Origin of the sequence: Nonomuraea candida (genome assembly GCF_000725485.1) — a bacterium.
In the GTDB taxonomy this organism is placed as follows: domain Bacteria; phylum Actinomycetota; class Actinomycetes; order Streptosporangiales; family Streptosporangiaceae; genus Nonomuraea; species Nonomuraea candida.
The window spans coordinates 1-41,826 of record NZ_JOAG01000082.1 but is presented as its reverse complement, the minus strand read 5'-3'; the positions used below and the strand labels follow the sequence as shown (position 1 = coordinate 41,826).

Genomic DNA, 41,826 nt, shown 5'->3' with positions numbered 1-41,826 from the left:
CGGCCTCGTCCCGGACGGCGCGTACCGTGTCGGCGGCCGCCGTCTTGGCCTGCTCGGCTTCGGCGCGGGCGGCTTCGGCGTCGGCGCGGGCCTGACGCACGTCGTTTTCGGCCTGGTCCTCGGCGTCCCTGGCCAGTTGGGTGGCGTGCTCGATCTTCCGCTCGGCCTCCCGCCGGATGGCGTCGATCTCCTGCTGGGCGGCGGCGCGGGCCTGGTCGATCGCGGTGTCGGCCCGCTCCTGGGCAGCCCGTACCTGCTCGGCCGCGTCTCTGCGGGCCTGCTCGATCTGCTCTTGGGACTCACGTGCTGACTCGGCCAGCAGAGCTTCGGCCCGCTCTTTGGCCTGGTCCGCTTCAGCACGAGCCAGCTCGGTTGCCTGCTCGGCCTGCTCAGCCCGGGTAGCCGCTTCGTCAGCCTGACGGAGAGCATCCTCGGCGACGGTGTCCGCCTCTTCCCTCTCGGAGATGGCTGCGCGGGCGCGCCCTTCGGCTGTGCGGGCCCGTTGCTCGGCCTGCTGGGCGCGGTTGTCGGCCGCAGCCACCTTCTCGGCCGCCTCGGTGCGGATGTTGTCCACCTCGGCCGCCGCGGCTTCCGGGTCGCCGGCGATTTGGAGTTCGGTGACGAGCCGTTGCAGGTCGGCCGTCAGGGCCTCGATGCGTTCGACGGTGCTGCGCTGGATCTCGGCGGCGCGGGCGGTGGAGATGGTGACTGGCCGGCCGAGGTCGTCGGGGATCTGCTCGCCTGCGGCGCGGGCCGCTACCCTGCGTCGCCGGAGCCGTTCCCGATAGGCGGAATGCCGATTGTGCTCAGGGTCGGCGCAGTATTCCGGCGGCCGGCCGGGCTGTCCGATGGGGACGGTTCCGGCGGCTGGGTGCAGTCGGGGTAGGGGCACGTCTTCTCGCCCCCGTGGCGGGTGGTGCCGGGCTCCGTCATGCCGACCATCTTCGCGGGTCAAGGCATCCATGTCAGCCACTTCCCCCCGGCCGGGGCGCGTTTCGTCATTTCGTTTTGTGTTTCGTTTCGTCATTTCGTAGTGAGTGACGTTACTTAATGACGTAACGAAATGACGTAACGACGAAATGTGGTGTCCGGTTTGGGGTCTTTTGGGATCTTTTGCTGGTCTGGCGCGACGTTAGCTCCCGATTGTGGTTCCCTCCGGCGCATGGGAGCTTCGGGAGTAGCGAGAGAGATAAATTTGTCCTACACTTATAGCTGTGCAGGAGCGCGTCTGCGACTCGCGCCGGTGCACGTCTATAGCCCCAGGAAGAAAGGCAACCCCCTGTGACGATCACGACCGTCGAGGCGCCCGAAGCCGACTCGGATGACCTCAAGCTCGTCCCCCTCCCCCGCGGGGTGCTCATCCCGTGCATCGCCGACTGGGCGATCACTGCCTCCATGGGCGGTCACCCTCACAGTGACCGGCTCGGGACGCTCGGCCTGGCCTGCCTCGCGGTCGGCGCGGACCTGGAGACCGGCCACGACGGCACCGACCGGGACGCCATCGTCCGGCAGAGGCACCTCGACCTCTTCACGCGACTGCTGGCGCAGGTCATGGAGGACATCGGCCCCATGAACCTGGTCGTCGCCCCCGCGCAGGCCCGGCAGATCGCCGACACCTTCCACCAGGCGGGCGCCACCGCCCAGACGGTCGAGCTGGACCCGGACATCATCTGGGGCCTGCTCGACAAGGCGGGGCACAGCGACCACGGCGGGTGGACACACGACTCGCGGTGGCCCGAGGTGACCTGCGCCTGCGGTGAGGCCGTGCTCCGCCTGACCGTCCCCGCCCCGGCCGAAAGGTAATCCCCACTGTGGCCCGCACGAACGGGCAAGGCCCGCGCCGTGCGGGCCACAGCCCCAAGTCCACCAGCCGCCCCGCCGACCGGTACGAACGCTTCCTGGAACTCGACCGGCCGGGCGTCTCGGCCGCCGCCATCGCCGAGCAGCTCGACGTGACCGAACGCACCGTCGTGCGCTGGCGGCGGCGTGCTCGCCGCGCCGCGCTCGCCGAGGAAACACCCGACGCCACCCCGAGGCGGGTCACCGACCGGCGCAGGGAGCGCATCGCCCAGCGCACCCTTCAGGCCGCGCTCAACCTCGCCATGCTGGTCCGCGACGAAGACGCCGACGCCTGCCAGGCATTCGTGCAGTCACTCCCCCGCGATCAGCAGGACGCCCTGCCGTACGTGCTCGCCGCGCTCGTGCCCATGGACCGGCCCGTGAGCGCACTCCTGGACTGGATCACGTGGGACGAGAACGGCCGGCCTCTCCCCGGCGCGGCCCCGGTGCCACCCGGCACTCCCACGTGTGTCGCCAAGCGGGTGCCCGCCACCCCGGCGACCGCCAAGTGGCACCGCGACCAGGGCCGACCTCTGTGCGACCCATGCAGAGAGGCGGAAAGCGCGTACCGCCGCGACCTCTACCAGGCCAAGAAGCGGCGCACGCGCGCCGCATGACCGAAGGAGAACCCATGTCCCCCACCACCAACGCCGGCCGTGCCGCCGTCGTCCTCACCACGGCGGCCGCCGCGTTCCTGGTCGCCTGCTCCAGCGACCCCGCCCCTGCCTGCGCGGCCGTCGCGGTCAAGCCGCCCGGCACCTCCTCCTCCAACAGCAGCAGTAGCCGGTCCAGCACCAGCACAGGCGTGGGCCAGACGCAGCCGCAGCGACAGACCCCGGTCCAGCCGCCCCAGCAGCAAACGCAGGCCAAGCCGGTCCAGCCGCAGAGCAAGCCCACCACCGCCGGGACCACCCAGCCGTACCGGCCGGTGCCGACGACCACCAGCGTGCCGACGCACGTACCCGCCAAGCCGACGACGGCCACGAAGGCGGCCACGCCGTACGCGCGTAGCCCGTTCCGCACCTACCCGGCGCAGAAGACCCCGGTCTGGCACGACGGCTACCGGCAGTACCCCGGCTACCCCGGCTGGTACCCGATCTACGTCTACCCGGTCGGCTACGCCGAGGAGTACGGCTGCACCATGACCGGCGTCGAGGGCGCCCCGGCCGCCGACGCCGACCAGGACGGCAGCCCCGACGAGGCGGCGGCCGGCTGGTGAGGTACGAGCCCATCCCCGACGACGAACGCCCCGGCACCGGCCTGGTGTGCAACCTGTGCCGCGTCTCGGTCGAGGTCCGGCCGTGCCCGGTGCACGCCGCCCTGCACGGCACTGACCCCGACCGGTACGCGCTGCTCGGCGTGTGCGGCCAGTGCGGTCGCCACGGGTCGCGGTGCGACGGCACGTGCGGGTGCAGGTGCGCCCACCTCCACCCGCGCGGCGAGACCCCGATCCCCGTGATCGACGGCCAGGCCGCGCTGGACATCTGGCCGGGACCGCCCACGTTCGAGCTCCGCCACCGGTCACGACTCCAGGCCAATGGACTTCCCGCGCGGGAAGTCCAATTCATCCCGATCGCGGTCACCTGACCCGCCGTCCGAGAACCCTCTCCAACCTCGAAAGGAAGAAGCGCGTGACGATCATGCCCGCCACCGAGCCCGCGCCGCCGGTCTACAAGATCGAGCTACCGGCTGGGACGAAGCTCCTCAACGCCAACGACCGTCTCCATTGGCGGCGGCAACAGCCGATCAAGAAAAACCTGCGCGAGACCGCGTGCTGGCTGGCCAGGGCCGCGAAGGTCCCCGCCATGAAGCGAGCCCGCATGGTCGGCGTGTTCGAGCCGCCCAACAAACGGCGCCGCGACCCCGCCAACTGGGCGCCCTCCTGGAAGGCCGTCGTGGACGGCGTTGTGGACGCTGGCGTCCTCCCTGACGACAACTCCAAGTACCTGGAGGGCCCCTACCCTGAGCTGGGCGAAGTCCACCCGAAGGGCAGGCTCGTCCTTTATATCTACGATCTGAGCGACACCGTGTCTCAGACCTGATCGAGCCGGCGGAATTCACAGAGCCGTAAAGTTGTCCTACACTAGCGGGCGTGCGCGGGCGTGTGCACGCCCGCCCGGTCATTTGAACGGGAGGATGTAAGCCCCAGGAATCAGTAAGGACCCAATGAGCCATGAGCACCACCACCCTGCCGGAGCCGCTCAAGAAGACCGCCGTGGACGTCGCGGCCGCCCACACCGCCATCACCTCGGCCATCGACCAGCAGAAGAAGGCCGCCCACGAGCGCAACCTGGCCCTCTTCGTCCTCTACTACGTACACGGGCAGAAGAAGGTCGCGCCGCTGACCCGCAAAGCCGGCATCCACCGCGTTGACTTCTACAAGCTGCTCAAGAAGGCACCCAACGTTTCCACGCTGCCGGAGCTGACGCAGGAGGAGGCCGACGAGGTCATCGCCGAGCAGGTCCAGGCGATCAGCGACAGCGCCGTGGAGGAGGAGTTGGAGCGCGAGCGGCGCATCCGTGGCGTGCTGAAGCTGTCGCAGGCCAGCATCGACGGCGAGCCCTTCACGAACGCTGACATCGCCAGGGTGGCCGGCATGACCCGGACGACGGTCGGCGTTGACCTGGACGAGGCCAAGAAGCGCGGGTACAGCCCTGATGACGAGATCGAGCCGGGCGCCAGCGCAGGCATGATCCCGCTGACGGAGATGGCCGAACGGCTGGGTGTCCCCCGGACTCGCCTCCTGACCCGCGTGGACGCCGTCCGCAGGAACGGCGGCACCATCGAGGGCCTGGCGCGGGTAGGCCGATGGGTGCAGATGGCCGACCCGGAGGTGTTCACGGCATGGTGGGAGCGGCTGCGCCTGGGATGGGTGACCATGGCCGAGTTCGCCGCGTCCCAGGGCATCTCCACCTCCGAGGCGTTCAACCGGCTGCGCCACGCTCGTAAGCAGGGACTGGTGCTGACCACGGCCACCGAGTACGGCGGCGTCGCTCTGTACGACCCGCAACAGCTCGGCGACTGGTGGGCCCAGTATGAGGGCCGGGCTGAGGCCCAGAGCCGCGGCTACGACGACGAGGGCCGCCGGGACCTGAAGGGTATGGCCACGCTGCTCGGCATCACGCGCGAGCAGGCCAAGCAGCGCGTCCGCGCCTGGCGGGAGCGTGACGAGGGCCTGCCGCCACACGTGGTCGACGCGACCGGGCGCCGCTGGTTCGAGCCCGTCGAGTTCGCCGCCAAGGTGCGCGGCGTGGAGCATCTGCTCGGCGAGCCGGTCGCCGAGGTGGTTCCGGCCCGCGCGGTGCGGCCGCTCAACGAGGCGGACGTGGAGTCGGTGAAGGACCTGCTGTACCTCGGTGAGGAGCGGCTGGAGAAGGTGCCCGGCCTGGGGCCGAAGAGTGTGGAGGAGATCCGCCGGCGGGTGCGCGAAGCCGGCTTGATCTTCAAGTAGGCCCTGCTGGACGCTGGTTGAGGCCCCGGTTGGACGTTAGTCCGCCGGGGCTTCACCATGCCGGGCCGTGTTCACCAGTCCCCGGGCGCGCGCCCGCTCTCGCCACCGGATGCCCAGAACGGGCACAGGTGTCGCCGAGCTGTCCGCGCCCGGGGCCGCGCGCACCGGACGGCCGCCGTGGCGTTGACCCTCCCTGCCGGGGTGAACCCGCCCGGCGATCCGAAGTCGCGGCAGGCGGCCACGATGTTCGAGGAGCTGATGGAGCTCCCGGCCGAGGACCGGCGGCTGCTGCTGGAGGAGCTGACCGGCGACGAGGCGCGCGAGGTGTACGCGGCCGCGTACCGCGTCGCCGGCACGTCGTACGCGTTGTGGCGGGACGATCCGGTCGGGTTCGTGGAGCAGGTGCTGGGTGCGGCCGTCTGGTCGGTGCCGCGCCGGTTCATGACCGCGCTCACCGAGCACAAGCAGGTCGCCGTCCCGAGCTGCTTTGGGTCCTCTAAATGCGTATACGGTCGAGATGTGATCATGCTTGCTGACGGCAGTGTCGTACGCGCGGAGTCCCTGGTCGGAAGCGAATTCGAGATGATCGGATGGCAAGAGGACGGCACCCAGACGATTCGTCGCGCCCGAGCCGAATGGAACACCGTGGAACCCGTCTACCGGGTGACCACGGACTGGGGGCGGGAGATCGTTCGCAACGGCCACCATCCCCTGTACGCGGCTGACAATGTGCGACGCGTCCGTTCCGGTGGCCAGGTCGGCACCATCATCCGTACACCGGAGAACATCGGCTGGCGGGCTATTAACGACCTCAAGCCGGGAGACCTTGTGCTCGTCCCGGAGGAGGTTCGTCCGAAGGCAACGCGTCGCATGCCGTTCGAGGAAGCCGCGCTGCTCGGTTACCTGCTCGGCGACGGCGGGACGAGCGCGGGCTTCGTCACGTTCTCCCACTTGCCGGGCGAGGCCCTGGACGAGTTCATCTCCTGCGCCGAGAAGCTCGGTAGTCGAATCGTGGACCTTCAGGTGCGGGAAGGCCGACGCCACCGCGAGATCGCCGTCCGAGGCTATCGGCAGCCGGGCCGCCAATACCCGGTCAACCCTGTGCTGAACCTGGCCCGGAGCTGGGGCCTGATCGGCTGCAAAGCGACCGAGAAGCGTTTCCCGGACATTGTTTGGCAGCTTCACCCTGACGATCTCGCTGTCATCCTCAGCCGCCTGTGGGCATGCGACGGTTGGGCGACCTCGGGCCGAACGAAGAACCGCCCCAACAACTCGGCGATCGGCATCTCCCTGTCCAATGAGGGCCTGATCCGCGACATCCAGCGGGCGATGCTGCGGCTCGGCGTCTGCGGCAAGGTGTCGAAGACGTACTCCAGCCTGAACGGCAAGCGCTTCCCGTACTGGGCGTTCCTCGTTACCTCCGCACGGGACATGCGCCGCATGGTCGAAGTGTTGGACGTGCCCGAGAAGCGGGAGGCAATGAAGGCCGCGCTCGCCGCCGCCGAAAAGCGCCGTCACTCTGAGCTGTGGAGGCACCGTAACGCACCGGCCGGTTACCGGTGGGAGAAGGTTAAGGATGTCGAGCGGCTGCCAGACGATGAGCGGACAGTCGCGATCGAGGTGGACGTCGACCACACGTGGGTCGATCTCTTCGTGGAGCACAACACCTTTTCCTGCGGGCAGATGGTGCTGTGGGCGTCTCTCGTCCACCCGGTCGGCACGGCGCTCGTGGTCACCCTCGCCCCGCTGTGGCGGCAAGTCGCCCGCCAGCTCTGGCCGGAGGTGCGGGCCGCGCACACCCGGGCCGGGCTGCCCGGCGTCGTGGACATGACGCAGTACAAGCTGCCCGACGCCAACGGCGTGGACACCACCGTCGCGTACGGGATCGCCGCCGCTCCGCACAATGAGGCGGCAGTTCAGGGGATTCACAAGGCTGAACTGCTGCTGATCGTGGAGGAAGCGGGCGGCATCGCCACCACGATCGGCGACAACCTGGCCGGTCTGCTCGTCGGCGAGGGCGCCCGCATGATCGCGATCGGGAATCCGCCCACGGACCAGGTCAACACCTGGTTCGAGAAGCTGTGCCGTGACCCCGAGGTCGAGACGATCCCCATTTCCGCGTACGACACCCCGAACCTGACCGGCGAGTATTTCGGGGAGTGCCAGTCGTGCCCGGCCGGTGGACACAGCCCGGCGAAGCACATGGTGGACCGCGAGTGGATCGAGCGGACGATCCGCGTCCACGGCCCCAAGAGCAACTATGTCCGCGCGAAGATCGACGCCAAGTTCCCCAAGGGTTTGACGAACGTGGTCATCCCCGCGGAGTGGGTCGAGGCCGCGGTCGAGATGGAGGAGCCGGAGCTGCGGCCGGGCTGGGCGCGGCTGCGGGACCTCGGCCTGGCCGACGAGGACGGCGCATGGGTCGTCCAGGCCGGCGCGTGGGTGCGGCTCGGCGTCGACGTCGCGTCGGATGGCGGTGACGAGCTGGTGGTCGCCCGCCTGGTCGGGGACCTGGCCACCGTCGAGCACGCCTCCAGCGGGCCGGAGAACGCCGACCCGGTCGCGGTCGCCGGTCTCATCCTGAAGGAGATCCGGCGCGCCGAAGCGCTCGCCGCGGCGATCGGCAGCAGCGACCCGGTCAGGGTGAAGATCGACGGCAACGGCCTGGGCTGGGGTGTCGCCGGGCTGCTGGCGGCGTGGGGGCGGGAGGGTGAGCACGGCGCGGAGATCGTGCCCGTGCTGGTGTCGGAGTCGCCCGGCCGAGAACCGGACGAGGCGACGCTGCGGCCGTTCCTGAAGCGGGACGAGATGTGGCTGGCCACCCGCGCGCTGGTACGGCCGGACGAGCACGGCAACACCCGGCTCCGGCTGCGCGTGGACGACATGACGTCGGGGCAGCTCGCGGCGCCGAAGCTGTTCACCCGCTCGTCGGGGCACTCGCAGGTGGAGTCGAAGAAGGAGATGCGCAAGCGCGGCGTGTCCAGCCCGGACCGCGGGGAGGCGGTGTTGCTCTCCGTGTACGAGCCGGAGGAAGAGGACTCCTGGCGCGTCATCGCCTGAACCGGGGCGAACGAGACGCGCAGCCCTACGTTTCGGTTTGCGCGTATGCCGAATTGTTACCGTCCAAATGTTCACGGCGGGTGTCACTCCCAGTGGTGGTACACCCTTTACGGCTGCTCACGGTGATCGTTACCTTTTGACTCGCGTCCTTACCAGACGCAAGCTTCCCAACCGTCAACGCACACAGCCGTGCGCCTGGCTAGTTACGCTCCGCGAACCCCACCGCGGGCCGGTCCAACCCGGAGGGGGTTCCCGATCGGGGGCGGTGCCGCCAGCGCGTCCGGCTCGCCTCAAACTGGGGGAGATAACCACATGCCATACCCGGAGGGCCACGCGTGGGGCCTCGCGCTGTTCCTCGAACCGGCCGATCCCGAACTCATGTGGCGGCTGGCCGACCGCCCCTACGTGACGCTGCCCGACGACCTCAAGTACATCCCCGTCCCCGAGCAGGAGGAAGGGCTGGTGTTCGAGGTCCTCGACCGGGTGTGCGTGAAGTGCTGGCAGCGCTTCGACATGGTCGTGTGGGAGCCGTGCCAGGCCGACACCGACCCCTTGCACCACCTTCACGGCGGCGTGATGGCGGAGCGCGCCCCGCGGACCAAGCCCGCCCCGGGCACGACGGCCAAGGAGGTCGCCGCCCGCCAGGCCCGCGCCCGGCAGAAGCGAGCCCGCCGCGAGACGGTCGCCCTCATGCAGGCCAGCCGGATAGACGGGCTCAACTGACCTCCGCATGACGTAAGCACGTCGGGCCCCTACCGTGCGCCGGAGCCCGCCACCCGCACCAGGGCGGCGACCGGCACGGAGGGGCCCAGGTGTATTACGACCCGAAAGAAGACCTTGAGCGCGAACGCGGCACCGAACGCGGGGGGCAGCTGGCCCGGGTACGGCGCGACGTCGCCGGCCTGCTGATGCTGGCCCTCGGCGCCCTGGCCACCGTGGTGGCCGTGGCCGGCTGGCATCCGCTGATCGGGGTGGGGCTGGCGGGCGTCTACCTGATGGTCGGTGGCTGGTTCGTCGCCTCCGACTCGTCCGAGTAAGCCGGGGGCCGCCCTGATGGCACGCCGATTCCTGCCCGGCCTGCGCGCCACCGAGACCACCGCGCAGCCCATCCCCCAGCTCAGCCCTGCCGAACGCCGCGAGCTGGTGGAGACGGAGCTCAAGGCGCTCGTCCCCGCCACCGGCACCGTGGCAGTCTCGGACTGGTCGTCGCACCTGTCGGCGGCCGCGCGTCGCGCCTGGCCGGTGGACCGCGCGGTCGCGGAGGCGTTCGAGCGCACGGTGTGGGTGTTCAAGAGCGTGGACTCGATCGCGGAGCACCAGTCCGACCTCGACTTCGTGGAGCGCCACCGCAAGTCGGGCGAGCTGGTCGAGGATGATCCGCTGCTGGAGCTGCTCAACGACGGGCAGGCGAACGAGCTGGAGACGGGCAGGCAATTCCGCTACCGGCTGTCGGCGCAGGTCCTCCTGTCGGCGCGGGGCGCGTTCGTGGAGATCACGAAGGACCGGGGGGGCCGGCCGATCCGTCTCGACCTGCTGCCGCCGGGCCGCACTCGGCCGGTACCCGGCCTGAGAGGCAAGCTGCTGTCGCATTTCGAGACGATCACCCCGGACGGCATCCGCATACCGATCCCGCCCGACCGGGTCCGCTGGTTCCGCAAGCCTCACCCGACCGACCCGTACATGGGCATCACCCCGTTGCAGGCAGCCGGTCTGGCAGTTGACCAGGACTTCCTCGCGAAGATCTACAACAGCTCGTTCATGCTCAACGACGGCCGCCCCGCCGGCATCCTCTCGGTGGAGGGGCGCAGTAACCCGGCGGACGCGGCGAAACTTGAGCAGAGGTTCGGGCACGGGCCGGTCGAGGCGGGCAAGCTGACCGTCATCGGCGGCGGCAAACTCAGCTATGTCGATCTCGGCGCCACGCCCAGGGACATGGCGTACGGGGAGATGGCCGCCCGCGCCAAGGAGGAGGTCCTGGCGGCGTACGGCGTCGGCGAGACCGTGCTCGGCAACTCCTCGGGCCGGACGTGGGACAACGCCGAGCAAGAGCTGTTCACGTTCTGGACGATCACGATGAAGGGCCACTTGCGGATCGTCACGACCGGGTTCGGGCCGGACATGGCGAAGGGCGTGCGCGCCGAGTTCGACACCAGCACGGTGGAGGTGCTGCGCCGCACTGCGGAGGCCCGCCGGCGGGAGGCTCGCGAGGAGGTCAAGGAAGGGCTGATCAGCCCGGACGAGTACCGGGAGATCGCCGAGTACGAGCCGTACGGCCTTCCCCACACCCGTGCGATCTACGTGGCGCAGGGCAAGACGCCGATCCCCACCAGGCCCGAGGACGCCGAAGCGCTCGGGCTCGCCGCCCCGGACGCGTCCGCCGCGCCTCCGGCAGCACCCGGCGGGGAACTGCCGCCGGGTGAGGAGCTGCCCGCAGGCCAGGCCGCGCCAGAGGGCGGCCAGGTCGATCCCGACGACCCGGCCACCGGGCAGGCCATGGCCATGCTTCAGGGCATGCTCGATGAGGACGCCGACGCCCTCGACGACCAGGACGAGGATGGCGAGGACCAGGACGGCGAGGAGGAGGGGCGGCAGCGGCGGGGACGCCGACCCGAGACCAAAGCCCTCCCCGAGCCCGCGCCACCGGCCGACGACGTGCGCGACCGCATCGAGCAGGACCTGCGGGCGGCGCTGCAGCAGCTCGTCCGCCGGCTGGTCCAGCGGACCGCCGCCCGCGTCGCCTCCCCCAAAATCCGCAAGCACACCAGGCATTTCGTGCCCGAGTACGAGCAGGACACCCGCGTCGGCGCCGGGCCGCTCGACGCCGAACGCGTCGCGGACGTCGAGCAGTGGCGGGAGGAGGCGGCCGCGGTGCTGACGCCCGTCCTGGTCGCGTCGGCCGCCGCCGTCGCAGGCCCCGACGCCGCCGCCTCGGTCGGTGCGGCCTCGCCGCCGATCAGCGAGGCCCGCGAATGGCTCGTCGCCGAGGTCGTCGGGGCGGCCCGCCTCCTGGGCGCGCTCATCCGCACCCTCGACGCGGGCGGGGCTGACATTGACCGTCTCGTGTCCGAGGTGCGCGCCCAGCTCCCCGGCCTGGAGAGGTGGGCGGCCCGCGCCGGCGTCCAGGCGGCGACAGGGCTCACCCACGCCGTCGAATACGTCGTGATCACTGACGCGGTAGGGGCGGCCGGCATGGTGTCGGCGATGTGGCGGACGCGCGGCGACGACGACGTACGGCTGTCGCACCGGGACGCGGAGGGGCAGGTCCGGCGGGCGGGCGTGCCGTTCGACGTGGGTGACGCCCGCTTGCGGTGGCCTGGCGACTTCGCCGCCCCGATGGAGGAGACCGCCTACTGCCGGTGCCGCCTGCGCTGGATCGTCTCCCCCGCCTGACCCTCCCGGCGCGACGTTAAGCCGCCGAGTCGGCACCCTGCACCCTCGCACGCACACCACGGGGGCATGGGGGCTGGTTTGTCCGACTACGACGCATGGGATGTCAAGGCGCGCCGCGGGCTTGGCGTCAAGTTCGATGACGACCTGCACCCGCGCGACCGCAAAGGCCGGTTCATCGAGACGAACGCCCTCGTGTCGGTGTGGGGCGGCGGCCGAGGCACCGTCGTCAAGAACGTGGGCGGCGGCCGGCTTGAGGTCCGCATGGAGGACGGCCGCCTCCAGCGAATCCACCGCAACTACCTGACCGTGCAGAAGCGGCCCGGCGGCGGAAAGCCAACCGGCCGGGCCGACGCCGCGCCGAAGGCGATGCAGGTCGAGCAGGCCAGCCCGGACGCCGAGGACATCACCCCGGCCGACACCAGCCGTATGCGGCTCGCCGACCTGACGGACGGCAACGCCACGATCCTCATGTACGGGCAGGACGAAGACGGGAACGAGGTCGCGCGGATCGGCCTGATCTCCAAGGTCAACCGCGTGCCTGTGGACGGCGTCTACGGCTACAAGGTTGAGCTGAACGTCGGGGGCGGCCAGTACGAGACCGTGTACTCGCAGATGGCGCGTGACCTGCTCGCCGGGATTCTCGCCGACGACGACCGCGACTCCGGCGCCGCCAGCAGGGCCGACACTACCGCGCGGCCCGCCCCGGCCGGCACCGGCCAGGCCGCCGACACACCTCAAGCCGCGACGCCGTCCACGCCGCGCACCGTGGTGCCGGGCGATCTTGAGACCGGTGACCGGGTGACGTTCGACGTGCCGGTGACGGCCTCGAACGTCGAGCGGTTCTCCGGGCCTGGGGCGAAGAACCCGCCCAAGGTGGGCGCGACGGTGACCGTGCGGGGGGTGGTCGAGGGCGTCGAGACCGACATGTTCGGCTGGTCCCGCGTGCACCTGCGCCGGGAGGGCGCCCAGTGGCAGAGCGCGGGCGGCGGCGGCCGACTGGAGGGTGCCGGGCTGGAATGGGAGCTGGACGAGGAGCACGTGGTCCACCGGACGGGCAAGGCCGGGGCCCGGCAGCGCCGTGGCGGCCCTGCCCCGGTGCAGGCCGCACCGCAGGGTGGCCTGTTCTCCGAGGTCGGCCGTGAGGCGCAGGGCACCGAGGACATGTTCACCGCGCACGAGCGCGACCAGGAGCAGGATCAGGCCGAGTCGGCCCCGGTGGCCGACCCCGTCGACGGGCGGGCCATCTTGGAGCAGGCGCGGTCGCGGTCCCTGGTCGACGCCGCCCACGCCGCCATGCGCGAGGGTCGATGGCAGCGGGCCCGGCGGCTGCTCGCCGAGGCAGAGGAACTGTGGCCGGACGCGCCTGAGCGCGAGCAGAACCGCCGCCGGGAAGTGCTCGACGGCGTCAACGAGGGCGAGAGCGCCGAGCGGGCCGAGCGCGCCGCCGGCGTGCTGCGCAACGCCCGCGCCGATGTCGAGGCAGGCCGGTACGCCGAGGCGGTGGCGCTGCTCGATGTGGCCGACAAGGAAGGGCTGGACGACCCGGACGGGCAGCGGGCCGCGCTGCGCGAGCGCATCACCCAGGAGCAGGAGCAGGAGCGGGCGCGCGGCGGCGAAGACGAGGGCCAGGCCGACGCCGACACCGACACCGGCGCCGCGGCGGGTGGTGAGGAGCGGGCCAAGGAGCTGTCCCGGCAGGCCAAGCAGGCGTTCGAGGCCGGCGACTACGGCCGCGCGCTGCGGTTGCACAACGAGCTGTTCGAGGCGTGGCCGGACATGCCGGAGGAGATGCGGCGGCGCATGGAGCGCAACCGGGTGGTGATCCAGTCGCAGTGGCGGCGCAAGGGCTCCGATGAGGACCTGACCGCGTGGGCCGGGACGCAGCTGCGTGGCAAGCCCGGCACCACCGAGGTCACGCCGCTGCTCAAGGACTTGGACCGGGGCGACCGGCTGTATCTGCCGAATGCGGGTGGGCGCGGCGGCCGCGAGGTGATCATCCTGGGCGTGCCGGAGAAGATCGGGAAGGGCCCGCGCGCCCGGGGCCGCATCTCCTACATCGACTCGGATGGGCGGCGCGGGTCGGAGGACCGCTCATGGAACGCGCGGCTCACCGTGCTGCGCGGCTGGGAGCCGCTGCCCGAGGACGACGGTAGCGCGGACGCTACGCCGGATGAGGGGCGGCGGCTGGAGCGCGAGCTGTCCGTCCGGCCTGGCCTGCTCGGCAGCGATGTCGAGCAGCGTCTCGCCAAGGCGCGCGGGCGGCTGATCGAGGCCCTCGGTGGCGACGACCGGCATGCCGTCGAACAGGCCGTAGCGAACTACAAGCGGGAGTTGAATGCCGCCTACCAGGGGCTTCCGCGCACGATGCGCAGGCGGGAGATCGCCCAGGGCGAGATCACGAGGGCGACCCGCGCCGTGGGGGTTGCTCAGCGCGACTGGACGATGTCCCACAACGAGCTGCCCGACCCGGGCACGCTCGACGTGGCCAATCTCAGCGACGCCGAGTTGGAGGAGCTGGCGTGGCGAGCGCGGAACAATCCGGCAGGGGACGGCATTGTCCAGCGGGTCCTGACGAAGGTGACCGACGAGCAGGCCCGCCGGAGGGCGGAGCGGCAGCGCGAGGGGAACAAACTCACCACAGTTGACACTAATCGTGATGATCGTGTTACGGTGAGTTCTAGAATTGGCGCCCCCAAGACCGGGCCCGCGCCGGATGAGGAAGGCAGCGATGAATCAGTACGGCGCGACCGCGATGAGGCACTGGCAGACGTACCTGCCGCAGGCGTACGCGGAACTGGACGACCCGGAGGTCTTCTTCGGGAAGCTGGGGCAGAGGGTGAGCGCGCAGATAGCGGACCTGGCCGAGGAGATGGCCGGGAAGGCTCCCGCCGGGGAGACGTTCCAGCAGAAGGTGGAGAGGCTGGAGGCCGCGAGGCGGCAGGCCCGCGAGAAAGTGATGGCGGAAGAAGTGTTCCTGACGCCCGAACCCGGACGGGAGGACGAGGAGCTTCCGGAGGCGTAGCCGACGCCGGCGGCCGGTTCCGGCCCGCGTCGCAGGCCGACCTTGCCCCGTCCGGGGAGAAGGCCAAGGCGCGGGCCAACATCGCCGCCGTCCGCACCCTGCGCAACGCTGGGCAGGTGGACGAGCAGGCGTTCGCCCGCCGGCTGAAGCGGTGGGAGTCGTTCTCCCCCGAGCGGGACGAGCTCCGGTCGATGCTGTCGGCCCGGGAGTGGAACGAGGCCAAGCGCAACACCCTCAACGCCCACTACACCGACGCGGGCCTGGTGGGCGCCATCTGGGACGCTGTCCAGAAGCTGGGCTTTACCGGCGGCAACGTGCTCGAACCCGGCAGCGGGGCGGGCACGTTCATCGGGCTCGCGCCCGAGCAGGCCCGCATGACCGGCGTCGAACTCGAATCGACCACCGCGGCGATCTCCCAGGCGCTCTATCCCGACGCCGAGATCCGCAACGAGAGCTTCGCGGACACCCGTGTCCCCGACAACAGCTTCGACGCCGTCGTCGGGAACGTGCCGTTCGGCGACTACGCGCTGCACGACCGGACCCACAACAAGGGCCAGCACTCCATCCACAACCACTTCATCATCAAGTCCCTCGCGTTGGCCAAGCCGGGCGGCCTGGTCGCGGTCATCACCTCCCGCTACACCATGGACTCCGAAGACTCGCGGGCGCGCCGCGAGATGGCCCGCATGGGCGACCTGGTGGGCGCGGTCCGCCTCCGGGAGGGGGCGCACCGCGCCGCCGCCGGCACGGACGTCGTGACCGACGTGCTCGTCTTCCGCAAGCGCGCGGAGGGTGAGGAGCCCGGCGACACGTCGTGGATCGACGCGCCGGTGACGGACGTCAACGGCTCCCCGCACCCGGTCAACCGGTACTTCCTCGATCACCCGGAACAGGTGCTCGGCGAGATGACCACCGGGCGCGGCCAGTTCTCCGACCACGACCTGACGGTGAAGGGCGACCGGAACGCCGGGCCTGGCCTGGCTCGCGCGCTGGACCGTGTCGTCGCGTCGGCGCAGCAGACCGGCATGACGTACACGCCGGCCGAGGAAGGCCCCGGCGACCGGGTCGTGATCGCTGCTGGGCGGCAGCGTCATGACGGCGCGCTCGCCGTGCACCCGGACGGTTCGTTCACGCAGGTCATGAACGGGCGCGCGTACCCGATGGAGGTCCACCCGGAGCACCGCGACCAGCTCGCCGCGCTGATCGGCCTGCGTGACGCCGCCCGCGCCCTCCTGGAAGAGGAGGCGTCCACCAGCGACGACACCCCGTACCTGTACGAGCTGCGGATCGAGCTGAACCGCCGCTATCAGGACTACACGGCCCGGTGGGGTGCGGTGTCCAAGCGGGCCAACAAGCGGTTCACCCCCGCCGAGGCCAAGGCCGCAGCCGAGGCCGAGGGGCGCAAGGCCGGCGACGACGACATGCTGCCCACGGCGGTCGGCCATGCCTGGGACGACCCGGCCATGGCGATCGTGTTCGCCCTGGACGACTACGACCCCGACACCAAGCGGACCCGCACCGCCGACATCCTCGAAAGGCGGGTCACGGCCGCCCGGTCCGACGTTACGTCCGTCGATGATCCGGCCGACGCGCTCGCGATCGTCATGGACCGCACCGGCGGCCTGGTCGACCTGGCGCAGATCGCCGACCTGCTCGGCGTCGACGAGGACGAGGCGCGCAGGCAGCTCGGCGACCGCGTGTACGAGGTGCCGCCCGGCGACCGGGATCTTCCCTCGGCCGGTGTGCTCGCGGGCACCCGGCTGGTGTCGGCGGCCGCGCGGGGGGGGGGCAGGGGGGCCGGCAAGGGGGCCCGACCCGGGCCCGTTGGGGGGGGCCCCCGACCGGCGCCCGGCCGCCGCCATCGCCGAGGCGCTGCTCAAGCAGCAGACGATCCGCGTCACTCGCACCGTCAAGCTGCCCAGCGGCGGGAAGAAGTCGTACCCGGACCCTGAGGGCACCATCGCCGCGCAGCAGAAGGCGCAGGAGATGGCCGACCGGTTCTCCGAGTGGATCTGGGAGGACGAGGCCCGCGCCGAACGGCTGACCCGGGAGTACAACGACCGGTTCAACTCCTACGTGCTGCGGTCCTACGACGGCGTCAAGCCCGCGCTGCCCGGCCTGGCCGATGGGTGGAAGCCGCGCGAGCACCAGAACAGCGCGGTCACCCGCATCCTCAACGAACCGGCCGTGCTGCTCGCGCACGAGGTCGGCGCCGGCAAAACCGCCGAGATGGTGATGGGTGCGATGGAGCTGCGCCGCACCGGCCTGGCGAAGAAGCCGGCGATCGTGGTCCCGAATCACATGTTGGAGCAGTTCACGCGCGAGTTCCTGGAGTGCTACCCGAACGCGAACATCCTCGCCGCCGGGACCAAGGACCTGGAGAAGGACAAGCGGCGCCGCTTCGTCGCCCGCGCGGCCACCGGCGACTGGGACTGCATCATCTTGACGCAGAAGGCGTTCGAGAAGATCGACATGACCGCCGACGCGCAGCGCGCCTACATGGAGGAGGAGCTGCAGCAGCTCCGCGACCAGATGGAGCGGGCCAAGGAGCACGGGGAGGACTCCCGCGCGTTCAAGCAGCTCGAAAAGCAGCTCATGCGCGCGGAGGAGCGGCTGAAGGCCAAGCTCGACGCCAAGCGCGACGAGGGCAACATCTACTGGGAGCACACCGGCATCGACTACCTGATGGTGGACGAGGCCCACATGTACAAGAACCTGCGCACCCCCTCGCGGATCGAGGGCGCGGGCATCGCCGGTTCGACCCGGGCCAGCGACTTGCACATGAAGCTGCACTACCTGCGGTCCAAGTCCGAGTCCGGCCGCGCCGTCACCCTCGCCACCGGCACGCCGATCGCCAACTCGGTGACCGAGGCGTACACGATGATGCGCTACCTCCGCCCCGACCTGCTCGAAGAGGCGGGAATCGAGGACTTCGACACGTGGGCGGCCACGTTCGGCAACGTCGTCACCGACGTCGAGATGAACCCGGACGGCAACGGCTTCCGGATGAAGGCCCGCTTCTCGAAGTTCCAGAACGTCCCCGAACTGCTGCGCATGTACCGCATCAGCGCGGACGTGAAGACGGCCGCCGACCTGAACCTGCCCACTCCCACGGTGCGGCGCGACGCGAACGGCAAGCGGGGCGAGACGATCGTCACCCCCGCCGATGACGCCCAACTGGAGTACATCCAGGAGCTCGGCGTGCGCGCCGAAGCTGTCCGGGCGAAGCGGCCATGGGAATGGGTCAACGACCCCGTACGCGGCATCAAGGGCATGCCGAGGGCGCAGTACGAGGAGCTCTACGGGGAGGTCCCGGACCCGCCGGAGGACCCGGCCGACCGGGGGGGAGGGCCGGAAGATCGGTGCCGCCGCCGACCAGATCGCCGCCATCTGGAGCGAGACCAAGGACCGCGTCTACCCCACGTCCAAGGACGATCCGACGCCGCACCCGACGCCGGGCGCCATGCAGATCGTGTTCATGGACCAGGGCACGCCGAAGGCCAAGCAGTCCAAGAAGAAGGCCGCCGCGGCGGCCGTGGATGAGGATGCTCCGGCGATCGTCGGCGACGGCGACCAGTCCGATTGGGCGGCCTATGACGAGATGAAGGCGCAGCTCGTCGCGCGCGGCATCCCCGAGAACATGATCCGCTACATCCACGAGGCCAACACCGACGCGCAGAAGGCGAAGCTTTTCGACGACGCCCGCAACGGCAAGATCGCCGTGCTCATCGGCAGCACGGAGAAGATGGGCACCGGCACAAACGTCCAGGCCAGGGCGATCGCCCTGCACCACATGGACGTGCCGTGGAGGCCGGCGGACCTGGCCCAGCGTGAGGGCCGCGTGGAGCGGCAAGGCAACTTCAACCGCGGATTCAACGCCGAGGGCGTCTACGACCACGACCTGTTCCGCAGCAACGACCCGAACGCCCCGGTGGGCGAGGTGCGCGTGCTGCGCTACGTGACCGAGGGCACGTTCGACGGCTACAGCTGGCAGACGATCGAGCGCAAGGCGAAGTTCATCGCCCAAATGCAGAAGGGCAACCTCGACTCGCGCGAGATGGAGGACATCGGCGACTCCGCGCTGTCCGCGGCCGAGGTGAAGGCCCTCGCGCCGGCAACCCCTACCTGCTCGACAAGGCCAAGGCCGACGCCGACGCCCAGCGGCTGGAGCGGCTCCAGCGCGCCCACGGCCGCACCCAGGCCGGGCTCGAAAGCAAGGTGGAGCGGCTCGGCCGCGAGATCCAGGTCCACCGCGAGAACATCGACGAGTGGCGCGACGTGCTCGCCACCCGGACGGACACGCGCGGCGACCTGTTCGAGATGAGCTTCGAGGGCCAGGACGAGCCCATCACCAAGCGGACCGACACCTACGACCTGATCCTGAAGGCCGTCACGGAGATGCGGGACGGCCCATACCGGGACGGCGACCGCGTCCAGATCGCCACCCTCGGCGGCCACCCCGTCTACGTCACCAGGACGCGGGCACGCCGCGGCGACAACTGGTTCCGCGCCGTGCAGGTCGGATTCGACTGGCCGGGCGGCTCGCAGTCGTACATCAGCAGCGAGATCACCGAGGGGTCCGGGCGCGGCATGCTGGCCACCCTGGAGCGCCGCCTGGAAGGACTGGAAGCCCTCATCGAAAGCGCCGAGAAGTCGATCGCGACGAAGACGGAGCAGCAGGAGATCTCCCGGTCAATGATCGGGCGGCCGTTCACGCACGAGGCGCAACTGCGGGAGGCGCAGGCCCGCGCCAAGCTGCTGGACGACATCCTGAAGACGCAAGCCGTCCTGGACGAGCTGAAGGACGAAGCGAAGAAGCCGGCCGAGGAGCGGTCGGAGGCGTACCAGGAGGCCGCCGCCGAACTGGTCGTGCTCAAGGCCAGTCTCGACGTCGCCCGTCAGCAGGTGGTTCCGGACCCGGCGGCCGAGCCGGACACCGACATCACGCCCGTGATCGAGGACCCGACGCCGACCGTCCGCACGGACGACGACGGGTTCGCTGTGCCCGACGTCGGCGAGGACTTCGCCGCCGCCGACGACCTGGACGCTCAGGTCTCCCCTGACGCTGACGTCGACCAAGTCGGCACGGTTACGCCCGAAGGAACTTCCCGCGCGGGAAGTCCAATTGATCCGGATCAGCCAGGCCCGGAGCCGGTGACCGTCCAGGACGGTGAGGCCGAGCAGCAGGCGGCGGCCGACACCGCCCAGGACGCCAGCGTGGACGAGCCGAGCGCCGTCCCGGCCAACGTCGAAGACGAGCCCGCGGAGCCGGACACGCCGGCGCCCTCCCCCGCCGGGGAGGAGACACCCGAGGACACCGCCCCAGCCCCGGACGCGGCGCGTGAAACCGAGACGGTGGAGCCGGAGGACCTCCGGCCGGGCGACCGCATCCGGTTCGTCCGGACCAGCGACGGCGTCCGCCGTATCCGCACCCGTGGCGGCGGCACCCGGCTCGCCCAGTCCGAGGGGCGGGTGTGGGAGGGCACCGTCCCCGCCAACTACCGGCCCGGCAGCGCCGTACGCCTGCAGGACGTGGTGGAGACCGAGGGCAACCAGCCCGCCCGGTATGTGGCCGATCCCGGCCTTGTACGGCTCACAGACGCCGTTGATCGACTCGGCACGGACGAAGCCTCCACCTCGGCGGCTGAGGCCGTCAGGCTGCGCGACAGCCGCGTGCAGGCCCGCGAGGCCAACCGCGCGGAGCAGGCGCAGCGGCGCCGCCAGATGCTGGAGGAGGAAGGCGGCACCGGCCTGGCCGACGCCGTCGAGCAGTTTGAGGCCGCCGCCGCCCGGGGCAGCGGCGCGTCCCGGCGGGAGATCGAGGACGCATGGCTGCACGCCGACGCGGCGCTCGCCTCGGCGGAGGAGACCGCGACGCACTGGGCGCGGCAGGCGCAGCTCAAGACCCTGCGCTCCACCCTGCGCGACCAGCTGTTCATGGCGGGCGGCCGTGAGGGTGACGCGCGCCGCCGCGCGGCCGAGTGGGAGCAGGCCAAGGCCGACGCCGACCGCATCGCCGACGACGGCACCCCCGCACCCGTCCCAGCCGAGGACCTGGCGCCGGGCGATCGGGTGGACACGCCGGCCGGTGACGAAACCGTCGTCGTGGAGGAGGTCACCCACGCGGGCGACGTCACCTTCACCACCGAGCGCGACAGCCAGGACCGGCGGACGATCCGCGCCCGCAAGGACGGCACACAGGTCACCAAGCGCACCGGCGGCCGCAAGGCCAACCCGCCGACCATCGACCAGGTGCAGGCCGCCGACGTCGAGGTCGGGGATTGGCTCATCGACGACGACGGCACCGCCGCCAAGGTCGTCACGATCGACCGGTCCGGCGACCGGATCACGTTCGAGGTGGACGGCCCCACCGGGCCGTCCCTGGTGGACGCCGACTTCGGCGAGATGGTGACGCGCGGCCGCGGGCTGCGGATGAAGAGGCCGCGCAAGCCGCGCCCGCCGCGCGAGCGCAAGCCGCGCTCCACCATCACGACGTTGGACGACGGCACCCCGGCCACGCGAGTCCGCCTCCGGTCCGACATCCGTAAGCGGGTGCTCGGCCTGGCGATCGAGGACGACGCCAACGCGCCCGAGCAGGCGCGGCTGGCGGCCGCCCGTCTGCGCGGGTCGCAGCCGATGAGCGCCGAGCAGATGCGCGCCCTCGGCCAGTACCTGCGCACCCTCGCCGCCCAGGACCGGCCCGCCGTCCAGCGGCGGTCCCTGGAGCGGGCCGCCTCCTGGGTGGACGCCTCCTACGCCCGGCTGGCCGGGTATCCGGCGCCGCCGCACGAGGCGCACCGCGACGCACCGGAGAAGGCCTACCCGGAGAACCTGGCCGCCGGGGACATCATCGCCATCCCGGACAGCGCGGGGGGCGAGATTCAGCCGGTGCGGGTCGTCGACGTGAAGCCGACGCCTCGCATGCCGTTCGTGACCGCCGTGGTGGAGCACGGCGACGGCCGCCGCGAGCAGCGCATCCTCGCTGCCGGGGTGGACGTGTGGCTGATGCCGGACCTGCCCGCCGACGTCGAGGTGCCGCCGACGCCGGACGACGAGTTCGACCCGGAGGAGCACATCCACCCGGACCGGCTGGAGGTCGGCGACGTCATCCGCCACCCGATGCCCGGCGGCAGCCCGTTCGGGCGGGTGATGGCGATCCGCAAGACCTCCAAGCCGTTCGCCGACGTCGAGGAGTGGCAGGTGGATCTCGCCACCCTGGACGAGCAGGACCGGCCGATCCAGCAGACGAGCGTCACCCTCTCCTCGCGCGGCGCCCCCTCGGTGGTGCGCACCTGGCGCGGGGAGCTGTCGAGGCCGCAACCGTGGGACGCGGCGCTCGACAACAGCACCGGGGACGGCATCATCACCCCGGATCAGGTCGAGGTGGGCGACCGCATCATCGTCACCGACGCTGCCGGCAGCACACGGTCGGGCACCGTCACGTCGCTCATGGGCGTCTATGACGACGACGGGCTGCAGGTCGGGCAGACGGCGTTCCTGCGCGGCTACGACGGCGAGACGGACCTCGCGCCGCTGCTGGAAGGCACAGAGATCATCCGGCAGGCGAAGGGCGGGGCCGGAGCTGCGGAGCGGCTGCATGCCCAGATGGAGGCACAGGCGAAGGCCGCCCGCCAGCGCGCCATCATCCGGGCGCTCGCCGACGCGGAGACGGGCCTGTACCGGCAGGTGGCGGCGACGCTGCTGGGCGAGCTCGACACCACCCCGCTGGTGCCCGCCCGGGAGCGCGACGGGGACGAGGTGTACGCGCAGGCGCTCACCCGCCTGGAGGAGATCCTGGAGCGGCAGCCCGAGGGCCTGGCCGAGCAGGTCGCCGACGCGCTCGAACCGCCGACTGACGAGCAGCACGCCGAGATCGTCCGCACGCTGCGGCCGGTGGTCGCCGAGGTGCGGGACCGGGCCGCGGCGAACCTGGTGGCGGCGATCGGCGAGATCGACCCGCTGCCGGGCGAGACGTGGGACCAGGCGTTGCGCCGCGTCATGACCCAGTACCGGGACATGCCGCCGTCCGACTCGCTCGTCCGCGCCGGGGAAGCGCTCGCGAAGGCGGACCTGGACGGCAGGACGGACGCGGACGCCCCCGGCCTGCCCCAGGTGCGGGAGGCGGACCTGCCCGCCCGCATGGCCGCCTACCGGGCCGCGCTGCCAGAGGACCTGGCCAACATCGGCCGCAAGCAGGTCCGACGTCCGGTCTTCCAGCCCACCAGCCTGGCCGACCTGGAAGCGGGGCAGGTGCCGGCGGCCGACACCATCACCACGTGGGTGGACGACATCGCCGACGACGGCGGGCCGGGCGAACACGCGATGCGGCACCTCGCCGTGCTGCACGCGGCCGGCGCGGACCTGGACAGCATCTACCGCGCCCGGCTCGCGGACGCGGACCCTGCCGGGTTGGAGGCCAAGTTCGGCGACATCGAGGCGCGCGCCCTGGCCTTGCGGGAGGACGCGTACGTCGCGGACCAGAACCTGCTGGCGGCGAAGAAGCGCACCCGCAGCCAGGTGGCCAAACAGTTCGGGTTCTCCTCGATGAGGGCGCTCAACACGAGCGCGTCCTACCAGGTGAAACTCCAGGCCGCGAAGGCGTGGAAGGAGGCGTACGCCGACGAGGAACGGGAGCGCGACGCCGCTCTCGCCGCCTACCGGGCCGCATCCGACGAGGTCGCGGACAACCTGCGGGCCCGCCGCGAGGCCCGCCGCCAGGCCGCGATCGCTGCGCTGTCCACGGTGCGGGACCTCGGCGGCGAGGGGCTCGAATACCGGCGTGACGGCGGGCTGCTGCTCGATACGGACCGGTACTTGCAGGCGATGCGGATAGCCGAGGCCGGCTACCCGTCCGACTGGCTGGCCCTGGCCCGCGAGCAGGGCGCCGTCGTCGTCGAACCGGGGGCCGGTAACTACGCCGAGCGCGGCATCCGCGGCTGGCGGCCGCGGATCACGCTGCCGTGGGAGTCGGTCGACCAGACCATCCCGGTGGACGGCACGTGGGAGCAGGAGGAGACGCGCGCCGCGCAGATGGTGGGCGGCAACGCTGCGACCCGCGCATCGGTGCACGAGTTCGGGCATCACATGGAGAAGATCGTGCCCGGCCTGGTGGCGGCTGAGCGGGCGTTCCTGTGGGAGCGCACCTCGACCGGCCCCGTAGGCGCGCGGGAGCGTAACCCGCTCCAGCAGAAGCCGAACGGCGACGAGATCATCCACTACCGGGACGGGTTCGACGACGACTACACCGCCCGCGAGTACAACGACCAGGCGTTCGAGGTCTTCACGGTCGGCGTGGAGACGCTGCTGGCCGGGTCCACGTACGCGGACAACGACGACGACCACCGGGCGTTCACGTTCGGCGCGCTGGCGCTGCTCGGCACCAGCACGCAGGGGCCGCGCCGGTCCCCGCTGACCGGCGTCAACCTGTCGGAGCTGTCCGAAGCCGAACTCCGGGCCCTCCTCGCGAAGGTGTGGGGGAACCCGGACGAGGTCGCCCAGGTGATGGCCGCGCTCGACCGGCTCGACACCAAGACGGGTGACCCGCTGGCCGGGGTGGAGCTGGAGCGGCTCGACCTGGGCAGCCTCGTCAGCCTGCTCGGGCAGGTGGACGACGACTACAGCGTGGCCCGCATCAGCGCCGCCATGGAGGCGTGGGAGACGTCGCGGCGCGAGCAGGACGAGGAGGATCGGGCATTCGCCGAACGGTCGGCCCACGTGGACCAGCTCGTCGCCGAAGGGATGCCGGAGCTGGAGGCGTGGGCGCAGGTGCACGGCGTCTCCTACGAGGAGATGGAGCGGGACCTGCGCGACGGCGACCGGATGGACGGGGAGACCCGCGACCAGATGGCCCGCCGGCATTACGACCTGTGGGTGCACAACCAGTACCTTCAGGCCGTGGCCGACACGAAGGGGTACCTGCTCAACCCGGAGGGTGTGGCGGCCGGGATCGACGAGAAGTCGCTGTTCTCGGGTCGGCGGGACCGGGCCCGCAAGTACGCGTCGGAGGAGCTGCGCCGCTGGTTCGACGCGAACGGGTGGATGAACTTCACCGAGTTCAAGGCGCAGCAACTCGGCAGGGAACGGGACCGGCGGGCCGCCCTGGCGGGCCGCCGGGCCGCACGGGACTTCAACCGGTAAGAGAGGCTGGACGAGATGAGCGAGAGCGTGTCGCGGGTGGCGCTGGGCGCCGCCCGCACCGCGGGCCGCACCACGGCGTGGGCCGGGCGGCCGATCACGGACTGCCCCTTCCCGGCGGGGCCGCGCCGGCTGGCGTTCGTGGACGCCTACCTCCAGGTGCGGCCCCCTCAGGCCGGGACGGTCGCCTACGACGAGCAGCAGGGGGCCTGAGCATGGAACGGGTGTACGGGTACATCGACGGCATCGCGTACGCAGTCACGGTCGGCGAGCCCAGGCCGGAGGCGGCCGACACGGTCGGCGTCGTGTCCGGCTCCCCCAGGGCGGTGTCGCTGCTGCGCGTCCGCAACGGCGACCTGATCGAGCAGCCGCACGGCCGGACGATCCGGTTGGACGTCAACGACACGGCCAGCGTCCTGGCCGCGCTCACCGCCTGGACCGACCGCACGCCGGAGCCGGGCAGCACGGAGCCGCCCGAGATGACGTAAGCCCCCCGGGGCGGCATCCTCCCCCGTCATGAACACGGGGATCTGGTGGCGTGTCGGCTTCATGATCGGGGTCATGATCGGCGCGGCGCTCCTGCTGCTCTACATGACGCTGTGGGCGCCGCGCATGGTCGTCCTGGTGCCGGCCGGCCCGCCCGCCACCCCCACACCACCATCGGGGGTAGAGATGACCTTGTACGCCAAGACCGGCAGCACTTTCACGCAGCTCACCAAGACGGCGGCCACCGCGAAGACCGCCGCGCATGTTGAGGCCGACCCGCTGATCAAGATCAATGAGGACCTGTTCGAGGGGGCGCGGCCGGACGGGACGGCGTTCCCCGAGGGCCGCATGTCGCTGCGCTTCCCTGCGGGCAGCGTGGTGCGCAAGTCGGTGTTCGACCGATGCTTCCCCAGCGCGGTCGTCGAGTCGGTGTTCCCGGCGTCGGGCGCGGCCGCGGGCGGCACGAACCTCATCATCAGGGGCCGCAACTTCACGCCCGGCTCCACCGTGGCGATCGGCGGCACGACCGCCACCGACGTGGTCGTGGTGGACGACACCACCGTCCAGTGCAAGAGCCCGGCGCACGCCGCCGGCGCGGTGGCCGTCGTGGTCACCACGGACGCGGGCGCCACCACGAAGGCGAACAGCTTCACGTACGCCTGATCTCCATAACCAACAGGGACAGCGGGCCCGGGATGTCTCCCGGGCCCGCGCCAACAGGTGGTGGGCGCTATCTGCGCGGAGCGGGGAGGCGGGGCCTGGCCCGTGATAATGCTTATCACGCGCCAGGAGCACACGAACCGTACGCCGTACGATCTGTCAGTCGTACAGCGTACGGGCCCGCCACCGGCTGACGGTGGCCTTGCTGACGCCGATCAGGGCGGCGGCGGCCTGGCGCAGGCTCAGGGGGCGGGATATCTAGGCGACGTTCCTAGGTGATGTTCGCCGATGCGGCCGCAGTGCGGGGGCGGCGAGCATGAACGTGTGCCCCGCCAGGGGCGCACAAGGAACGACGGGCAGATGCAGTTGCTCTGTCCATGCCGGAGCGGCGTCCCGGTGAGGGTCACCGAGCGCAAGATCGACGATCGTGCCAGCGGTCCCATGATGCGGAGGCGCTGCGGCGCCTCACCGCTGCCATCGCGTCCGCCCAGGACACCCGTTAACGAATGCCCTACCACACTGCTCAACCCACCGGACAAGGGAGCATGGGATGAACCAGTCACTCAAGCGGATGTTGCAGGTCGTCCGCAAAACCCTCACTGTAGGCGCGGCAGTAGCCCTGCCAGCGGCCATACTGGCCGTAATCACCGCCGCGCCCGCACACGCCGCCATCTACAGAACAGGTTGCGGTGCCCCCGGCTACTCTGATGTGCTCGCTATTACTAAAACTGCCGGCAACGGTGAGAATCTCTGTTTTTCTGGCACCGGCATACTCGACGGCGCCATCTACGGTGTAGGGAATATAAACAACGCATCAGATCGATGGGTCACGCTCTACTACGTCGACGATCTCGGTGGCCCCGTGGCTGGCCGATTCATGCCTCCACACACCGCATTTGGTGCCACTGATTTTGAACCAGGACACTTCGACCCTATCCATATGATCACTCGGTTTATCAGGCACTAGCTTCAGCCCGATCCCGTGAGAGTCCTCGTCGACCGAGTTGACGAGGACTTCTTCTTTGTGCGCGAACCGCTGGCCTTTGCGGGCCGCGTCGATCCGGCCTTCCCGCGCGGCGACGTGCAGCCGCGCGGCCAGGAGCGCGACCGTCGACATGGTGAGGCAGCTCGTGCCGGCGATCTCGGGTGGCCAGCCCGCCGGTCGCTCGGCCGACGGCACACCGTTTCCGGGACGAACCCTCAGGTGGCACCGCGTTTCTGGCGCGCATGCCGCCTTCTGCTTTGCGACAATGGCGCATTTTGCCTGGTCGCGCGGGTTACAACTCGATCAATTCCCTGCGCCTAGTCCTCACGCACAGGCAGGTCGGTGATCCAGGGTGGTGCACCAGGATCGTGATGGGCGGGGAGGAGACATGACTAACGAGAGCGGCGGCCACCAGCCGGCGGGCCGCCATCCGTACTCCCGGCGTCCTGAACCGCCGCAATCCCAAGGCCAGTCGGACAGGTTGCCGTTCGAGCTCTACTCTGCAGACGAACTCGAGCATATGGACGAGGAGGAGGATCGGGATTTCCCCAGCAGCAGGACCGAGTATTTCGGCAACGAGCAGCGGCGCCGATCGGCCCTCGCCATGCAGCTCCGCGAGCGTGCGACGGTACCGGCCATAGCGCTGGGTGTCCTCATGGCAATCGGCGTCGGCGTGTGGTCGACCACTTGGGACGGCGACAGGTTTGCTCCGCGTATGGTGCTCAATCCCACTCCCGCGCCCTCCCAGGAACGGCCACGGCACACGAGCCGACTCGTGGAGTTCGAGCCGGCCCCCACCCTCTCGGCTGTGCCCACCCCGACGCCAAGCTGGCCTAACCCACGCCGCGATGGCTGAAGCGACGTTAAGGCGCTGGCCTGGCACCCTCCTCGCGGACATTCGCCGGGAGGGGGCCCAAGGTGAGCGTGCAGCTCGAACACAAGTCGGTGGCGGTCTCGCCGATCGCCGCGGCGGCAGACGACGCCGGGGGGCGCAAGCCGAAGGGCATCCACTCCCACGACACCAAGGCATGGGTGTCCCGCGCCGAGGAGTACGAGGAGTGGCTACCCGGCGACCCGCGCCTCCCCAAGGAGACGAAGGACGGCAAGCCGTGGCCTGCGGGGGCGGGGGCGGTGTTCGTCCGCGCCTTCTACAACCTGAACACCAAGAGGGGCCGCCAGGCGTACGAGGAGGCCAAGTTCTACTCCGAGACGAACGAGCAGGAGTGGAGCATCGGCTACTCGGTGCCGCCCGGCGGAGCCCGCAAGGACACCAAGACCGGCATCCGCCGCATCTACGACCTCGACTGGTTCGAGTATTCGCAGGTGCTGTTCGGCGCCGCGAGCCACACGATGACCCTGTCGGTGAAGTCCGGCATGCCAGAGGTGGAGCGGAAGGCCGCCCCCGGCACTGATGAGTGGGGGGACCTGCTCGACGGCTACGACGAACCCGCAACCTCCGCGTCCCGGTCGGAGGAGGCGCGCAGCGTGGACGAGCTGCGCGCCATGGTGTCCCTCACGATCCCGGCCGACGTCGCCGAGCAGGTGGCGGTCGAGGGCGGTCTCCCGGCGGCCGAGCTGCACGTGACGCTCGCCTACCTCGGCGAGGGCCTGGACGATGCGACGCTGGCCGACGCCGCGCTGGTGGTCGAACGCGTGGCCGCCGAGCACGGCCCACTGTCCGGGATCATCGGCGGCGTCGGCGTCTTCCCCGAGGGGGAGGACGGCATCCCGGCGTGGGTGCCGGTGGACGTGTCCGGCCTGACCGAACTCCGGCAGAAGGTCGTGCAGGCGCTGGACGAGGCCGGCATCTGGTACGCCGTCGATCACGGGTTCACCCCGCACATGACGCTCACCTACCTCGCCCCGGGCGACCCGATGCCCGCCCCCGTCGAACCCACACCGGTCACGTTCGGCGCGCTCACCCTGGCGGTGGAGGACGACCACGAGGACTTCCCCCTCACCGGAGCCGCCGAGCCCGCGCCGGAGCGTGCGGCACCCGTCGCGGATGTGGAAACGCCCGACGACGACGCCGAGGGCCTGGCCGTCAAGCACCACTCCCCCGGCCGGGAGACGAAGGCGGGCCGGGTGCTGTCCGACCGCAACATGCGGCGCATGCAGCAGGCCGTGGACATCCTGCGCGAGATCCTGCGGGAGGCAGGCGTCGAAGTCGAGGACGAGCACGACCCGTTCCGCCGCCAGCCGCCGGAGCTGCCGCCCGAGCCCATGACGCACCCCGACTCCACCGCCCCGTCCGCGCTGCCGGACGAGGTGAAGACGCTCACCGCCGAGCAGCTGCACGCGGGCAAGGCCGTCCTCGACTATTTGGCGGCCGCGGGGTGAAGGTGCTGCGGCTGGTACCGGTGTCGTGGGCGCAGGCGTGCGCGTTCGTAGACGAGGAGCACCGGCACTTGAAGGCTCCGCGCGGGCACAAGTTCTCCATCGGCGCCGTGGCCGATGAGCTCGACCCGCGCACGGGGACGCTGGTCGAGAGCGGCGGCTTGGTCGGAGTGGTGATCGTGGGCCGTCCGGTGGCCCGCCTGTTCGATGACGGGCGGACGCTGGAGGTGACGCGGTGCGCGACGGACGGCACCCGGAACGCCTGCTCGCTGCTGTACTCGGCGGCGTGGCGGGCCGCCCGCCCGATGGGGTTCACCCGGATGATCACGTACACGCGGGCCGACGAGGACGGCGCGTCGCTGAAGGCCGCCGGTTGGAAGGACGTGGCGACGCGGAGGCCGCGCGGCCCGTGGAGTTGCCCGTCGAGACCGCGCGGCGATGATGGCGCGGAGCGGATCGGCCGCACCCTGTGGAAGGCTCCAGGACCGGCTTAGCCTAGGTGGATGGTCAGATCCAGGGCGCGCAGATGACGTAGATCGTTCCGCTCGCGCTGCCACCGCTTACAACGTTGACCTCCCAGCCGTCTGGCCGCATGTCCGTCCCGAAGACGGGGAGGCTCTGGTAGGCAGTCCCGTTCCCGTTGTTGATCTTGTAGCCGCCACCTGTGGCGATCATGCCGGGGTCGCACATCACCCCACCCCCCGAACCGCTGAAGTGGCCAGTCTTAACCTGAACGCCCCGGATGCCGCCCGGATCACCCTTGGGCCCCTGCGGTCCTTGCGCGCCCTGCGGCCCCTGCGGCCCCTGTGGCCCCGGGGCGCCGACAGGCCCGGTTTCGCCCTTGGGGCCCTGCACCCCTTGTGCGCCGGGCTGGCCTTCCGGCCCGGCGGGTCCGGCGGGTCCTTCCGGTCCGGCGGGTCCGGCGGGTCCTTCCGGCCCGGCGGGTCCTGCGGGTCCTGCGGGTCCTTCGGCCGACCACGCGACGTGGGCCTCAGTGGAGTAGCACGAGGCCGCCGAATCCACGATGCGGACGAGTCGAGTCACCTTGCCGACACAGGCGTGGACTTCCGGTGAAACCGACGAGGCGGTGGCCACTCCACCGACCGACAGCAGGGCCGCTGCCAGCGCGCCAGATGAGGTGATGGCGGTCAGACGCCTACCGATCCTGATGATCACAACAGGTTCCTTTCGGAGCGGACGTTGCTTGGATGCACGCCTGCTACTCCCGATGGGATGGCAGACAGGTCGTAGCTGTTGATCATGCGCGCCCGGCGCGGACGGCAGGCGCGGTTGCACAGGTTCACCCGGTGGTCGCGACGGCGAACCTGTCTAGTTGCCCTCGTAGTCGGCGATGGCGTCGAGGACCGGCTTGATCACGGCCGCGTTGCCGTACTTGCTGGTGGGGATCTTCCAGCGGGTGACACCCTTCGGCGTCGACCACTCCAGGGTGCCGCCCGTCTTGGGCAGGTCGAACGAGTAGTAGAGGACCTCCGGGCTGCCCGGGTGGATGGTGATCCACGGGCCGTCCGTTCGGCCCACCCACGGGCTGCTTGTGGCGTTGCCGGAGGTGTCGGTGTAGGCGCGGCCGCCGATCCTGACCCGCCAGCCGCTGCCCTCCACCACGCCGGGGATGCGCTCGCTCTTGGACAGGGCCGTCACCTTGACCGCGATGGCGACGAACCACTTCTCTCGCGGCTGGGCGAACTTGGGGTCGCTGGGCCGGTGGTAGTAGACGCCGACCGGGCTGATGCGCAGCGGCCGACCCTTCTCCCCCGCGATGCGGATCGACTGGCCGAACTTCAGCAGCTTCGGCGCCGCCACCACCGAGGTGGTCGGGGCGGCGTTGGCCGAGGCCGGGGCGGTGAGCGCGGCGACGGCGAGTAAGCCGGCGGCGGGCAGGGCGGCAAGACGGCGCATGCGCACAGATCCTCCAAGGGTTCGGATCGTTCCACTCCCCCGAGCTTGATCACCCTATCGGCCCCGGCCGGCGCGACGTTAGCACCGGTTCGGCCTAGCTTGCCGCCTTGATCACGGGGGTCCCGGTGCTGACCGGGCGCGGATCGCACACAACCGCACACCAAGTGTCAGCCGAACCGGGGGGTAAGGCAGATGAGCACTGCCGTCGACAACGCACGCATCCGGGAGCTCAAGAGCGCCCTGAAGGCCGAAGCGGACAACATCGAGCGCATCCAGAACGCGATGAAGGACGAGACGGGCCGAGGCCACTTCGTCCTGTCGAAGGAGATGCACGCCGACTACCTCAAGTCGGTGGAGCGCGCCGAGGAGATTCAGGCGTTCATCGTCACCGAGCAGAAGGCCGCGGGCATCCTCGCCCACCTGGCCGAGCCGGAGACCACGCCCGTCGCGGGCCGGCTGGCGGCCGACCGCCAGCGCGGCCTGGAGCGCAAGAGCCTCTCCCAGGCGTTCCTGGAGTCCGAGGCGTACCAGGAGATGAAGGCGCGCGGCTTCCGTGAGCCTCGCGGCGTCGTCACCATCGAGCAGGGCATCTACTCGTTCGAGGAGCAGAAGGACCTCTTCACGCTCTCGGGCGGGACGCACACGATGCCGGCGTTCGGCCACGAGGAGAACGTGGGCATCTCGGAGCGGCAGCGCCGCCCCAACCGTGTCCGCGATCTGTTCCCGGCGGCCCGCACCACCGCGAACATCATCTCTGGTGTCCGGCAGACCGGGTTCGTGAACAACGCGGGCATGGTGCCGGAGCGGGTCGGCCAGAACGGCGGCCCGGCGACCGGTGGCCCGACCGACACGTGGGGTCGCCTGCAGCGGTCCGAGATCACGTTCGAGCCGTACACCCGGCCGATCAGCGAGATCGGCCATTACGAGACGATCCACAAGAACACGCTCGCGGACGAATCCCAGCTCAGGGGCATCCTGGAGCGGGACCTGATCGACGGCGTGAAGCTGAAGGAAGACGAGCAGATCCTTTTCGGCAACGGGGTCGGGGAGAACCTGCTCGGCATCACCCAGACCCCGGGCATCCAGCTCTACACCGGCCTGCCCTCGGACAAGAAGACCGCGCAGGTCCGCCGCGCCCTCACCCGCGCGATCCTCAGCTACTACGACCCTTCGGGCGTCGTGATGCACCCGCTCGATTTCGAGGACATCGAGCTGGAGGAGGACGGCCAGGGCAGCTACAGGGTGGCCGTGTCCGTCGCGGTGGGCGCCGAGAAACGCGTGTGGCGGCTGTCGGTGATCGACACCCCGGCCATGATCCAGGGCCGGTACCTGCTGGGCGCGTGGGGGTACGGCGCGAAGCTGTTCGACCGCGAGTCGGTGACGGTGCAAGCCTCGACGGAACACGGCCAGAACTTCATCGAGGGCACCGTAACGATCAAGGCCACCGAGAGGATTGGCCTTGCATGTGACCGTCCCGAGTCATTTGTGTACGGTACGTTCACGCCGTACGTGGCCCCGTGAACGGCCAGGTAGAGCAGCCGCCCGCCCCCACCGAGGGGGCGGGACGGCCTGCCCACCCGCATACGGGCCGGTGCCGCTGCATCAAGCCCAAGACCACCCCGGTGACGCCCGGCCAAGGGGAGGGTTCGGGCGTGACCGACACGCAGACGCCGTCCACGCAGGCCGTCACCGAGGAGGCCCCGCCGGCCGACGAGGAGGTCCCGGCGGACGCGATCCCACCGGCTCCACCCCTGACCGAACTGCCGCCCGTGCACGCGATCAGCATCGACATCTACGAGAAGGGCCCGACGCTGCCGCCGGAGGAGCGGAAGGGCCCTCACACGATCAACGTCCCACACAAGGTCGTGATCGACGGACAGCCGGTGTATCTGCCCGCAGACTCGCGGATCACCGTCACAGCGGGCACCCAGGAGGCGACCACCGTCACCATGACCCTGTTCGCCCGCCGCGTCCGCATCAGGTTCGAGGACGAGCTCGACGGCCCGGTCGGCGTCCCCGCCGGACAGCCCACTCCCGCCGACGCCTGATCCATCGCGACGAGATCCCCGCCATGAGGACACTGACTTGGGCGGGGACTTCGGCGTTCCCGCAGCTCACCGCCTCGCGGGACGTTAAGGACTGATCTTGCTACGGTCCCCGGCCATGAGCACGACCCTCCCGCCCGAAGTCCGGGCCCGCGCCGCCACGCTCTACCAGGCGGGCGCTTCCATCCGCGACGTCGCCACCACCTTCAACCTCAGCTACGGCCGGGCCCGCGAGGAGCTGATCGCCGCCGGCGTCCAGCTACGGCCGCGCGGCCGCCCCAGCACCCGCCCCGCCGGCGTGCCGAAAGCTGTCCCGGGGACGGGGAAGAGGGCCCGCAGGCCGCTCAACGTGGAGAAGGCGGCGGCCCTCTACCGGGCCGGGCACACCCTGAAGGAGGTCGCGGCCAAGACCGGCTATTCGCGGTCCCGCGTGCATGTGCTCCTGGTGCAGGCGGGCGTGCCGATGCGCACCGTCAAGGACCCGCGCGCATCCCGGATCACCCCCGCCAAGCGGCGGCAGATCCTCCAGGCGTGGCGGGCGGGCCGCTCCCACGCCCAGATCATGGCGCAGGTGCGCACCAGTTCGGCCACCATCCACAAAGTTGTCAGCGAGGCCGGGCTCGATCCACGCCGCCCGACCCGCAAGTACGACCACAAGCTGATGAAGAAGCTCCGCGCCCAGGGGTGGACGTTCTCGGCCATCGCCGCTGACCTGGGCACCACCCCGCAATACGTGTGGACGGTGGTCAACGGCTCTCACCTGAAGTCGTACGTCAAGCGCGGACGCCGCGGCGGCGACGCCGCCCGGGTGGCGAGCTGATGCGACGCAAACCCCGGCTTGTGCTTGAGTCTGCCGCGACGCCGGCAAGGACAGGTCAGGGAGGGCAACGGTGACGAGCACGAGCCGGAAGGCACGCAGCAGCAGCGGCGCGGAGGCGACCGCCGCACAGGCCGACGCCGAGCAGACCGACCAGCAGGGCCATGCGGACGAGCCGATCAAGGCAGGCCCGGCGGCCGACCCGGCGCAGGCCGCCCCGCTGACCCCGCCCGCCAAGCCCGCGCCGCCTGCTCCGGACCCTGGCCCGGCCCCGCAGATCCGGATGCTGGCCACGCCGGGCGCGGAGTTCGTTGACCTGCTGTGGGGCGACAACGCTCCCGGCACGCCGATGGAGAAGGCGCAGCCCGGCGCACTGTTCATCGACCAGGGCCCGCAGTTCTCCACAGTGATCGTCGCCCGCCCGCTGATCAGGCTGTTCCACATGCCTGGCGGTGACGGCACCGTCCTCGGCGAGCAGCTTTTCAAGGGCGCGGGCGTCGCGGTGGACCGTGGCCACGCCATGAAAATCGAGGCGGACCTGGCGGCCATCCGCGCCGCCGAATAGAAGCTCGCGCGGGCCTGGCCGGACGGCTACGAGCAGCGTGGGTTGGTGTCTCTGGGGGGTGGCACCAACCCGGGCGTGCTCGCGCCGAACGCGGCCGGGCCCGCGCGGAAGCACGCTCCCGGGCCGGTCCCGGTGGACGAGCCGAACCCGAGAACTTCTGTGTTCGACGGTGGGGACCCCGGACGCACTTCCCTCTTCGGGTGGCGCGGGCTGGTTGACCCGGTCCGGGAGCGTAGACGTTGGCAGCCTGGCGCGCAGGGATCACGGGGGAACGGCATGGATCTGGTCACGCCCGAGAAGGTCGCGGTGCGCGCCGGGCTGCCGACACCCTTGGACGCCGGCGTGCGCGCGGCGATCGACGAGGCGATCGAGGACGCGTTCGCCGAGGCGGCCACCTACCTGTGCCGCTCCCCCGTCCCCGAGACGTTCACCCAGCGCGGAGTGGTGCCGGACGGGCGCGGCGGCTGGCTGCTCAACCACGAGCCGGTGATCGAGGTCCTGTCGGCCACCCCGGAGACGCACCCGGTGACCGGCGCCCCCACCGGGGCGTTCACGCTCGTCTACCGGGCGGGGCTCGACCCGGAGACGGATAGCCGGTACGGGCGCGTGCTGCGCCGGTTCGTCACCTGGTCGGCCGCCGCGAGCCCGATCGTCCGCCGGATCGCCCAGGAGAAGGGCATCCGGCTCATCACCTCGGTGAACGTCGAGGGTCAGGGCGTCACCTACGAGCCGGGCCAGGCCGGCGCGGGGTCGGGGGTTGCGGGGGCTCCCCCGACTCTGGCCGACCTGGACGAGTGGGTGGGCCACACCGTGTACCAGCGGCCGGGCCGCGGCGCTCATCCGATCGAGACGGGCGCCGCATGGCTGTGATCGGCGCCAGCCTCACGGGAAGCCTGGCCGGATCGTGGCGCGACCCGAGGTGGACGGGGATGCCGAGACGGGGCCGGGTGTGTGGGTGCTGGCGGTCGATCCGTCGTGGTGGCCGTTCGCCGCTCGTGACGTGGTGGTGGAGCAGGGCGGGGGCCGGTCGTGGACGGTGGTGAAGGCGAAGCTGCTGCGCAGCGACTTCGACGCGGCGGTGGACTACGTACGGGTGGAGGCTTCCCTGGGCGGGTGAAACGAGGAAGGGCCCGCCGTGGCGGGCCCCTCGCGATGATCTTGTCGCACATGTGCGACAAGATCATCTACCGCTTTTCGGCTGCCGCTCGGGCGGCCCGGAGCCTCTTGGCCGCGTTCTCCAGCACCGTCGCCATCTCCTCGGCCTGCTCAGGGTTGGTCCGGGCAAGCTGCTCCAGCGCGGCATCGTCACGCCACAGCGTCACCCCCTTCGTGTAGCGGGGCAGCAGCTCCCGCGTCGGCTTGTCGGATGGCGGGGCGGGCTCCTCGGGTCCCAGCACCACGTGCAGTTCGTCCACGGCCTTCTGCAGCGACGGCGGGGAGGTGTCTTCCCACTTCTCGGCCAGACTCCACACCTTCTGCCGGGTGGCGGCGTCCTTCAACCGGGCGAGGATCGCAATCTGCCGGAAGGTCAGCCGCTCGACATGGGGCAGGTCGCGGTGGACCGGGGCGGCCTGCATCATCTTGTAGGCGTGCTGGCGGGAAATGTTCAGCCGCTGCTCGACGTACTCCTGGAACGACTTGAAGCCCAGGAGCCTCCACAGGTCGTCCTTCTTGACCGCCTCCAGCGCCAGACCCTGGGTGAGGGTCAGGTACCGGTCAGCGCGCTCTACAGCGCCGTCGTGGGCCTCCTGAGCGCCCAGGATGATCCGCTCATAGTGGATCAGCTTGTCGCGCGGGTCGGCACCTTGGGGAGCGGCCTCGAACTGCGGACCAGTCGGAACCTGGAACGCAGGCTGAGGGACACCGAGCACCGTGCCAACGATCGCCGAGTCCGGCGGAAGGTCGAGGACGCCGGCCCCTGCTCCCCCACCGCCGATGGCGTTGAGCTTGGCCAGCTCCTCCTTCGCCTTGTCCAGCGCATTGAATGCCTCGTCGGCGCGACCTTCTCCGCTACGGCCGCCCCCGGTGCGCTGCCGCTTGGGCCTTTGGCGCTCGCTGGGTTCGGTCATCGTCTCCGTCACCTCGTTCCCTCCGCGAGGCTGGCCTTCTTCGGGTCTTGGGGTACCTCGTCCAGGTCGAGAGCGAACGCCACGATCTCGGCCAGGACCTCGGGGTACTGGACCCATTCGCGGGGGAAGACGGGGAACGCCTCGGCGTACTTGCCGTTGTCGTACAGAGGCATCGGCAGGACCGGCCGATTCTTCTCGGCGAGCCGCGCGTACGACTTGCGGGTGAGGTGGGTGTCCTTGCCGCCGGGCTTCTTGGCGCGGGCGAACATGACCACGCTGGCCAGTTCCTTGATGGCGTCGATCCGTTCGGCGAGTTCGAACGTCGGGTCAAGCTGGCTGGTGTCCATGGGGGTGGACTGGCACGGGATCAGGAGGGTGTCCGTCACGTACAGCGCGGACTCCAAGACGCCCTTGTGCTGAGGGCCGGTGTCCACGACGAGGTGCTTGAACTGCCCCTCCATCGCCTTGATGCGCTTGGCCAGGTCCGGTGTCCCCCATGCCATGACCTGGAGATTGGTCGGCCAGTGCTCGCCAGCGCCGAGCTTCCACAGCAGGCAGGAGTTGTTGGTGCCGTCGCCGTCCACCAGGAGGACGTTCTCCCCGGTGAAGGCCAACAGGAGAGCGAGGAAGACGGCCGTGGTGGTCTTGTTGACTCCGCCCTTGAGGTTGCCGATGGTGATCCTGATCGGCTGACCGTTCGCCACGATCGCGGCGACGATCACCTTCAGATAGGCACGGTCCTCAGGCGTCATCAGCTCCCACAGGATGGAGAGCTGCTTTTCGACTTCCTCGCGGTTGAGCTGAACGGGGGCGGGCGGCATGGTCACCGGCTCCACCTCGTTGAGCGGGGTGTGACGTGCATGGATGTCCTTCCAGTGATGAGGTGGCGACTCCGGCCGACTCAGGGGGGGCGGCGGGAGTCCCACACGAGGACATCCTAGAGAGTCGCGGGCGCGCGGACTTGGACAAAGAGCGGTGCCGCGCAGACGAAAGGGCCGCCGCCCCGATCCGGGGCGGCGGCCCCTTCAAACCTCATCACTGGTTCGCGCCCCAGCATACCGGCGCGGTCGGCCCTGGTAGAGGGCTATCGCGAAGCCCGCCCCGGCCGAGTTGTTGATCTTGTCGCACATGTGCGACAAGATCATCTGTGGTTGCCCACTATCCGGGGTGGCAGTGAAACTTCACTGTGGCAATCCACCGGTTGCGGCCGTCCGCCTCCTGGACGGGCCCACCCCCGGCGGCCGACTCAACCTCAGTGATAACGACCCGCCCGGCCTCGTGAGGCATGGCCGGGAGAGTGGCCAGCTCCTCCAGGGCCACGTACAGGATCTGGCGTAGCTGCCACTCCCCCACCGGCGCCTCAACCGAGTCGAGCGCCTCCAGCTTGACCAGGACACGCGACTCGCCAGTCTGAAGGTTCTCGCTCCCGCCGGGCGTGGGCCGTACCCGCAGCCGAGGGTACGGCGGGACGTGCTGGGCGCCGACCCTGCCCGCACCGCCCAGCACGGCCGCCAGGCGGGCACTGGCCGTCAGGAGGGCGATGGCGGGCGGGGTCGGGTCGGCACGGGAGATCGAGGCCACCGAGTAGGCTCCTACTCGCCCTTGCCGGCCTCGGCCTTACCCGCCTCGGCCTTACCCGCCTCGGCCTTGAGCGGAGGCTTGGAGGCGCTGCTCTTGACGGGGGGCATCGCGGTCGCCCACGTGGCCCGGTTGTTCGTGTCAGCACCGAGCACCAGACCGGCGCCGGCCAGCCGGTAGGCGTCCCGCTTCAGGAGGGTGAGCCGTTCCCCTGCCCGGTAGACGCGGACCGGGTTCAGGCCCAGCTCCAGGGCGTCCTCCGTGCGCAGCGGGTGGGCGAGCGTGAGGGCGTGTTACTGCTCGGACATCGGTTCCCCCGAGAGTTGAGTTGGGTCGTGGTTCGCGGCACATGGTGCCCGGCGGCCGGGTTAACGTCGCCTGGCCCGGTGCTTGGCCGCCGCGGCGCGGGCCGCCTCTGCCAGCCAGCCGCCGCCACGTTCGGCGTGCTCGGACTCGGCGACCCGCTCGAACTCCACGCTGACGGTCGCGGTGATGGTCTTGCCGTCCGGCTGGGCCGGGGTCGAGCGGACGCTGGCGGCGACCGCGCCCGGAAGGTCGGCGGACTGGCATCGGCAGTTCACGGTCTGGTGGTAGGGGAGGCGTTCGTCGCGGGGGTGGCCGGCCACGTCCCACACGCCCTCCAGGAGTTGCCATCCGCCTGCCCGGTTGACGGCCTTGCCGTCACGGCCGCGCCCCTTGGGCTCGTACTCCATCGCCTGGAGCCGGAAGTCCACGTTGCCGGGGATCGTCTGGCCGTGCGCCTTGGCGTGGGAGGGGCGGACCTGCTCGTCGGCGTCGGTGACCCACACCTTCGCGGCGGGGGCGTTGTCCCGTGCGCCCTGGGCGACGTCGTCGGCCACCTGGTCGACGCGGCGGGCCACCATGGCGGTGATCTTCTTGGACAGGCTGCGGTTGATACGGGTTGCCATGGCGGGGGACGGTAGCCGTACGGCGGGCTTGGGTCGCTCAGTAAGCGACAGCGATCGAGTTGCGGGTACCAGCTCGCGGGCCCAGCGCCTGGATGCGATAAGAGAAGGATGTATCGACGGACCAGGGATGTCATCCGGGAATCGTTCGACGAGGGGTCCATCTTCACGATGACCGTATACCTCTCCGTCGGCATAAGCACGGCCGTTCTGATTGAGCTGTTCGACCGCTACTTTGCCGACTCGGGAGGATGGCTCGCGGTAGGGCTTGCGGCTTTCGGCTTAGTCGCAGCTCGGGTACGCAGAGCATGGATCGACCAGAGGGAGAAGAAGGAACAGTCCCTTGTCGACCCGCACGAGCGTCTGGGAACCCGGATCGATGCCGTCAACAAGGCGTTCGCCGACGCGGCCACGCTGATGGAGGAACTCCAGCGGCACCTCGCGGCGCAGGAAGCCGCGCGACGCCGCCTTGTCGCCGAAGCCGAACACCAACAGCAGCTCATCGGCATGGACCGAGAAGAAGCTGAAGCAGTCCGCCGGCTCATCCTCGGCGAAACCAGAGCCGATATTGCCCGGCAGCGCCGAGATCAGTGGTTGTTCTTCGTGCTCGGCGTCGCTGTGTCGATCCCCGTCGGCGTCGCGATCAACGTGCTGTTCCCGTAGAGGCTGATCCGCGCGACGTTAGCGCCTGAATCCGGGATGGTGCAGGTCGTGACCGACTCCCCTGCTCGGCGGGCCCTCGATGTGGCCGCCGCCATCCGCTTGTACGTCGATGATGAGCTGACCGTCCGCCAGGTCGGGCAGCGTCTCGGCTTCTCGCACACCGCCGTACATGACGCGCTCGTCGCCGCGGGGGTGCAGCTGCGCCCGCGCGGCTCCCGCGCGAAGCGCATCCCGGCGAAGACGCGGGCGGCGATCGTGGCCGGGTACAAGGCGGGGGAGCGGACGGCGGTGCTGCGCGCCCGGCACCAGGTGTCCGCGCAGTCGATCCGCAACATCGTGGCCGAGGCCGGGGTGCCGCTCCGGCAGGGCGGCTGCCCGCCGGGCGGGCGGCGCCGCCGGTTCGACCGCGACCGCGCCGTCCTGCTCGCGCGGCAGGGCTGGCCGGCGGGGGCGATCGCCGTCATGACGGGCTTCTCTGAAGGGCATGTCCGGCGGGAGCTGCGGGCGCTCGGGTACGGGCGTCGGCCGATCCCGGCGGGGGAGGAGCTGGCGATGCGGTATGACCGGGCGGGCTCGATCCGTGCTCTCGCGGCTGAGCTTGGATGCTCGCCGGGGCGGGTGAAGAACGCGCTGGAGCGGGACGGCATCCGGCGTCTGCCGAAGGCGGCCGAGCTGGTGGCGCTGGTGCGCGAGGTCGGCGGCCGGGCGGCGGCCGCGCGGCTCGGCTGCAGTCTGGCCAGGTTGCGGGCGGCGCTGGAGGCCGCGGGGGTGCCGGTGCGAGCGGTGCCGGCGGCCTGACGTCGGACGTGCGGAAGGGGCGGCCCCTCGCGAGTACCGCCCCTTCCTAGTAGCCGGTCGCTAGTTGTCGCCGATGAGCTGCTTGTAGAGCCCTCTCGCCTTACGGATGAGCGCTTCGCCGCTGGTCGTCGTGATGATCGAGGTGTCGTAGCTCGATCGCGTCTCGCTCTCGCCGCCCATGAGGACGTGAGCGTTCAGGGTTTCCACGCGGGTGTCGTAGTCGTCGCGGTTCGGGGCCTCGGCCAGCCACGCCGCGATGGTCTTCACATCACCGGGCAGAGCGCTCTCCCGGTTCCAGGGCTGGGTGTCGCGGTTGGCGCGGGCCAGCAGGTTGCCGGTGGCGATGTCCAGGGCCTTGCGGTTGATGGTCAGCATGTCCGGCGCGGGCCGGGTGGGGCGGGTTCGGCGCTCGATTGTCGCGGGCTCGCGGGAATCGGCGGGCTTCGTGACGTGGACGCTGGTGGGCTTCCGGGCGAACGCGTTGAGCATCTGTGCTTCCTTCCTGGGCGGTCCCGGTACCGCGCGGACGGTACCGGGACGGGTTACTGGTTGACGGCGGCGTCGGTACCGGCGTCGGCTGATTCGGTACCGCCCCCGGTGCCGGAGGGGGCGGGGGAGTTGGGTCCGGTACCGGTGGCGTCGGTACCGGACGGGGCGGCGGACTCGGCCCCGGCGTCGGCCGGTACCGGCTTCCCGGGACCGGCCCCGGCGCTGTCGGCGGTACCGGCTGGGGCGGCGGTACCGGTACCGGTGGCATCGACTGTGGCCGCGATGTAGGCGCGGATACGCAGGGCGCGGCCGCTACCCATGCCGGCGCCGTCCATGAGGTCCTTCTTGGTCGGCGTCACGCCGGGGTTGGTCTTCATGAACTGCTCGGCGAAGTCGAGATCTTGGGCGGTGAGTAGCGTCGTGCCCTTGTCGGCGTCGGGCTCCTGCTCCCGCTGGGGGCGCTGGGCGGGGGCAGGCCGGGCCGGGCGAGACGGCCGGGGGCGCGGTGGCGCGAGGGTGTCTCCCGGGGCTGTAGTGGCTTCTGAGGCGGTACCGGCCCCTGGGGTAATCGGCGGCACCGGGGCGGTACCGGGAC

At 70.7% G+C, this 41,826-nt stretch carries 37 protein-coding genes and 1 pseudogene; 28 read left to right on the top strand and 10 right to left on the bottom strand.

What is annotated here, in order from left to right:
* On the bottom strand, window positions 1–964 hold a 964-nt coding region (locus IO39_RS42195), incomplete at its 3' end, for a hypothetical protein (RefSeq protein WP_157549722.1).
* A 317-nt stretch (window positions 965–1,281) separates the two neighbouring features.
* Between IO39_RS42195 and IO39_RS42190 the strand changes: the two genes are divergently transcribed.
* From IO39_RS42190 to IO39_RS42110, 17 genes are all read left to right on the top strand, one after another.
* On the top strand, window positions 1,282–1,803 hold the full coding sequence (locus tag IO39_RS42190; protein WP_043636867.1) for a hypothetical protein: 522 nt from the start codon (window positions 1,282–1,284) through the stop codon (window positions 1,801–1,803).
* An 8-nt stretch (window positions 1,804–1,811) separates the two neighbouring features.
* The gene (locus tag IO39_RS42185) at window positions 1,812–2,456 is read left to right on the top strand and encodes a helix-turn-helix domain-containing protein (RefSeq protein ID WP_043636866.1); all 645 of its coding nucleotides are present in this window, start codon (window positions 1,812–1,814) and stop codon (window positions 2,454–2,456) included.
* A 14-nt stretch (window positions 2,457–2,470) separates the two neighbouring features.
* Window positions 2,471–3,058, top strand: a complete 588-nt coding sequence (locus IO39_RS42180; protein ID WP_043636863.1) for a hypothetical protein — start codon at window positions 2,471–2,473, stop codon at window positions 3,056–3,058.
* Window positions 3,055–3,426 carry a hypothetical protein gene (locus IO39_RS42175; RefSeq protein WP_043636860.1) on the top strand — a complete coding sequence of 124 codons (372 nt, stop codon included), beginning with the start codon at window positions 3,055–3,057 and terminating at the stop codon, window positions 3,424–3,426. Before IO39_RS42180 ends, IO39_RS42175 begins: the two co-directional genes overlap by 4 nt.
* Before the next feature lie 44 nt (window positions 3,427–3,470).
* Window positions 3,471–3,881 carry a hypothetical protein gene (locus IO39_RS51540; RefSeq protein WP_052424104.1) on the top strand — a complete coding sequence of 137 codons (411 nt, stop codon included), beginning with the start codon at window positions 3,471–3,473 and terminating at the stop codon, window positions 3,879–3,881.
* Window positions 3,882–4,012: 131 nt separating this feature from the next.
* Window positions 4,013–5,290 carry a DNA-directed RNA polymerase subunit alpha C-terminal domain-containing protein gene (locus IO39_RS42165; protein WP_043636857.1) on the top strand — a complete coding sequence of 426 codons (1,278 nt, stop codon included), beginning with the start codon at window positions 4,013–4,015 and terminating at the stop codon, window positions 5,288–5,290.
* A 177-nt stretch (window positions 5,291–5,467) separates the two neighbouring features.
* Window positions 5,468–8,350 (top strand): LAGLIDADG family homing endonuclease, encoded by a 2,883-nt coding sequence (locus IO39_RS51535; RefSeq protein ID WP_169789217.1) that lies wholly within the window; start codon window positions 5,468–5,470, stop codon window positions 8,348–8,350.
* Between the two features lie 312 nt (window positions 8,351–8,662).
* Window positions 8,663–9,073 carry a hypothetical protein gene (locus IO39_RS42155; RefSeq protein WP_043636854.1) on the top strand — a complete coding sequence of 137 codons (411 nt, stop codon included), beginning with the start codon at window positions 8,663–8,665 and terminating at the stop codon, window positions 9,071–9,073.
* 89 nt (window positions 9,074–9,162) lie between these two features.
* Entirely contained in the window at window positions 9,163–9,387 is a 225-nt protein-coding gene (locus IO39_RS42150; RefSeq protein ID WP_043636851.1) for a hypothetical protein, read from the top strand.
* Between the two features lie 16 nt (window positions 9,388–9,403).
* Window positions 9,404–11,740, top strand: coding sequence for a phage portal protein (locus tag IO39_RS42145; RefSeq protein ID WP_043636848.1), 2,337 nt, complete (start codon window positions 9,404–9,406; stop codon window positions 11,738–11,740).
* A gap of 66 nt (window positions 11,741–11,806) precedes the next feature.
* Window positions 11,807–16,714 carry a winged helix domain-containing protein gene (locus IO39_RS58435; protein WP_245642582.1) on the top strand — a complete coding sequence of 1,636 codons (4,908 nt, stop codon included), beginning with the start codon at window positions 11,807–11,809 and terminating at the stop codon, window positions 16,712–16,714.
* Entirely contained in the window at window positions 16,623–18,305 is a 1,683-nt protein-coding gene (locus IO39_RS53645; RefSeq protein ID WP_500690342.1) for a helicase-like domain-containing protein, read from the top strand. Before IO39_RS58435 ends, IO39_RS53645 begins: the two co-directional genes overlap by 92 nt.
* Complete coding sequence (locus IO39_RS51525) at window positions 18,226–19,086, top strand: helicase-related protein (RefSeq protein ID WP_052424101.1); 861 nt, start codon at window positions 18,226–18,228, stop codon at window positions 19,084–19,086. Before IO39_RS53645 ends, IO39_RS51525 begins: the two co-directional genes overlap by 80 nt.
* Window positions 18,981–24,899, top strand: coding sequence for a hypothetical protein (locus tag IO39_RS42125; protein ID WP_043636840.1), 5,919 nt, complete (start codon window positions 18,981–18,983; stop codon window positions 24,897–24,899). Before IO39_RS51525 ends, IO39_RS42125 begins: the two co-directional genes overlap by 106 nt.
* A gap of 15 nt (window positions 24,900–24,914) precedes the next feature.
* Window positions 24,915–25,109, top strand: a complete 195-nt coding sequence (locus IO39_RS42120) for a hypothetical protein (protein WP_157549715.1) — start codon at window positions 24,915–24,917, stop codon at window positions 25,107–25,109.
* Window positions 25,110–25,111: 2 nt separating this feature from the next.
* A complete protein-coding gene (locus IO39_RS42115) occupies window positions 25,112–25,384 on the top strand; it encodes a hypothetical protein (RefSeq protein WP_043636834.1) in 273 nt (90 codons plus the stop codon).
* A gap of 28 nt (window positions 25,385–25,412) precedes the next feature.
* Complete coding sequence (locus IO39_RS42110; RefSeq protein WP_043636831.1) at window positions 25,413–26,045, top strand: IPT/TIG domain-containing protein; 633 nt, start codon at window positions 25,413–25,415, stop codon at window positions 26,043–26,045.
* Between the two features lie 811 nt (window positions 26,046–26,856).
* Here the strand turns inward: IO39_RS42110 and IO39_RS42105 are convergent.
* Complete coding sequence (locus IO39_RS42105; RefSeq protein WP_157549713.1) at window positions 26,857–27,159, bottom strand: hypothetical protein; 303 nt, start codon at window positions 27,157–27,159, stop codon at window positions 26,857–26,859.
* Between the two features lie 256 nt (window positions 27,160–27,415).
* On the opposite strand from IO39_RS42105, the gene IO39_RS42100 reads away from it, so the two are divergent.
* The 3 genes from IO39_RS42100 to IO39_RS42090 all read left to right on the top strand — a co-directional run bounded on the left by IO39_RS42100 (window position 27,416) and on the right by IO39_RS42090 (window position 29,858).
* On the top strand, window positions 27,416–27,883 hold the full coding sequence (locus tag IO39_RS42100; RefSeq protein WP_157549711.1) for a hypothetical protein: 468 nt from the start codon (window positions 27,416–27,418) through the stop codon (window positions 27,881–27,883).
* Window positions 27,884–27,945: 62 nt separating this feature from the next.
* Window positions 27,946–29,367 carry a 2'-5' RNA ligase family protein gene (locus IO39_RS42095; protein WP_043636822.1) on the top strand — a complete coding sequence of 474 codons (1,422 nt, stop codon included), beginning with the start codon at window positions 27,946–27,948 and terminating at the stop codon, window positions 29,365–29,367.
* Window positions 29,364–29,858: an XF1762 family protein gene (locus IO39_RS42090; RefSeq protein WP_439331502.1), complete on the top strand. Its 495-nt coding sequence runs from the start codon at window positions 29,364–29,366 to the stop codon at window positions 29,856–29,858. Before IO39_RS42095 ends, IO39_RS42090 begins: the two co-directional genes overlap by 4 nt.
* Before the next feature lie 13 nt (window positions 29,859–29,871).
* Here IO39_RS42090 and IO39_RS58430 read toward each other — a convergent pair whose 3' ends face one another.
* A complete protein-coding gene (locus tag IO39_RS58430) occupies window positions 29,872–30,039 on the bottom strand; it encodes a hypothetical protein (protein ID WP_245642584.1) in 168 nt (55 codons plus the stop codon).
* A gap of 654 nt (window positions 30,040–30,693) precedes the next feature.
* Window positions 30,694–31,281 carry a hypothetical protein gene (locus tag IO39_RS42080; RefSeq protein ID WP_043636819.1) on the bottom strand — a complete coding sequence of 196 codons (588 nt, stop codon included), beginning with the start codon at window positions 31,279–31,281 and terminating at the stop codon, window positions 30,694–30,696.
* Window positions 31,282–31,473: 192 nt separating this feature from the next.
* Between IO39_RS42080 and IO39_RS42075 the strand changes: the two genes are divergently transcribed.
* From IO39_RS42075 to IO39_RS55485, 6 genes are all read left to right on the top strand, one after another.
* Window positions 31,474–32,802 carry a phage major capsid protein gene (locus IO39_RS42075; protein ID WP_043636816.1) on the top strand — a complete coding sequence of 443 codons (1,329 nt, stop codon included), beginning with the start codon at window positions 31,474–31,476 and terminating at the stop codon, window positions 32,800–32,802.
* 131 nt (window positions 32,803–32,933) lie between these two features.
* Window positions 32,934–33,329: a hypothetical protein gene (locus IO39_RS42070; protein ID WP_043636813.1), complete on the top strand. Its 396-nt coding sequence runs from the start codon at window positions 32,934–32,936 to the stop codon at window positions 33,327–33,329.
* 115 nt (window positions 33,330–33,444) lie between these two features.
* Complete coding sequence (locus tag IO39_RS57145; protein ID WP_043636808.1) at window positions 33,445–34,146, top strand: helix-turn-helix domain-containing protein; 702 nt, start codon at window positions 33,445–33,447, stop codon at window positions 34,144–34,146.
* A 70-nt stretch (window positions 34,147–34,216) separates the two neighbouring features.
* Complete coding sequence (locus IO39_RS55490) at window positions 34,217–34,708, top strand: hypothetical protein (RefSeq protein WP_043636806.1); 492 nt, start codon at window positions 34,217–34,219, stop codon at window positions 34,706–34,708.
* Window positions 34,709–34,984: 276 nt separating this feature from the next.
* On the top strand, window positions 34,985–35,578 hold the full coding sequence (locus IO39_RS42055) for a hypothetical protein (RefSeq protein ID WP_043636804.1): 594 nt from the start codon (window positions 34,985–34,987) through the stop codon (window positions 35,576–35,578).
* Window positions 35,579–35,612: 34 nt separating this feature from the next.
* Window positions 35,613–35,825, top strand: coding sequence for a hypothetical protein (locus tag IO39_RS55485; RefSeq protein ID WP_157549707.1), 213 nt, complete (start codon window positions 35,613–35,615; stop codon window positions 35,823–35,825).
* A 67-nt stretch (window positions 35,826–35,892) separates the two neighbouring features.
* Here the strand turns inward: IO39_RS55485 and IO39_RS42050 are convergent, their stop codons facing one another.
* The 4 genes from IO39_RS42050 to IO39_RS51520 form a co-directional block, all read right to left on the bottom strand.
* The gene (locus tag IO39_RS42050) at window positions 35,893–36,777 is read right to left on the bottom strand and encodes a hypothetical protein (RefSeq protein ID WP_157549705.1); all 885 of its coding nucleotides are present in this window, start codon (window positions 36,775–36,777) and stop codon (window positions 35,893–35,895) included.
* 8 nt (window positions 36,778–36,785) lie between these two features.
* Window positions 36,786–37,598, bottom strand: coding sequence for an AAA family ATPase (locus tag IO39_RS42045; RefSeq protein WP_169789218.1), 813 nt, complete (start codon window positions 37,596–37,598; stop codon window positions 36,786–36,788).
* Window positions 37,599–37,935: 337 nt separating this feature from the next.
* Complete coding sequence (locus tag IO39_RS42040; protein WP_043636794.1) at window positions 37,936–38,358, bottom strand: hypothetical protein; 423 nt, start codon at window positions 38,356–38,358, stop codon at window positions 37,936–37,938.
* A 365-nt stretch (window positions 38,359–38,723) separates the two neighbouring features.
* Window positions 38,724–39,284: a hypothetical protein gene (locus IO39_RS51520; protein WP_052424100.1), complete on the bottom strand. Its 561-nt coding sequence runs from the start codon at window positions 39,282–39,284 to the stop codon at window positions 38,724–38,726.
* 108 nt (window positions 39,285–39,392) lie between these two features.
* On the opposite strand from IO39_RS51520, the gene IO39_RS42030 reads away from it, so the two are divergent.
* Both IO39_RS42030 and IO39_RS42025 read left to right on the top strand, forming a co-directional pair.
* Window positions 39,393–39,944 carry a hypothetical protein gene (locus IO39_RS42030; protein WP_043636791.1) on the top strand — a complete coding sequence of 184 codons (552 nt, stop codon included), beginning with the start codon at window positions 39,393–39,395 and terminating at the stop codon, window positions 39,942–39,944.
* Between the two features lie 48 nt (window positions 39,945–39,992).
* The gene (locus IO39_RS42025) at window positions 39,993–40,742 is read left to right on the top strand and encodes a hypothetical protein (RefSeq protein ID WP_157549699.1); all 750 of its coding nucleotides are present in this window, start codon (window positions 39,993–39,995) and stop codon (window positions 40,740–40,742) included.
* Window positions 40,743–40,802: 60 nt separating this feature from the next.
* Here IO39_RS42025 and IO39_RS42020 read toward each other — a convergent pair whose 3' ends face one another.
* Together IO39_RS42020 and IO39_RS57140 are read right to left on the bottom strand one after the other, a co-directional pair.
* Window positions 40,803–41,231 (bottom strand): hypothetical protein, encoded by a 429-nt coding sequence (locus tag IO39_RS42020; protein WP_043636785.1) that lies wholly within the window; start codon window positions 41,229–41,231, stop codon window positions 40,803–40,805.
* A gap of 53 nt (window positions 41,232–41,284) precedes the next feature.
* Window positions 41,285–41,826 (bottom strand): annotated as a pseudogene (locus IO39_RS57140) (hypothetical protein); the annotation flags it as partial.

Bases quoted from the DNA above. Each gene is read 5' to 3' on its own strand.
- IO39_RS42180 (WP_043636863.1), top strand. From the start codon at position 2,471: ATGTCCCCCACCACCAACGCCGGCCGTGCCGCCGTCGTCCTCACCACG.
- IO39_RS42045 (WP_169789218.1), bottom strand. From the start codon at position 37,598: ATGCCGCCCGCCCCCGTTCAGCTCAACCGCGAGGAAGTCGAAAAGCAG.
- IO39_RS42115 (WP_043636834.1), top strand. From the start codon at position 25,112: ATGGAACGGGTGTACGGGTACATCGACGGCATCGCGTACGCAGTCACG.
- IO39_RS42105 (WP_157549713.1), bottom strand. From the start codon at position 27,159: ATGTCGACGGTCGCGCTCCTGGCCGCGCGGCTGCACGTCGCCGCGCGG.
- IO39_RS42100 (WP_157549711.1), top strand. From the start codon at position 27,416: ATGACTAACGAGAGCGGCGGCCACCAGCCGGCGGGCCGCCATCCGTAC.
- IO39_RS42120 (WP_157549715.1), top strand. From the start codon at position 24,915: ATGAGCGAGAGCGTGTCGCGGGTGGCGCTGGGCGCCGCCCGCACCGCG.
- IO39_RS42155 (WP_043636854.1), top strand. From the start codon at position 8,663: ATGCCATACCCGGAGGGCCACGCGTGGGGCCTCGCGCTGTTCCTCGAA.
- IO39_RS51520 (WP_052424100.1), bottom strand. From the start codon at position 39,284: ATGGCAACCCGTATCAACCGCAGCCTGTCCAAGAAGATCACCGCCATG.
- IO39_RS42080 (WP_043636819.1), bottom strand. From the start codon at position 31,281: ATGCGCCGTCTTGCCGCCCTGCCCGCCGCCGGCTTACTCGCCGTCGCC.
- IO39_RS42020 (WP_043636785.1), bottom strand. From the start codon at position 41,231: ATGCTCAACGCGTTCGCCCGGAAGCCCACCAGCGTCCACGTCACGAAG.
- IO39_RS58430 (WP_245642584.1), bottom strand. From the start codon at position 30,039: ATGATCGCCACAGGTGGCGGCTACAAGATCAACAACGGGAACGGGACT.
- IO39_RS42110 (WP_043636831.1), top strand. From the start codon at position 25,413: ATGAACACGGGGATCTGGTGGCGTGTCGGCTTCATGATCGGGGTCATG.
- IO39_RS51525 (WP_052424101.1), top strand. From the start codon at position 18,226: ATGCAGATCGTGTTCATGGACCAGGGCACGCCGAAGGCCAAGCAGTCC.
- IO39_RS57145 (WP_043636808.1), top strand. From the start codon at position 33,445: ATGAGCACGACCCTCCCGCCCGAAGTCCGGGCCCGCGCCGCCACGCTC.
- IO39_RS42075 (WP_043636816.1), top strand. From the start codon at position 31,474: ATGAGCACTGCCGTCGACAACGCACGCATCCGGGAGCTCAAGAGCGCC.
- IO39_RS42030 (WP_043636791.1), top strand. From the start codon at position 39,393: ATGTATCGACGGACCAGGGATGTCATCCGGGAATCGTTCGACGAGGGG.
- IO39_RS42055 (WP_043636804.1), top strand. From the start codon at position 34,985: ATGGATCTGGTCACGCCCGAGAAGGTCGCGGTGCGCGCCGGGCTGCCG.
- IO39_RS58435 (WP_245642582.1), top strand. From the start codon at position 11,807: ATGGGGGCTGGTTTGTCCGACTACGACGCATGGGATGTCAAGGCGCGC.
- IO39_RS42165 (WP_043636857.1), top strand. From the start codon at position 4,013: ATGAGCACCACCACCCTGCCGGAGCCGCTCAAGAAGACCGCCGTGGAC.
- IO39_RS42145 (WP_043636848.1), top strand. From the start codon at position 9,404: ATGGCACGCCGATTCCTGCCCGGCCTGCGCGCCACCGAGACCACCGCG.
- IO39_RS42050 (WP_157549705.1), bottom strand. From the start codon at position 36,777: ATGACCGAACCCAGCGAGCGCCAAAGGCCCAAGCGGCAGCGCACCGGG.